This is a genomic window from Rhodococcus koreensis (genome assembly GCF_900105905.1).
Lineage (GTDB): Bacteria > Actinomycetota > Actinomycetes > Mycobacteriales > Mycobacteriaceae > Rhodococcus_F > Rhodococcus_F koreensis.
Genome location: NZ_FNSV01000005.1, coordinates 2921198 through 2978173, shown reverse-complemented (window position 1 = coordinate 2978173; position 56976 = coordinate 2921198). Strand labels below are relative to the sequence as shown.

The 56976-nt window shown below is 65.6% G+C and carries 52 protein-coding genes, 5 pseudogenes and 1 other annotated feature (2 of these 58 only partly in view); of the genes and pseudogenes, 30 read left to right on the top strand and 27 right to left on the bottom strand.

The genetic code is table 11. The features are described 5' to 3' along the window. The 4 genes and pseudogenes from BLV94_RS18305 to BLV94_RS18290 all read left to right on the top strand — a co-directional run. Window positions 1-1236, top strand: partial view of a CocE/NonD family hydrolase gene (locus BLV94_RS18305; protein WP_072946819.1) — the 3' portion only. Its footprint begins 498 nt before the window's first position; only the last 1236 of its 1734 coding nucleotides appear in the window; its start codon lies beyond the left edge, outside the window; its stop codon occupies window positions 1234-1236. A gap of 229 nt (window positions 1237-1465) precedes the next feature. Then, window positions 1466-2603 (top strand): annotated as a pseudogene (locus BLV94_RS51805) (RNA-guided endonuclease InsQ/TnpB family protein). Window positions 2604-2645: 42 nt separating this feature from the next. Further along, entirely contained in the window at window positions 2646-2972 is a 327-nt protein-coding gene (locus BLV94_RS51800) for an HNH endonuclease (RefSeq protein ID WP_072946916.1), read from the top strand. A gap of 115 nt (window positions 2973-3087) precedes the next feature. Further along, window positions 3088-4458 carry an MFS transporter gene (locus BLV94_RS18290; protein WP_072946818.1) on the top strand — a complete coding sequence of 457 codons (1371 nt, stop codon included), beginning with the start codon at window positions 3088-3090 and terminating at the stop codon, window positions 4456-4458. Here BLV94_RS18290 and BLV94_RS18285 read toward each other — a convergent pair. The 4 genes from BLV94_RS18285 to BLV94_RS18270 all read right to left on the bottom strand — a co-directional run bounded on the left by BLV94_RS18285 (window position 4394) and on the right by BLV94_RS18270 (window position 9799). After that, the gene (locus BLV94_RS18285; protein ID WP_244163628.1) at window positions 4394-5539 is read right to left on the bottom strand and encodes a Glu/Leu/Phe/Val dehydrogenase dimerization domain-containing protein; all 1146 of its coding nucleotides are present in this window, start codon (window positions 5537-5539) and stop codon (window positions 4394-4396) included. The two genes, BLV94_RS18290 and BLV94_RS18285, sit on opposite strands and share 65 nt — an antisense overlap. Window positions 5540-5622: 83 nt before the next feature. Continuing rightward, window positions 5623-6774, bottom strand: coding sequence for a M20 family metallopeptidase (locus BLV94_RS18280; RefSeq protein ID WP_072946817.1), 1152 nt, complete (start codon window positions 6772-6774; stop codon window positions 5623-5625). Beyond that, window positions 6771-8204, bottom strand: coding sequence for an aldehyde dehydrogenase family protein (locus tag BLV94_RS18275; protein ID WP_072946816.1), 1434 nt, complete (start codon window positions 8202-8204; stop codon window positions 6771-6773). The genes BLV94_RS18280 and BLV94_RS18275 overlap by 4 nt, the downstream gene beginning before the upstream one ends. 32 nt (window positions 8205-8236) lie before the next feature. Further along, window positions 8237-9799, bottom strand: a complete 1563-nt coding sequence (locus BLV94_RS18270; RefSeq protein ID WP_072946815.1) for a GMC family oxidoreductase — start codon at window positions 9797-9799, stop codon at window positions 8237-8239. Between the two features lie 131 nt (window positions 9800-9930). Here BLV94_RS18270 and BLV94_RS18265 point away from each other — a divergent pair, with 131 nt between their 5' ends. Next, window positions 9931-10404, top strand: a complete 474-nt coding sequence (locus BLV94_RS18265) for a GbsR/MarR family transcriptional regulator (RefSeq protein ID WP_244163627.1) — start codon at window positions 9931-9933, stop codon at window positions 10402-10404. Between the two features lie 28 nt (window positions 10405-10432). Here BLV94_RS18265 and BLV94_RS18260 read toward each other — a convergent pair whose 3' ends face one another. Continuing rightward, on the bottom strand, window positions 10433-11356 hold the full coding sequence (locus tag BLV94_RS18260; protein WP_072946813.1) for a LysR family transcriptional regulator: 924 nt from the start codon (window positions 11354-11356) through the stop codon (window positions 10433-10435). Between the two features lie 186 nt (window positions 11357-11542). Here BLV94_RS18260 and BLV94_RS18255 point away from each other — a divergent pair, with 186 nt between their 5' ends. Then, window positions 11543-12829, top strand: a complete 1287-nt coding sequence (locus tag BLV94_RS18255; RefSeq protein WP_072946812.1) for a glutamate dehydrogenase — start codon at window positions 11543-11545, stop codon at window positions 12827-12829. Window positions 12830-12853: 24 nt separating this feature from the next. Here the strand turns inward: BLV94_RS18255 and BLV94_RS18250 are convergent, their stop codons facing one another. Next, window positions 12854-13519 carry a TetR/AcrR family transcriptional regulator gene (locus tag BLV94_RS18250; protein ID WP_072946811.1) on the bottom strand — a complete coding sequence of 222 codons (666 nt, stop codon included), beginning with the start codon at window positions 13517-13519 and terminating at the stop codon, window positions 12854-12856. A gap of 62 nt (window positions 13520-13581) precedes the next feature. Between BLV94_RS18250 and BLV94_RS18245 the strand changes: the two genes are divergently transcribed. Further along, entirely contained in the window at window positions 13582-14394 is an 813-nt protein-coding gene (locus BLV94_RS18245) for an alpha/beta fold hydrolase (protein ID WP_072946810.1), read from the top strand. Window positions 14395-14397: 3 nt separating this feature from the next. Here the strand turns inward: BLV94_RS18245 and BLV94_RS18240 are convergent, their stop codons facing one another. Then, the gene (locus BLV94_RS18240) at window positions 14398-14973 is read right to left on the bottom strand and encodes a CGNR zinc finger domain-containing protein (RefSeq protein WP_072946809.1); all 576 of its coding nucleotides are present in this window, start codon (window positions 14971-14973) and stop codon (window positions 14398-14400) included. Between the two features lie 103 nt (window positions 14974-15076). On the opposite strand from BLV94_RS18240, the gene BLV94_RS18235 reads away from it, so the two are divergent. After that, window positions 15077-16249, top strand: coding sequence for an epoxide hydrolase family protein (locus BLV94_RS18235; protein ID WP_072946808.1), 1173 nt, complete (start codon window positions 15077-15079; stop codon window positions 16247-16249). A 119-nt stretch (window positions 16250-16368) separates the two neighbouring features. Here the strand turns inward: BLV94_RS18235 and BLV94_RS18230 are convergent, their stop codons facing one another. The 5 genes from BLV94_RS18230 to BLV94_RS18210 form a co-directional block, all read right to left on the bottom strand. After that, on the bottom strand, window positions 16369-17286 hold the full coding sequence (locus tag BLV94_RS18230) for a LysR family transcriptional regulator (RefSeq protein WP_072946807.1): 918 nt from the start codon (window positions 17284-17286) through the stop codon (window positions 16369-16371). Between the two features lie 113 nt (window positions 17287-17399). Then, entirely contained in the window at window positions 17400-17651 is a 252-nt protein-coding gene (locus BLV94_RS18225) for a hypothetical protein (RefSeq protein WP_072946806.1), read from the bottom strand. Between the two features lie 40 nt (window positions 17652-17691). Continuing rightward, complete coding sequence (locus tag BLV94_RS18220; protein WP_072946805.1) at window positions 17692-18039, bottom strand: cupin domain-containing protein; 348 nt, start codon at window positions 18037-18039, stop codon at window positions 17692-17694. Further along, window positions 18036-19058, bottom strand: coding sequence for an Ldh family oxidoreductase (locus tag BLV94_RS18215; RefSeq protein WP_083395603.1), 1023 nt, complete (start codon window positions 19056-19058; stop codon window positions 18036-18038). The genes BLV94_RS18220 and BLV94_RS18215 overlap by 4 nt, the downstream gene beginning before the upstream one ends. Before the next feature lie 163 nt (window positions 19059-19221). Further along, a complete protein-coding gene (locus BLV94_RS18210; RefSeq protein WP_072946804.1) occupies window positions 19222-20226 on the bottom strand; it encodes an isopenicillin N synthase family dioxygenase in 1005 nt (334 codons plus the stop codon). A 625-nt stretch (window positions 20227-20851) separates the two neighbouring features. Here BLV94_RS18210 and BLV94_RS18205 point away from each other — a divergent pair. Genes BLV94_RS18205 through BLV94_RS18190 form a run of 4 tightly spaced genes read left to right on the top strand, consistent with a single transcriptional unit; the run spans window position 20852 to window position 25382 of the window. After that, on the top strand, window positions 20852-21544 hold the full coding sequence (locus tag BLV94_RS18205; protein WP_072946803.1) for a beta/alpha barrel domain-containing protein: 693 nt from the start codon (window positions 20852-20854) through the stop codon (window positions 21542-21544). Further along, window positions 21541-23073 carry a xylulokinase gene (locus BLV94_RS18200; protein WP_072946802.1) on the top strand — a complete coding sequence of 511 codons (1533 nt, stop codon included), beginning with the start codon at window positions 21541-21543 and terminating at the stop codon, window positions 23071-23073. Before BLV94_RS18205 ends, BLV94_RS18200 begins: the two co-directional genes overlap by 4 nt. 19 nt (window positions 23074-23092) lie before the next feature. Continuing rightward, window positions 23093-24457 carry a flavin monoamine oxidase family protein gene (locus BLV94_RS18195; protein WP_072946801.1) on the top strand — a complete coding sequence of 455 codons (1365 nt, stop codon included), beginning with the start codon at window positions 23093-23095 and terminating at the stop codon, window positions 24455-24457. 40 nt (window positions 24458-24497) lie between these two features. Further along, entirely contained in the window at window positions 24498-25382 is an 885-nt protein-coding gene (locus BLV94_RS18190) for a dihydrodipicolinate synthase family protein (RefSeq protein WP_072946800.1), read from the top strand. A gap of 129 nt (window positions 25383-25511) precedes the next feature. Here BLV94_RS18190 and BLV94_RS18185 read toward each other — a convergent pair whose 3' ends face one another. The 3 genes from BLV94_RS18185 to BLV94_RS18175 all read right to left on the bottom strand — a co-directional run bounded on the left by BLV94_RS18185 (window position 25512) and on the right by BLV94_RS18175 (window position 29908). After that, window positions 25512-27548, bottom strand: coding sequence for a putative nucleotidyltransferase substrate binding domain-containing protein (locus BLV94_RS18185; RefSeq protein WP_072946799.1), 2037 nt, complete (start codon window positions 27546-27548; stop codon window positions 25512-25514). A 104-nt stretch (window positions 27549-27652) separates the two neighbouring features. Then, complete coding sequence (locus tag BLV94_RS18180) at window positions 27653-28474, bottom strand: metallophosphoesterase (RefSeq protein WP_072946798.1); 822 nt, start codon at window positions 28472-28474, stop codon at window positions 27653-27655. Between the two features lie 84 nt (window positions 28475-28558). Next, window positions 28559-29908, bottom strand: coding sequence for an MFS transporter (locus tag BLV94_RS18175; RefSeq protein ID WP_072946797.1), 1350 nt, complete (start codon window positions 29906-29908; stop codon window positions 28559-28561). Window positions 29909-30235: 327 nt separating this feature from the next. Here BLV94_RS18175 and BLV94_RS18170 point away from each other — a divergent pair, with 327 nt between their 5' ends. Further along, complete coding sequence (locus BLV94_RS18170; protein ID WP_143051404.1) at window positions 30236-31822, top strand: helix-turn-helix domain-containing protein; 1587 nt, start codon at window positions 30236-30238, stop codon at window positions 31820-31822. An 86-nt stretch (window positions 31823-31908) separates the two neighbouring features. Here the strand turns inward: BLV94_RS18170 and BLV94_RS18165 are convergent, their stop codons facing one another. Both BLV94_RS18165 and BLV94_RS18160 read right to left on the bottom strand, forming a co-directional pair. Beyond that, window positions 31909-32259 (bottom strand): EamA family transporter, encoded by a 351-nt coding sequence (locus BLV94_RS18165; protein WP_072946795.1) that lies wholly within the window; start codon window positions 32257-32259, stop codon window positions 31909-31911. Between the two features lie 299 nt (window positions 32260-32558). Beyond that, the gene (locus BLV94_RS18160; RefSeq protein WP_072946794.1) at window positions 32559-32801 is read right to left on the bottom strand and encodes a DUF3072 domain-containing protein; all 243 of its coding nucleotides are present in this window, start codon (window positions 32799-32801) and stop codon (window positions 32559-32561) included. Between the two features lie 159 nt (window positions 32802-32960). On the opposite strand from BLV94_RS18160, the gene BLV94_RS18155 reads away from it, so the two are divergent. From BLV94_RS18155 to gvpJ, 5 genes and pseudogenes are all read left to right on the top strand, one after another. Further along, the gene (locus BLV94_RS18155; protein ID WP_072946793.1) at window positions 32961-34022 is read left to right on the top strand and encodes a YihY/virulence factor BrkB family protein; all 1062 of its coding nucleotides are present in this window, start codon (window positions 32961-32963) and stop codon (window positions 34020-34022) included. Window positions 34023-34090: 68 nt separating this feature from the next. Further along, window positions 34091-34360 (top strand): annotated as a pseudogene (locus BLV94_RS50955) (alpha/beta fold hydrolase); the annotation flags it as partial. Window positions 34361-34542: 182 nt separating this feature from the next. Then, window positions 34543-34734 (top strand): annotated as a pseudogene (locus tag BLV94_RS50950) (alpha/beta fold hydrolase); the annotation flags it as partial. 14 nt (window positions 34735-34748) lie between these two features. Then, on the top strand, window positions 34749-35303 hold the full coding sequence (locus tag BLV94_RS50945; protein WP_072946791.1) for an alpha/beta fold hydrolase: 555 nt from the start codon (window positions 34749-34751) through the stop codon (window positions 35301-35303). A gap of 313 nt (window positions 35304-35616) precedes the next feature. Then, complete coding sequence (gene gvpJ / locus BLV94_RS18135; protein WP_072946790.1) at window positions 35617-36012, top strand: gas vesicle protein GvpJ; 396 nt, start codon at window positions 35617-35619, stop codon at window positions 36010-36012. Between the two features lie 168 nt (window positions 36013-36180). Here gvpJ and BLV94_RS18130 read toward each other — a convergent pair whose 3' ends face one another. Next, window positions 36181-37107, bottom strand: a complete 927-nt coding sequence (locus BLV94_RS18130; protein ID WP_072946789.1) for a hypothetical protein — start codon at window positions 37105-37107, stop codon at window positions 36181-36183. Window positions 37108-37200: 93 nt separating this feature from the next. Between BLV94_RS18130 and BLV94_RS18120 the strand changes: the two genes are divergently transcribed. Together BLV94_RS18120 and BLV94_RS18115 are read left to right on the top strand one after the other, a co-directional pair. Further along, window positions 37201-38462, top strand: a protein-coding gene (locus BLV94_RS18120) for an IS3 family transposase (protein WP_425272483.1) whose coding sequence is annotated in 2 segments (ribosomal slippage) — window positions 37201-37495 and window positions 37495-38462 — 1263 coding nt in all. Because the reading frame shifts where the segments join, the coding sequence is not laid out codon by codon here. Further along, window positions 37485-37616 (top strand) — a sequence feature (AL1L pseudoknot). Its footprint overlaps the gene before it by 132 nt. 624 nt (window positions 38463-39086) lie before the next feature. Further along, on the top strand, window positions 39087-39776 hold the full coding sequence (locus BLV94_RS18115) for a GAF and ANTAR domain-containing protein (RefSeq protein ID WP_244163626.1): 690 nt from the start codon (window positions 39087-39089) through the stop codon (window positions 39774-39776). A gap of 185 nt (window positions 39777-39961) precedes the next feature. Here BLV94_RS18115 and BLV94_RS18110 read toward each other — a convergent pair whose 3' ends face one another. Together BLV94_RS18110 and BLV94_RS18105 are read right to left on the bottom strand one after the other, a co-directional pair. Next, entirely contained in the window at window positions 39962-40579 is a 618-nt protein-coding gene (locus BLV94_RS18110) for a PAS and ANTAR domain-containing protein (protein ID WP_072937616.1), read from the bottom strand. 200 nt (window positions 40580-40779) lie between these two features. After that, window positions 40780-41118, bottom strand: a complete 339-nt coding sequence (locus tag BLV94_RS18105) for a WhiB family transcriptional regulator (RefSeq protein ID WP_072937596.1) — start codon at window positions 41116-41118, stop codon at window positions 40780-40782. 725 nt (window positions 41119-41843) lie between these two features. Between BLV94_RS18105 and BLV94_RS18100 the strand changes: the two genes are divergently transcribed. Both BLV94_RS18100 and BLV94_RS18090 read left to right on the top strand, forming a co-directional pair. Beyond that, window positions 41844-42887 (top strand): FUSC family protein, encoded by a 1044-nt coding sequence (locus tag BLV94_RS18100; protein WP_244163625.1) that lies wholly within the window; start codon window positions 41844-41846, stop codon window positions 42885-42887. Between the two features lie 435 nt (window positions 42888-43322). After that, on the top strand, window positions 43323-43820 hold the full coding sequence (locus BLV94_RS18090; protein WP_072937595.1) for a hypothetical protein: 498 nt from the start codon (window positions 43323-43325) through the stop codon (window positions 43818-43820). 102 nt (window positions 43821-43922) lie between these two features. Here BLV94_RS18090 and BLV94_RS18085 read toward each other — a convergent pair whose 3' ends face one another. Then, on the bottom strand, window positions 43923-44570 hold the full coding sequence (locus BLV94_RS18085) for a PAS and ANTAR domain-containing protein (RefSeq protein WP_072937594.1): 648 nt from the start codon (window positions 44568-44570) through the stop codon (window positions 43923-43925). A gap of 380 nt (window positions 44571-44950) precedes the next feature. Between BLV94_RS18085 and BLV94_RS18080 the strand changes: the two are divergent. Continuing rightward, window positions 44951-45100 (top strand): annotated as a pseudogene (locus tag BLV94_RS18080) (SRPBCC family protein); the annotation flags it as partial. A 158-nt stretch (window positions 45101-45258) separates the two neighbouring features. Next, window positions 45259-45669, top strand: coding sequence for an anti-sigma factor (locus tag BLV94_RS18075; RefSeq protein ID WP_244163847.1), 411 nt, complete (start codon window positions 45259-45261; stop codon window positions 45667-45669). Between the two features lie 86 nt (window positions 45670-45755). Here the strand turns inward: BLV94_RS18075 and BLV94_RS18070 are convergent. Next, window positions 45756-46052 (bottom strand): annotated as a pseudogene (locus BLV94_RS18070) (ornithine decarboxylase); the annotation flags it as partial. Between the two features lie 92 nt (window positions 46053-46144). Between BLV94_RS18070 and BLV94_RS18065 the strand changes: the two are divergent. Beyond that, window positions 46145-46993, top strand: coding sequence for an SDR family oxidoreductase (locus tag BLV94_RS18065; protein WP_072937593.1), 849 nt, complete (start codon window positions 46145-46147; stop codon window positions 46991-46993). A gap of 22 nt (window positions 46994-47015) precedes the next feature. After that, window positions 47016-47462 (top strand): DUF2231 domain-containing protein, encoded by a 447-nt coding sequence (locus BLV94_RS18060; protein ID WP_174705447.1) that lies wholly within the window; start codon window positions 47016-47018, stop codon window positions 47460-47462. A 214-nt stretch (window positions 47463-47676) separates the two neighbouring features. On the opposite strand, the gene BLV94_RS18055 is transcribed toward BLV94_RS18060, so the two are convergent. The 4 genes from BLV94_RS18055 to BLV94_RS18040 form a co-directional block, all read right to left on the bottom strand. Next, on the bottom strand, window positions 47677-48042 hold the full coding sequence (locus BLV94_RS18055; protein WP_072937592.1) for a universal stress protein: 366 nt from the start codon (window positions 48040-48042) through the stop codon (window positions 47677-47679). A 36-nt stretch (window positions 48043-48078) separates the two neighbouring features. Beyond that, a complete protein-coding gene (locus BLV94_RS18050; protein WP_072937591.1) occupies window positions 48079-49515 on the bottom strand; it encodes a sugar porter family MFS transporter in 1437 nt (478 codons plus the stop codon). A gap of 99 nt (window positions 49516-49614) precedes the next feature. Beyond that, a complete protein-coding gene (locus BLV94_RS18045; protein WP_072937590.1) occupies window positions 49615-50571 on the bottom strand; it encodes a dioxygenase family protein in 957 nt (318 codons plus the stop codon). A gap of 57 nt (window positions 50572-50628) precedes the next feature. Further along, on the bottom strand, window positions 50629-51705 hold the full coding sequence (locus tag BLV94_RS18040) for a maleylacetate reductase (protein ID WP_072937613.1): 1077 nt from the start codon (window positions 51703-51705) through the stop codon (window positions 50629-50631). Between the two features lie 256 nt (window positions 51706-51961). Here BLV94_RS18040 and BLV94_RS18035 point away from each other — a divergent pair, with 256 nt between their 5' ends. The 4 genes from BLV94_RS18035 to iolG all read left to right on the top strand — a co-directional run bounded on the left by BLV94_RS18035 (window position 51962) and on the right by iolG (window position 56815). After that, window positions 51962-53569, top strand: coding sequence for an IclR family transcriptional regulator (locus BLV94_RS18035; protein ID WP_072937589.1), 1608 nt, complete (start codon window positions 51962-51964; stop codon window positions 53567-53569). 189 nt (window positions 53570-53758) lie between these two features. Then, window positions 53759-54844 carry a Gfo/Idh/MocA family protein gene (locus BLV94_RS18030; protein WP_072937588.1) on the top strand — a complete coding sequence of 362 codons (1086 nt, stop codon included), beginning with the start codon at window positions 53759-53761 and terminating at the stop codon, window positions 54842-54844. After that, complete coding sequence (locus BLV94_RS18025; RefSeq protein WP_083395600.1) at window positions 54841-55740, top strand: sugar phosphate isomerase/epimerase family protein; 900 nt, start codon at window positions 54841-54843, stop codon at window positions 55738-55740. The genes BLV94_RS18030 and BLV94_RS18025 overlap by 4 nt, the downstream gene beginning before the upstream one ends. 67 nt (window positions 55741-55807) lie before the next feature. Further along, window positions 55808-56815 carry an inositol 2-dehydrogenase gene (iolG, locus tag BLV94_RS18020; protein WP_072937587.1) on the top strand — a complete coding sequence of 336 codons (1008 nt, stop codon included), beginning with the start codon at window positions 55808-55810 and terminating at the stop codon, window positions 56813-56815. Between the two features lie 101 nt (window positions 56816-56916). Here iolG and BLV94_RS18015 read toward each other — a convergent pair whose 3' ends face one another. Then, a protein-coding gene (locus BLV94_RS18015; protein ID WP_143051403.1) for a hypothetical protein crosses the window boundary here: on the bottom strand, window positions 56917-56976 show its 3' end. The gene runs 210 nt beyond the window's last position; the window shows 60 of its 270 coding nt (coding positions 211-270); its start codon lies beyond the right edge, outside the window; it ends in the stop codon at window positions 56917-56919.

Here is a 56976-nt window from a genome sequence, read left to right as displayed (position 1 = left end):
GTCAGCGGCGGTCATTTCGACTTCTACGAGACCACTTATCACGGCGGCATCATGTGGTTCATGCCACGTGCCGCCCGCGAGGGCCGCGGAGGCGACTCCGGCTGGGCCTTCACCGACAGCGTCACGTCCCGCATGGTCGAGACGTGCTCCCCGGACGAGCTGAGGAAGCGCGTCGCGGCGCGCCTGGAGGATCCGGATGTGGCCGCCTGGCCGAACCTGGTGCACGTGCTGAACTACCCGAATCACCACGAGGCCTGGTTCGACATCGTGATGAACGACCTGGACGGCGAGTGGTACGAGGAACGAAACCCCATCACGCTGGCCCCGAGCATCGACATCCCCGTCTATCTACAGATCGATCAGGGTCGCGGCTGGACGGTGGACGGCACGATCGCGCTGTTCGACGCGCTGCAGGGACCGAAGAAACTCGATATCGGCCCGTACCCACCCATGCAGTCGCGGCCGTTCATCGAGGAACACGACAAGATGTTCCGCTGGTACGACTACTGGATCAAGGGCATCGACAACGGTGTGATGGACGAGCCGGCGGTCACCGTCCACGTCGAGGGCGCACGCGAATGGGTCACCGGTGACCAGTGGCCGCCGAAGGATGTGGAGTACCGGTCGCTGTACCTGCGACCGCGCGGCAAGCTGTCCACCGACCCCGAACCGATGGCCGCCCGGTACGCCGCCCCGGACGGCTTTTATCAGGCGCCGCTGACCGTCACCGACAAGGTCGAGATCCTGAAATGGGAGACAGCGCCGTTCGAGAAGCCCACGGAACTGATCGGCACCGGAGCCGCGCACCTCTTCGCGGAGATCGACCAACCTGACTCCAATTTCATTCTGCGCCTGTGGGATTACGCACCGAGCGGTCAACGCCAGCTGATCACCTCCGGGTACCTCAAGGCCTCGCACCGCGAACTCGACGAGCGCACTACCGAGGGCAACCCGCACCACCCACACACCCGCGCGCTGCCGGTCGAGCCGGGGACGATCGAGGAGTATGTGCTGCGCCTCTACCCCTTCGCCGCGACATTCCGGCCGGGGCATCGTCTGGTGGTGGAACTGTCGAACGCCGAAACGCTGGCGGACGAGCACAACGCGCTGCTACCACCGGATGCGTTCCACCTGCCGGTCGGCCGCCCCGTGACCCACAAGATCTACCGGGACGCCGACCACCCGTCTCGCCTCGTGTTGCCGTTCACGACGCGCACGTCGGAGGAGACGGTGTAGCAACAGCGGTGTCGGCCGAGCACTGGCGCCGGCCGAGTCATTCGGTCACGATCGACTGGTGGACCGCACCGCCAGACTCGCCCTCGCCGTCGACCGGCAGGGTGGGCGATGCCTGTGGTGTGGTCGGCGTTTCGGGCCGTTGATTCGTGAGTCTTTCGGCGCAAACCCGGTCCTTCAGGGCCGGGATAGCCGATCTGGTTTGTCGGACCGTGTGGCTAGTGTCTGGGTTATGGCGGGGAGGGTGGTGAAGCGGGCGTTCAAGTACCGTTTCTATCCGTCTGCGGTGCAGGCGGAACAGCTTGCTCGGACGTTCGGGTGCACCCGGTATGTCTACAACCGGGCGTTGGCCGAGCGGTCGCGGGCGTGGTCGCAGGAGCAGCGACGGGTGACCTACAGCGATACGTCGAAGATGCTCACCGGGTGGAAGCGGGATGCTGAGACGGAGTGGTTGGCGGAGCCGTCGAAGGGGCCGTTGCAGGAGTCGCTGCGGCAGTTGCAGGGTGCGTTCGAGAGGTTCTGGCGCAAGCAGGCCGGCTACCCGCAGTTCAAGAGGAAGGGGCGGTCGAAGGAGTCGGCGACCTACTTCTCGAACTGCTTCACCTACCGGGGTGGGGAGGTCCGGTTGGCCAAGCAGTCCGAACCGTTGGATATTCGGTGGTCGAGGCCACTACCGGAGGGGGCGGTGCCGTCGCAGGTGACGGTGTCGCGTAATGCTCGTGGTCAGTACCACATCTCGATCCTCGTCGAGGACACGATCAGCGAACTCGAGCCGGTCGATCGGGTGGTCGGGCTCGATGCCGGGATCACCAGCCTGTACACGCTCTCGACGGGGGAGAAGATCACCAACCCGCGCCATGAGCGTAGGGATCGTGAGCGGCTGGCGACGGCATGTGCTGGCCAGGAAGGAGAAGGGATCGCGTAATCGGGCGAAGGCCCGACTGAAGGTCGTGAAGATTCATGGTCGGATCGCTGATCGGCGTCGCGATTATCTGCACACACTTTCCACTCGTTTGGTGCGCGAAAATCAAGTGGTCGCCATCGAGGATCTGAGTGTGCGGAATATGGTGAAGAATCGGTCGTTGTCTCGGGTGATCTCGGATGCGGGGTGGTCCGAGTTCCGGTCGATGCTCGAGTACAAGGCCGACTGGTATGGGCGGCGGGTGGTGGTGATCGATCGGTTCTGTCCGTCGTCGAAGACCTGCTCGGTGTGCGGGGTGATCGCCGGGGCGATGCCGCTGAATGTGCGGGAGTGGGCGTGCCGATGCGGCGTCGTCCATGATCGGGATGTGAATGCGGCGAGGAATATTTTGGCCGTCGGACTGGCGGTGGCAGCCTGCGGAGACGGTGTGAGACCACCCCGCACCTAACGTGCGGGACGGCAGCTGTCGGTGAAACAGGAACCGCGGGACGTGAGTCTCGCGGGGAATCTCGGTCGTTCAGGCCGAGAGGACGTCAATCCGCCGACCACCGAACATTTGGTGCCGCGACTCAAAGGCGGGCCCAGCATCGTGGCCAATGAGGCCGCCGCGTGCCGGCGGTGCAACGCGGACCGCGGCCACATCGGTCCGGTCGACTGGCTCGCGCAGTGCCGGCGTCGCCATGGATGGGCTCCACAGGCGACCCTGCTCGCGACGCTCCTGAACGCGCTGGACATCGAACTCGAGAACGTGGGTGGTCATCGCCGTGCCAGGCGGTACCTGTCCAGCCAACTACGACGCTGCCGGAGCAGTGACTGATGCGAGCCACGGCGCCGGACTGTCGTGATCGGAGTAGACACGCAGCGGGGAGTGAATTGGTCCGCCCCTGCGTGACTCGACCAGGTGTGGTCGGTCGATCCGTTATCGTCGACGGATGATCGATGACGCGACTCCGTCCGGTCCAACCCGCGCTCCGACGAGCACTCGGCGGGCGGTGCTCAACACGATGAAGGGTTCGGCAGGAAACCTCGTCGAGTGGTACGACGTGTACATCTACACGGTCTTCGCAACGTATTTCGAGGCACAGTTCTTCGACGAGAACGACTCCAACTCCACGGTGTACATCTATGCGATCTTCGCGGTCACCTTCGTCATGCGACCGGTGGGGTCTTGGTTCTTCGGCCGGTTCGCTGACCGTCGTGGCCGCAAGGCGGCTCTGATGCTCAGCATCACCATCATGTCGTCGTGCTCCTTCTTGGTGGCAGTCATGCCGACACGCGACACCATCGGGTATTGGGCGGCGGTCATCCTGGTCGTCGCCCGGCTCGTGCAGGGATTTGCCACGGGTGGCGAGTACGGCACCTCGGCGACGTACATGTCCGAAGCGGCAACCGCGAATCGGCGTGGCTTCTTGTCGTCCTTCCAGTACGTGACCCTCGTGGGCGGTCACGTCCTCGCGCAGTTCACGCTCCTGATCGCGCTCAGCGTTCTCGATGTCGAGGCGTTGCACGATTGGGGATGGCGGATCGGCTTCTTCATCGGCGGCGTCGCCGCCCTGGTGGTGCTGTGGATTCGGCGTTCGATGGACGAGTCGCTCAGCGAGTCGCATCTGAAGGCCATCCGTGCGGGTGAGGACCGGACAGCGGGTTCCTTGACGGCATTGTTCACCGAACACTGGCGTCCGCTGCTGCTGGTGTTCCTCATTACCGCGGGCGGCACGGTCGCGTTCTACACCTACAGTGTCAACGCGCCGGCGATTGTGAAGTCCACCTTCGGGGACGACCGGGCGCTGACGGCAACGTGGATCAACCTGCTGGGGCTGATCTTGCTGTTGCTGCTGCAGCCGGTCGGCGGCATCGTCAGCGACCACGTCGGGCGCAAGCCGCTGCTGATCTTCTTCGGTGTGGGTGGGGTCCTCTACACCTACGTCCTGCTCACCTACCTTCCGAAGACCACCTCGCCGCTGGTGGCGTTCACGCTGGTCGCGGTCGGCTACATCATCCTCACCGGGTACACCTCGATCAACGCGATCGTGAAGGCGGAGCTGTTCCCCGCCGACATCCGTGCCCTGGGTGTGGGACTGGGCTATGCGCTCGCGAACTCCGTCTTCGGCGGTACGGCGCCGCTCCTGTACCAGGCATCGAAGTCGGCCGGCCAGGTCGGCTGGTTCATTGTCTACGTGACGGTCGTGATCGGGGTCAGCTTGCTGGTCTACATCTTCGGGCTGAAGAACAAGGCGGTCACCGTGCTCGATCGCGAACAGGGGAGCGCGTGGGCCGTGCCCGCGCCTTCGGGTCCACGCTGATCCCCGCGGTTCGGGTGTGCGGGGGATGGGTGCCTGCTGTCTCGATCCGGCGACGAGCCAGGATTCGCGCGGCACGATCGGTGTCGATGTCCTCGCTCTCGGCGATCGAGTAGACCTCGGCAAGTGTGTCTCCGATGCGTCGGGTGCGTGCTCCGACTGTCTCCTCGCTCCAGCCGAGGACTTCGCGGCCGACCAAGTGAAATGCGCCGCCTGCGTTTGTGACGAAGTCGGGCGCGTATGTGACACCGCGCTGGTGGAGGATGTCGCCCGCCTCGTCGTCGGCAAGGATATTGTTCGCGGCGCCGACCACTGCGGAGGCGGGCAGTTCACCGGCGACCGCGCTGTCGATTACCCCGCCCATCGCGCACGGCGCGAAGATGTCGCAGGGCGTGGACCGGACGTTATCGATCTCGACAACATCGTGACCGGCTTGCCGAGCCCAGGCCAACCGCTCGGAGTCGGTATCCGAGACGAGGAGGCGCGCCCCGGCCTGCGACGCGAGGACGGCCAGTCCGCTGCCGACCGCGCCGAGGCCCTGAACGAGCACGGTGAGACCGTCGAGCGTCCCGAGTCCTCGGTGCAGGGCAGTCGCCTTCATCGCCTCGAAGACGCCCAACGACGTGTTTGATGCACTGGAACCGGCACCGCCACGCGCGGTGGAGCGGCCGAAGACGAACTCGGTGGTGTCGTTGAGAAGGTCCATGTCCGAGGAGTTGGTATTGACGTCGGGCCCTGTCCAGTAGTTGCCCCCGAGTTTGTCGATGTTCTCGGCGTGCAGAACAAGGATGCGTTTCCATGTGCCCTGGTCGATCTCATTGCGCGGAGCCGGGAGCGCAATGACCGACTTGCCACCGCCCATCGGCAGGTTGCTGACGGCCATCTTCAACGTCATTGCACCCGCGAGTCGGCCGGCATCGTCGAGCGCCTCACCGAAGGAGGCGTACTGTGCCGCGCGGGTGCCACCGGCGGCAGGTCCGAGTCGGGTCGAGTCCAAGCGGATGATGAAGGACGTCCCGGTTTCCCTGTCATGCCGCGTCACCGTCAGTTCGCCGTCCCAGCACAATGTCTTGTCGAGTCTCATACGGTCATGCCTTTCGAAGATGTTGCTTCGCCCGAAGCGCACAGTCACGATGCTCGACGTCCGGGCCGAAAGCTTCTTGTGAATCAGTGAGGAATCGCCAGATGCTGTTCTGCGAAATCCGCTGCGGTCCAGGCCATTGCGATGGCTCCGTCGAGAATGGCTCTGTCGGCTGCCGGACCGACGCAGGCGGCGGCGAATTCAGGTTGGTGGTTGACCGCGGGGTCACAGTCCAGGCCGAGCATGGGATGAATGGTGGGCACGGCGTGAGAGACGTTACCCATGTCGGTCGCGGCACCCGACATTCCGTCCGGTAGGTCAGGAAAGCTGCGACCGAGGGCTTCTGCATTCGCGCGGTACAGGGCAAGCAGAGTGGCGTCCGGACGCAAATCCGCGTAGTCGGGTCCGCTGGGCGTGATCGACATTGCACATCCGGTGGCCAGTGCCCCGGCCTCGAAGCAGCGTTTCACGCGCGCAGTGAGTGTGGCGAGTGCCTCCGCGGTATCGGAACGGACGATCCAGCGTCCGGCCGCACTGTCCGGGATCACGTTGACGGCGGTGCCGGCATCGGTGACGATGCCTTGAATTCGGTCGGTTCCCCGAGTTTGTTGTCGCAGTTGGCCTATCGCTACCTGCGCGATGAGAATTGCGTCGGCGGCATTGACCCCCAAATCGGGATAGGCCCCGGCATGGGCGGGCTTGCCTGTGTACGTTACTTCGAACTGGGAAACAGCCGTGCCGGGCATCGCCGCCATCTCGACGGCGGCGGGGTGGACCATCATCGCCGCGTGGAGCCCGTCGAAGGCTCCGCGTTCGAGCAGGAGGATCTTTCCGCCGCCGCCCTCTTCGGCAGGGGTGCCGAGGAGTGTGACGGTCAACCCCAAGTCGTCGACGAAGTCGGCCAGGCCCAGGGCGGCACCGACGCCGGCTGCGGCGATGATGTTGTGGCCGCACGCGTGCCCGATCTCGGGGAGAGCGTCGTACTCGGCGCAGATTCCGACATGCACCGGACCCGATCCGATGGTGGCGCGCACCGCCGTGGGCAGGTCGTAGCAGCCGCGCTGCACCTCGAATCCCCCGCTGCGGAGTTCGTCGGCGACCCACTCGCTGGCTCGGTATTCTTCGAATCCCAGTTCAGGGTTCGCGTGGATGCGGTGAGACAACCTCAGGAGTGTCCGTTCGCACCGTCGGATCCTGTTCTCGACAGCAGCCTTCGCTCCGACGGCAGCCGGGGTCATGAGCGCGTGGACGCAGGTGCGGGGGCAGTGTGAATCGATGCGGGCCGGGTTGCGGCGTCGTACGCGGCTCGGGCGCCCGTTGCACCCATGCCGCTGTCGCCTGCGGGCTCGTAGAGCCTCTCCGGGCCACCGCCCTGCCACTGGTTGATCCACGTCACCCCGGCAGGGATGCCGGCGGCTGCGGCGGCGTGGTCGGGGTTGTGCGTGTAGACGGTGGCCCCGAGCGCAAAGCGTGACGAGCCGGCGCGCTCGAGCGCCTCCCCGAACGAGGAGACGACAACGATCGGGGCGAGCGGGCCGAACGTTTCCTCGGTCATCACCAGCATGGAGTCGTCGACGTCGGTGAGCACTGTTGCTGGGTAGAAGAACCCCTTCCGCTTCGGGATCACGCCGCCGATGCGGACACGAGCGCCACGCTCGACGGCATCGGTGACGTGCCCGTGGACGATGTCGCGTTGGCGTGCATCGACCAACGGCCCCAGCACGGTTTCGGCGTCGTGGCCGTCACCGAGGGTGTAGGTGGATGCAATGTCGACCAGGGCGTCGACGAACGCCTCGGCGATGTCCTGGTGGACGTAGATGCGTTCCATGGACGTGCAGATCTGTCCGGTGTTGACGAACGCACCGAAGGCGATCGCGGCGGCGGTTGCGACAGGATCGACCCCGGAGTCGACGATGACCGGGTCCTTGCCGCCGAGTTCCAGGATCGACCGGCACAATCGCCCACCGGTTCCAGCGCCGATCCGGCGGCCGGCCTCGACGGAACCCGTGAAGTGCACCAGCCGGATCTGCCCATGCTCGACGAGCGGTGCCCCGGCTCGGGCGTCACCGAGGACGAGGTTGACCACGCCTGGAGGCAGCGTCGAGAGCTCGAACAGCCGGGCGGTGGACAGTGGTGAGCGTTCGGACGGCTTGACCACGACGGTGTTGCCTGAGGCGAGGAGCGGCCCGAGCGCCCCCAGCACCATCGGCACGGGGAAGTTCCACGGGGTGATGACGGCGGTGGCGCCGAGCGGGTGACGCAGGATCGTCGTTCCGCCGCCGTCCGCGCAGGGGAGGGTTTCGACGAAGGGATAGGTCAGAGCCTCGTGAACCGCGGTCCGAAACCCCTGGACACCACCTTCGATGAAGGTTCTGCCGAGGGCGACCGGCTTTCCCATTTCCTGACATTCGAGCTCCGCGAGTTCCTCGGCGTGTTCGGCGATCTCCGCGGCCCACCGTGTCAGGTATTCCACCCGTTCGGCGACCGGCAACTCCGCCCACCCGGGCTGCGCCTCGACTGCCGCCTCGACGGCGCGGTCGACGTCGTCGGCCGATCCTCCGGGGTAGTGTGCGATCACCTCTTCGGTGGCGGGGTTCACCACATCATGCAGCGACACGCTGTGGGAGTCCACCCATTTTCCACCGATCAAGTTCTGCAAGGTCTTCATGTGAAAGGTACTGCCTTCCCTGTGATTACGAGTTAGCGGATGCGGTCGGCCATGAGCTCGCCGACCATGATCGCTGTCAGGTTGGTGTTGGCCCGCGGGACGGACGGAAATATCGATGCGTCGACCACCCGCAGCCCGTCGGTTCCGAGGACCCGACAGGACGGATCGACCACGGTGTCCGCGCTTCCGGTTGCACCCATTCGGCACGTACTGGTGGCGTGCTGGACATCGCTCACGGTCGCGAGCAAGTAGTCGTCGAGCTCGCTGTCACTGTCGAGCACCGAGAACAGGGCCCTGTTCTCGGTAACGAGCGGCCCATGCGTGATGGCGGCGACCGCCGGGTCGCGGGCGAGTTCGACCAGGTTGCGAATCCCGTCGCGCAAACGGGACAGGTCCCGCTCGTCGGAGAGCATCCGGGTGTGAACCTGGGGTTGATACGCCGGGTCGGCCGAGGTCAGCGTCAACACACCGCGGGAGTACGCCTGGTTCACCCAGACACCGAACGCACCTGCCAGCGCACGCATGTCAGGGTTGGCCATGGCGACGACATTCTGATTCTGCGACACGAACATCATGTCGCCGGTGGGGGCGCCGGGCTCGCTCGTGTAGCGGACGCAGACGTTGGTGTGCCGGTCGTCCGGGCTTTGGATCCCTGCCTCGTCGATCAGGGGGATCGACACCACCGCCATCGGATGGTCTTGCAGACCTCGACCGACCGGAAGATCGTGGCGCACCTCGATCCCCACCGAGCGCAGATGCCCGGACGGTCCGATTCCGGAGCGCATGAGAATCGCCGGAGAGTGGACCGCGCCGGCGCTGAGTATCACCTCGTCGGCGTGCTCCGTCACAGCGGTGCCGTCGACGATGGTCCGGACGCCGATCGCGCGGACTCCGGCGAAGAGCACGTGGTCGACCAGGGCGTTGCCGCGGATCGTCAGGGTCGAGGATTCGCGTGCGGCCTCGAGGTAGGCGTCGTTGACGGATACTCGGCGCCCGGATCGTGAGTTGATCGGGTAGGGCGAGACTCCTATCGCGTGGGGCGCATTGACGTCCGGGGCCCAAGCATGCCCGGCGGACAGTGCAGCCGTGCTCAGCGCGGTATCGACGGATCCCCAATTCTCCTGGGGCATGCGGCAAATCGGAGTCGGTCCACCTCGGCCGTGATAGGCCTCGTCGCCGTACTCTTCGTCGTCCTCGAGCTTGGCGAAGTACGGCAGGACGTCGTCGGGTCCCCAACCCGCGCAACCCCAGCTGACCCAATCGTCGAAGTCCTCTACCGGGGGTCGAATCGCGATCTGTCCGTTGATCGAGGAGCTGCCGCCGACCCCTCGACCTCGCCAGTAGGGTGCAGGCTCTTGTTTCTCTGTCCGCGCCGCGTCGAGCCCCGACCAGACCAGATTTTCGGTCGCCGTCGGGTCGAGCAGTGCTCTGATCGGGTTGGGTGACCGCCACGCCTCGTGCATGTGCGCGGAGCGATAGTCCGGTCCTGCCTCGAGGAGCAGGACCCGCTTGCCTTTTTCGGCGGATCGGACCGCGAGCGCGGCCCCCGCCGAACCTGCACCCACCACGATGACGTCCCAGCCTGTTTCGGTCACAACAAACCTCCGTAACGAGTTGCGCGAATGAGGTCTCCGGGAGCGCCCGGGTCCTGCCGAGTAGGATTCCGTAGGCGAAGGATTCAGTCAAGAGTGAATGTTCATTTTAAATTGATCGAATGGAGGTGGCGGTGTCCGACAGCGACAAGAGGGCTTCCCTCATCGAGGACTTCGGTGTGCATATCGGCGGTGCGATGGGCTGGCCCCCCATGGCGGGTCGAGCCGCGGGCGTGCTGATCCTCAGCGAGGCGCCGATGACCATGGCGCAATTGCAGGATGCGCTCGATGCGAGCAAGGGATCGGTGTCGGAGACAACTCGGTTGCTCATGACCACCGGCACCGTCGAACGATTCAAGGAGCCCGGAAGTCGCCAGTTCGTCTACCGTTGGCGCGACGATGCCTGGATCGGATGCTTACAGCACCAACTCGAGCAGACCACCGAACTGCTGGCGCTGGCGGAGAGTGCCCGAACCCGGGGAGAGGACCTCCCGCCCGAACAGCGCGCCCGCTTCCACGCGATGCACGAGTACTACAGCTTCATGGTCAGCCGACTCGAGTCGCTCCTTGCGGAGTACACGGCCGCGTTCAACGCTGCGCAACCCTGACCCGACAGGCAGGCGTCGTCGTCGTCGGCTATGGGTACGGCGACCGCGCAGCGAGCCCCTGTGCGGCCGCCGCGGCCCGCACGGCGTCGATCACCAGTTGCAGCGGCTGGCGGTGTGCTTCCGTCCCCCGATGGGCGATGGAGATCGTCCGCATGACCGGTTCGGTGAGCGCGACGACGTCCATGCCCGGCGGGCGCAGCGTCAATCCGAGATCGGAGACGAGGGTGACCCCCAGGCCCGCGGACACCATCGCGAGTGCCGTCGCCTGCTCGCCGACCTCATGGTTGATCTTGGGTTCGAATCCGCAACGCTGACAGGCCGAGCGCACCGCGCGGCCGAAATGCGAAGTGGGTCCCGCGAGGATCCAGGGATGCTCGGCGAGGTCCGCCAACGCCATGGTTCTGGCGGACACCGTTCCCGGTGGCAGCGCTGCGTGCAGTCGCTCCACCGCGATCACCACTCTGGTCAACTCCGGGTCCCACGGCATCGGGTAGTCGGAATAGTTGATCACGAACGAGAAGTCCAGCGAGCCGTCCCGTACTGCGACTGCGGTGTCCTCCGGCGCGAGTTCTTTCGTCCGCACCTCGATGCCGGGATGTTCGGCGGCCAGCAACGACAGCGCACTCGGCAGCAGGCCCGACGCGACGGACGCCCACACGCCAACGGTCAATCGGGCGGTGACGCCCTCCTGCGTTTGCTCGAGGGCGGAGGTCGCGCGGTCCACCGATCGCATGATCTCCTCAGCGTGCTCGGCGAGGAGCAGGCCGATCTCCGTGAGTTGTACCCGCCGACCACGCCGCTCGAATAGCTTTGCGCCGACGTCGCGTTCGAGCTGGGTGAGCTGTTGGGATACCGCGGACGTGGTGTAGTGCAAGGCCTGCGCGGCGGCTGTCACGGTGCCTCGGCGGTGCAACTCCCGAAGCATCCGCAACCGGCGCAGAGACAGCTCCATGCCCCCAGCCTATGCATCCGGTCCGAACCGTCCAATCGGACCACGCGTCGCGCTGTGTAGAAAGCGTGAACGCAATCATTCAAGATTCTTAACTGGACGCCCGGTCACCGGGGAGCGCACTCTGACGTCATCGGCCGAATGGCCGAAACGGCGATGATCTTCCGAGAACGATTGGGGTAACTCGAGGTGACGACGACGACGGAATCCGGGTTCGGGCGCACCCCCGAGCACCGTGAGTACGACCACCGTGAGAACACTGCGCCGCAGCGTCGGGTCGATGTGGCGACCGTGCGCAGTGGTGAGCCCCTGCTGCGTATGACCTGGTCCGATCCGGTCACCGGAGCTCAGGGCTATCTCGTCGTGCACACGTTGGTGTCCGACCTGGCCACCGGGGGCACCCGCATGCGGGCAGGCTGCACGATGTCGGAGGTGGAGGACCTGGCCGGCGGCATGGCTGCCAAGACCGCGGTTTTCGACCTGCCCGTCGGCGGCGCGAAGGGCGGCATCGACTTCGACCCGAAGGACCCCCGCGCCGTCGGTGTTCTGGAGCGGTTCTGTCAGGCGATGCGCCCGTGGCTGGACGCGCACTGGGTGACCGCAGAGGATCTGGGGGTGCCGCAGCATCTGATCGACGACGTCTTCGCGCGGCTGGGTCTTCAGCAGTCCTACCATGCGGCGATCAGCCGTGCGGAAGATCCGCAGAGGACTCTGCGCCGGGTGCGGGCCGCGTTGAACGCCCCGGTGGCCGGCGGTTTTCTGCTGGGCGATGTGATCGGCGGTTACGGAGTCGCGCAGGCCTGCATCGGTACCGTGAATGCAAGTGGATGGGCTCCGGCCGACACCACGGTGGCAATCCAGGGCATCGGCACCATGGGGGGCGGCGCGGCCTGGTACCTGCACGAGGCCGGTATGCGCGTGGTTGCTGTCGCCGACGCCGTCGGCACGCTGTACTGCCCCGACGGCCTGGACGTTCCCGCGCTGCTCGACCTGCGGAACGGCTACGGCGAGATCGACCGCTCCCGCGTCCCCTCGCATGTTCAGCGGTTGCCGCGCGCGGCTGTGATCGCCACTGCGGCAGACATCCTCGTCCCGGCCGCGATCTCCTATGCGATCACGACGGACAACGTCGACCACGTCGCCGCGAAAGTCGTGATCGAAGCTGCGAATGCCGCGACAACCCCGCAGGCCGAGACGGTGCTCACCGGCCGGGGCATTCCGGTGGTCCCGGACTTCGTTGCCAATGCCGGAGCAGTCGCCTGGGCCTGGTGGGTACTGCTCGGTCAGGTCGGCACCGACCCGGAGGACTCATTCCTGCGGTTGCGTACCGAGATGCTGGCCAAGGTCGCGTTGCTGCTCGGCCAATGGATGCTGGACGGCGTGACGCCGCGGCACACTGCGTGGGACCTCGTCGCGGCCAACCGCCGCGCGCCGGCACCGGGCGATCCTCTGGCAGTGCCGCTCACCATCCCGTAAACGGTCCGGCCAACGACTCCGTTCTCAGGACAGCAGACCGACCAGGAGGCTGCGCAAGGCATCCTCGAAGAGGTCCCGATCGGTGGGCGCAGGAGTTGCGTCAGCGGAGATCGCCCTGGCCACGTGCGGATACGTATGGCTGTCGATCGGGGGAAGTGCGGGCTGTGAAGCGAGCTCGCTGCGAGCGAACAACGTCGTGACTCCCGTCGCCATCGCGATCGCTTCAAATTTTGCCCGACTGGAGGCCGTGACTGGTTCGAGTACCTGCAGGCAGTGGTCCAGCCAGGCCAGGGCTTCGGGACCGAAGGCGGGCGATTGCTGGGTGACGTCGACGAGCCAGGAGTGACGCCGATACAGGTGCAACTGTCGACGTGACATCTCGAGCATGGCGTCCAACCACTGATCATGGCCGGCTGGGTACGGGCGGAGCTCGCGCATGACGTGATCGGTCATCAGCGCGAGAAGTTCGTCCCGCGATGCCACGTACCGGTACAGCGACGCTGCACCGGTACCCAGCGATGCGGCAACGGCCCGCATGGACAGACCGGCCAAGCCTTCGTGATCCGTGAGTGTTATTGCGGCGGCAGCGATGTCGTCGCGGCTGTGCGCGGGGACCGGACCTCGTCGGCGCGGCGGTGTCTCCCTGGCGGAGGCATTGTGTTCGTGGGGTCGGTGTGGGTCGTCGCTCACCTCACAATCCTAAACTGCGAACACTGTTTGCTATTGTTGTGCACGCATTCAGGGAGGCAGCGATGCAAGAGCGGGTTGAACGAGCGGGCGACGTCGTCCTGCACACAGTTGGTGACGGCCCTGCTCTGGTGGTCGTTCATGGCGGCGGGGTGACGATCGATTCCTATCGCCGACTGGCGCGCAAACTGTCGGATAGCTTCACCGTGCATCTCTATAACCGACGCGGACGCGCAGATGCGCCGCCCCGTTCGGAGCCCTACGACGTTCAGCAGGACGTCGACGACCTGCGGACGGTGCTCGAACACACCGGCGCAACTGACGTTATCGGCCACAGCAGTGGTGGGTTCATCGCCCTGACGGCGGCCCTGCAACTGCCCATCGTGCGTCTCGCGCTCTACGACGCAGCAGTGTCCGTGAACGGTCTCTTCCCCGCGCAGTGGCTGGACAGCGCCAGGGCAGCGGCCCGGGACGGCGACGTTGCACGCGCGATGGCGATCACCGGGGCCGGCATCAACACCCAGTCGCGGGCGAGCGCCCTGCCACTGGGGGTGCAGATCGCTATGAGCCGACTGTTGTTGCGCACTCCCGTCGGGCGCACCATGGGTGCCTTGTTGCCCATGACGTTGGACGAGTCGCAGGCAATCGCACGCGCCGACGGTCCGCCGAGTCGCTGGGCGGGGGTGACTGCGGAGGTTCTGTTGCTGAGGGGTGCGGACGGACCGCCCTATTACGAACAACTCAACGATGCACTTGCTGCTGCACTGCCCCACGCCCGTGCAGCAGCGGTCCGCGGGGGCCATGACGGCATCAACCGCGCCCCGGCCCAGCTGATCCGGACGTTCGCGGCCTTCTTCGGATCTACGGCGTCAAGGTAACGATCAGTCCGCTGATCTGGGGTTCTTGCGCTGGTTGGCAGTGAAGCGCGCCTTCTTCTGGCGATTCCCGCACGTATTCATGTCACACCATTTGCGGGTGCGACTTTGGCTGGTGTCGAAGAAGGCGGCCTGGCAGGTCGGCGATGCGCACAGGGCCAATTTTCCGTCTCGTTCGCCTGCGATGATGCTGATCGCGTCGGCGGCGATCACGCCCAGGGCATCTTCCACGCACGACGCCGAGCTGAGCCGCCATCGACGATTGCCCTCGGGCGTCAGGATCGCTGCGGCCCGGCCCTGAGCGCTGCGGTCATTGATGACGTGGACAGCGGATGCGGGGAGAGGTTCGTGTATCGCGGCCGCAGTCGCGGCGGCGTGAATCGCCTCCCGCAGTTCCCGAGCGAGGTCGAGCTGGGCGGCGGTGCAGGAGTCCACGGCGAGGCCGCTCACTGCCAGCCAGTCGACGAGTCGCTGCGGCGTGGGAATGCGCTCCACGGCGTCGCCGCGACGCTCCGTCAGAGTCGCCGTGAAGCTGGTCGCCAGCACGCTACCGAGGCGGAAGTCGGGGAACTCGGCACGCATGGAACCACCTTAGCTGGTTGCGCGACGGCATGAAGGCGTGCTAGAACCGGCTTAGACGGTTCGCAAAAGTTCCTAGCCGGTTCCACGGTGACCAGGAGGTCTCATGCCCCGCCTAACCAGCGACGTCCACGCATTCGAAGCCCACGCACCCGACGCCGACCTCGACGATCTGCGCGCGCGACTGGCCGCGGCGCGACTACCGGAGGCCGAGACGGTCTATCGCGCCGCGCCCGGCCCTCGCCGATGGGAACAGGGCGTTCCTCTCGCCGACCTCGTCGACGTCGTGGACTACTGGCGCACCGGGTACAACTGGCGGTCGTTCGAAGAACGCCTCAACCGGATCGGCCAGTTCCGCACGACCATCGACGATCTGGGAATCCACTTCCTGCACCGCCGATCCGCGCGCGCAGATGCCACTCCGCTGATCCTGACGCACGGCTGGCCCGGCAGCATTGCCGAGTTCGTCGATGTCGTAGACGAGCTGGCCGATCCGAAAGATGCAGACGCGCCGGCGTTCCACGTCGTCGTCCCGTCGCTGCCGGGATTCGGTTACAGCGACAAGCCTGCCACCACCGGGTGGGGAACCGAAAAGATCGCGGCCGCATGGGTAGAACTGATGGGACGGCTCGGCTACAGCAAGTTCGCAGCCCACGGCGGCGACTGGGGAGGCAACATCACCACGGTCCTCGGCGGCCGGTTCCCGGCGCACGTTCTCGGCATCCACACATTGTTCGCGGAGGCACCACCCGGTTTGACGACGGACGGGCTGACGGCGGTCGAGCGCAAGTGGACCGAGGAAACCCGCGATTTCTGGCACCACCGCGCGGCGTATGCGAAGCAGCAGGCGACCCGACCGCAGACCATCGGTTACTCGCTCGTCGACTCGCCGGTCGGGCTGCTCGCCTGGATCCTGGACAAATTCGCCGAGTGGTCGGACACCGAAGACAGCCCGTTCGAGACGATGTCCAGAGACAGAATTCTCGACGACGTCACCCTGTACTGGCTGACGCGGACCGGCGCATCGGCGGCCCGCATCTACTACGAAAGCCACAACTCGCTCGATCCCGAACTCCGGGTCGACGTCCCGTCGGCAATCACCATGTATCCCCGCGACATCGAGAAGTGCCCGCGCCCCTGGGCACAAGAGCGGTACCGACACATCGTCCGATGGAGGTCGCCCGAAACCGGGGGACATTTCCCCTCGCTGGAGGTTCCGGAGTATTTCGTCAAGGACCTGCAAGAAGGCCTCGCGGCAGTGCTGGCCGCCAATCGGTGAACGCGGCGGGGTCGACCCTTGTGACCAGCCGCTCCAGGCGCGCAATGCGTTCCCATCCAGGCGACCGCAGTCGACGCGCCGGACAGTTGCAACGCGATGTACGGCGCACTTCCGGAACCTCAGGGTGGAGTCGAGTACAGGGTTTCGCATCGTGCTTTGACGAGTTCGAGTGTCTCTGCGACGAGCGGATGACGTGCGGCGCCCTTGCGAGTGGCGGCAACGATCTTGCGGGCGGGCACAGGTTCACCTGACAACCTGATTCGGGTGACTGCCCACTCCGAACTCAGTAGCCACAGCCGTGGCACGAGCATGACCCCCATATCCTGAGAAACTATTGCCGCACCGGTCTCCCACTCGTCGGCCTGGTGAGCGATGTTGGGTGTGAATCCAGCTGCGACGCAGGCGGTCACGGTGAGTTGGTGGTATGCCCCACCAGGGGTCCCGACCACCCAGGGCTCGTCAGCGGCGTCGGCGAGCGTGACTCGTCGGCGGGATGTCAATGGATGATTCGCGGGCACGACCAGATCCAACGGGTCGTCCACCAGCAACTGTTGATCAAAGCGGAGATCGTCCAGGGGAGGGGAGTCCGCGGTCACCATCACCAGGGCGAGGTCCGCCTCCTCCATCTGCAGCAGCCTGAAGCATTCGGCGGGATCGGCCTGAACCAGACGCACGCGGAGGCGGGGATGGCGATCGCGTAGAGTTTTGCCGGCATAAGGCAGTAATTGTGTTGACGCCGTTGAAAACCCACACAAGGTGTACGGGCCGGACGGCTCGTCCACCGTTTCTGCGAGCTCGCTCTGGGCTAACTCCCACTGAGCCCGCATGATGGCGGCGTGCCGTAACACGGTGCGTGCAGCCGGTGTGAGTTTGATGCCGCGGCCCGAGGGCTCGATCAATTCGACCCCGAGTAGCTCCGACAACTGGCGCAGTTGGTACGAGATCGCCGATGGAGTGTATGAGAGGGCCGCCGCAGCGGCTGTGACAGTGCCGTAGTAATCGACTGCCTGCAGGATCTTGAGCCTGGGGTCAAGCATCGGACCGTCCGAACTCGAGTAGTGCCTTCACCCGATCAACAATAGATGCAGTACCTCGTGCGCCGCCGCCCTTGTGCAGGTTCCTCACTGCTTCCGGGTGGGAGCGAGAGCAGCTATCCCTTTCCACGGGTGTCGATTCGGGAGTTCCACTGGGCGGGTGCTGGGCCGAATTCGTAGTGATGTCCGAGGGATTCAGCCGGAAGTAGTTCGGTTTCGCTGTCGTGGTAGATGACGAGGAAGTGTTCCTGGTCGTGTGCGGTTGATGTGGTGAGTATCTGGGCCCATTGGCCGGTGCGGTGTCCGCACGGGTTGAGCCTTCGGATGAAGGATCCCGGGCGAGCAGGTGAACTGGTGCTCATGGTCATGGATGGTCCTTCGAGGTTGGGAACAGGGTCTTCCGCCGAGTCACTTCTCCGATGGCAGAGTTGGGCCACCAGCCCAGGCCATGACGACCGGGGCTGCACTGCGGTTGTGGATGCGGTGGGGAACGGTGGGCGGCACGGCCCACGCGTCACCTGCCTCGAGGAAGTACTCGTTCGAGCCGTCGTCGAGGTACCCCTCGCCGGAGACACAGAAGAACACCTCCCAAGTACCCGCGTGACCCTGATCCACATCACCGGTGTCGCCCGGCTGAACCGTGGAAGTACCGAACCACATCGCGTCGTTGCGGAAGTACTCCCGACACAGTTCTGGGCCCTCGTAGAAGACCTCAGCGTCGTCCTGCCGAATGATGTACGGGGTGTCCGTCGTCATGATCGTGCTCCTTGATGATTTGTGGGAAACTGCTTCGCCGCGCGTGCCCGCAGCGCTTCGAGGACAGTGGTGCGCAGCGAGATTACAGAGAGAGGCTCCACCCGCGAAGTGCCCGGCGTGCGGACGCCCTGCGCGCCCAGCCGGCACACGTGCGCATCCGCCCTCGAGACGAAGTCGTGCTGGAGCTTGCTCACGTCGATCGCCAGTATGAACATCCCGACCCCGGGATTCTCCGCGCCTGCGTCGAAGGACGGGGCGTCGATCGACCAGTTCCCGCCCGACATACCCGCAAGCAACTCGACCATCCATGCGATGTTGGCACCCTTGTAGCCGCCGAACGGGAGCATGGCCCCATCCAGCGCAGCTTCGGGGTCGGTCGTCGGTTTGCCGGCGGCGTCGATCGCCCATCCCTCGGGGATCGGCCGACCGTGCGCCGCCGCCTCGCGGACGTTGACGTACGCGGCCGCGCTTGACGACTGGTCGACGGTCATGACCTCGCCTGCCGGCCGGGGGAACGAGTACGACATCGGGTTCGTGCCCAATACGCGACCGGTGCCGGGCGCAGTGGCGAGAAGCGCGTTGGAGTTGATAGCGCCGAGCGCCACGAGACCGTGCGTCGACAGGCGCTCGGTGAACCACCCGAGCTGGCCACCGGCGAATGCTCCCGACTGCAGGAACATCGCCACCCCCTCGGACCGTGCCGCTGCGACGAGATCGTCGATCGCCGCACCGAATCCCGTGTGGAACGGCCCTCCGTGAGCGTTGCAGGAGAGGATGGCAGGCGCGAGTCGGTCCACTGTAGGTATTGCAGCCGCATCCAGACGGCCATCGTCGATGGCGTGAAGATAGTCGAGAAGGTGAGCGACGCCGACTCCGCGCATGCCCCGGTCCTCGGCGAATAGGGCGGCGTCGACGAGTAGTTCGGCTACTTCCTCCGATGCCCCTGCACGTTTCATCGCGTTCTCGGCGAGTCGGGCGACCTCCTCTCGCGGGACCGGCAGCTCGAGCAATGCCGTCATGCGTGGTGTCTCCTTCGTTGTCTGTGGTGTGTGGTGGGGCCGCGCTGTTTCCACTGGATGGCTCCGAATACGGCCGCTCGCATCTGGATTGGACCGATGCGGTCTCGGTAGAACAGGCTGCAGTGGGCCTCGACTACTGTCGAAGCCCACTGCCGGGTGCCGGTCAGGCGTGGGCGGTCAGGATCTCGGGCTCGTCCCGCAGGTGCGGGTACACGTGCGTGAACCACTGGGTCTTGTACTCGCCGCAGGTGAACGGGTTCGGGTCGGCCGGGTGTTCGGCATCGACACAGGTCGGCAGCGTCTCGACCGGCGCGTCGAAATCGAGATCGATGAAGAACGCGACCGAGTAGCGCTCGGCGCCGCTCTCGTTCACCACACGGTGGACCGTCGACGAGTACTTCCCGTTGGTCATCTTCGCGACCAGGTCGCCGATGTTGATGACGAAGGCGTCCTCGACGGGCGGGGCGGTGATCCACTCGCCGTCCTTGTTCTGCACCTGCAGACCGCCGATGTTGTCCTGGGAGAGGATGGTGAGGATTCCCTTGTCGGTGTGGGCACCGATGCCGATCGCCTGGTCGTCGTCCGGGTTCTGCGGCGGGTAGTGCAGGAGTCGCTGGATGGTGATCGGGTTGGTCTGAATGCGCTCGAAGTAGTCGGGTTCGAGCCCCAGACTGATTGCGAATCCACTGACCAGTTTGCGGGCCAGGGTCCGCATCGCGGCGTAGTACTCGTCGCAGGTCGCCTCGAACTCGGGGAAGTCTGCCGGCATCAGGTTCGGTCCGAAGAACGGCGCCACGGTGTCCTGCTTCGCGCCGTAGTCGAAGGCCTCCTTGAGATCTGCGGTCTTCTTGTCCTGGTCCGCATTCTCGGCGGACGGCGGGATGTAGCCGCGCACCGTCGGCCCGGACTTCGCGACGTGCACGTTGTCCTTCACATCCTCGGGCAGGGCGAAGAACTCTTCGGTGACTGCGTACATGCGCTTGACGAGGTCGGAGGGAACACCGTGGTTCTTCACGTAGAAGAACCCGACCTTCTCGCACGAGTCCCCGATCTGACGCGCGACGCCCTCGGGGTCACTGCCGTCGACAAGGGCTGCGACATCGATGACCGGGATCTCGTGGAATGCGGTCTGCTTGCTGGCGAACCGGTTGACAGATGCTTCGGACATGGAGTTACTCCTGGGGTCTGTTTGTTTGATGAGCCGATGTGTCGGGCTGACCGCCGGGGCGGTCGCTCAAAGGCGACACATGAATGGTTACGCAGATCACTGCAGCAGTAAAGCGCATAAATCTTGACGCAACCGTGCGAAAAATTTTCACAGTCAGGGTGCTGGCGCCGATGCCCGGTGACGTCGGGCCGCGACCCAGAAATAGTTGACGCGTGAGCGGGGCGGGTCGTCACGCCGGAGGGCGTCAGGGTCGAGGATTTGCGGGTCGACCAAGTCCTGACCTGCAGATTGGATCTGTCAGTCGGCGCCCGCTCGTCGTTCGTTCGAGTGTCCCCCACTTATGACTCATCTTGGACGATCTTGGAAGCGAACCTGGCGAGCTATGACCTGTCGCACACACACTCGACTGATCAGCGGCACGTCTGACGCCGCATCCTTGTCCCAGTCTCCGGTGAAGGTTCGAGGCATTGACCGATTCGTTGTTCACGCCCATCGCATTGGCGAGCGCCTTCGATTTTCGGCTGGTTCGACGTCCCGCTAGCCGGCCGGCGACTGAACAACACAACAACGCCAGATAGAACCAATCGGCGGTGGACGCCGATGCAACCAAATGAAGTAGGAGAACATGAAGCCTGAGATCATCGTCATGCTGACGCACAATGACGTGACGGTACCGAATGCCCGCGAGGTGTTCTACGAAGCGGCGGATCTACCGGTGACGTTCTGGGGGTTCAAGGACGTCGGTCTCTCGACGACGGAGTCCGAGCGGTTGGTCGCAGACTTTCGCGAGGCCGGCAAGACCGCAGTGCTCGAGGCCGTCAACTTCAGCGAGGCCGAAATGTTGGAGGCGGTGGCGTTCGCTGCGGATTGCGGCATCGAGTTCGTCACCGGCGGCCAGTTCACCGAGACGGTCCGTGACCGGGTACGGGAAGCCGGTATGAAGTACTTCCCGTTCTGCGGCGCGACCAGCGGCCCGCCGATCAGCCTGGGCGGATCGATCGAGGACATCGAACGAGACGCGGCCCGTCTGCTGGATCGCGGCGTGGACGGCGTCGATCTGGTTGCGTACCGCTCCACCGGGGCCGACCCGGTCGAGCTGGCGCGGCGTCTTGTGACGGTGGTCGGGGGCGAGCAGATCATCGTCGCGGGCAGCATCAATTCCGTCGATCGGATCCGGCTGATGCACGAGATCGGTCCGATGGGCTTCACCATCGGCGGCGCACTCTTCGAAGGCGCCCTGCTGCCCGGCCAGTCCTTCCGGGACAACCTCCTGGCCGTCGTGGAGGTTGGAGAGAACGTCAGCGAGGCGCGGCGATGAGCTGGTATGTCCTGGGTGTCGATGTGGGCACCACCGCGATCAAAGCGGCGCTCTTCGACGAGGACGGCACCGAGATCGCCGAGCACGCAGAGGAATACGACCTGCTGACTCCGCGGGCCGGCTACGTCGAGCTGGAACCGGGCACCTACACCGAAACCTTCGCCGAGGCCGTGGCCTCGCTGCTGCGGGAATCCTCGGTGGACGTGCAGCAGATCCGTGCCCTGGGTCTGTCGGCTCAGGGCGAGACGATGCTGTGTCTGGATTCCGCCGATCGGCCGCTGGGCCGCGCGATCGTCTGGATGGACAACCGCGCTTCGGCGGAGTCCGACGAGCTCGAGGCGCACTTCGGCCGGCCCACCATCCACGCCGTCACCGGACAGCCTGCGATGGATCCGATCTGGCCGGCGGCGAAGATTCTCTGGCTCGAGCGGAACGACCCCGATCGGTTCGCCGCGACCGCCCGGTTCGCCCTGCTCAAGGACTTCCTCGTGCAGCGGCTCACCGGCCGACTGGTCAGCGAGGATTCGCTGCTGTGCTCGACCCTGTTCTGGGACATCAACACCCGGAAGTACTGGCCGGAGATGCTCGACTACCTCGGTATCGACACAGAGAAGCTGCCCGAAATCGCGGACCAGGGCGAGATAGTCGGCGCGCTCACCGAGTCAGCGGCCACCGAGCTCGGCCTGCCCGCGGGGTTGCCGGTCTCGGTGGGCGCGCTGGATCAGGCGTGCGGTGCGCTCGGCCTCGGGAACGCCGTGCCGGGACTCTTCAGCGAGAGCACGGGGTCGGCCCTGACCACCGTCACCGTCGTCGACGAGCTGCGGCTCGATGCGGCTGGGCGGGTACCGTGCTTCGCGGCGGCCCTGCCCGGCCAGTACATGCTGCACACGTTCTCCACCGGCGGGATGGTCATGCGCTGGTTCCGCGACGAGTTCTGTTCCAGCGAGCGCCGGGTCGAGGAGCTGTGCGGGATCAACGCCTATCAGTTGATCGACGAGGAGGTGCGTCGGGTCGATCCCGGCTCCGACGGCCTCGTGGTTCTCCCGCACCTGCAGGGCTCCGGCCCGCCCGACCTCGACCCGCACGCCCGAGGTGCGTTCTTCGGTCTGACGCTGTCGCACACGAAGCAGCATCTCTCGCGCGGGATCATGGAAGGTGTGGCCATGGTGCTACGCCGCATGATCGAGTCGACCGAGGACCTCGGCGTGGAGATCACGGAGATCATCTCGCTGAGCGGCGGCGCGAAGAGCGCGGCGTGGTGCCAGATCAAGGCGGACGCCACGGGTCGGCCCGTGCATACGGTCAAGGGCGCCGGCAGCGCAGCCTGCCGCGGCGCCGCGATCATCGCGGGCGTTGCCGCCGAATTGTGGCCGTCGGCGATCGACATCGCCTGCGCGGGAATGGAGTTCAGTAGCACATACAAGCCCAACGCCGCGAACGCCGCCATCTACGACGACCTGTACACCCGCTTCCTAGCCCTGCAAGAGGCGACGAAGTTGCTCCCCCGACCCGCGTCCATCGCGAGCTGAACGAACGGAAAGAAGACCAATGAAAGACGTAGTGATCATCGGCGGCGGGCTCGCCGGACTGTCGGCGGCGTGGCGGCTGCGGCACTGGGACCTGCAGGTTCTCGAGTCCGACAACCAGCGGGTCGGCGGCCGGATCCGTTCCGAGCAGCACGGCCAGTACGTGATGAACTGGGGCGGGCACATGTTCGCCGGCGCAGGCAGCTCGAGTGCAGAGCTGGTCGCCGAGACCGGTACGCGGTGGGCGGCGATCCCGGGCTCACTGCAGGGCATGGCCATGAACGGGAAGTTCCTGAGTACCGGCCTGATCCAGACATACCCGTTCCGGATCCCGATGACGACCAAGGATCGGTTGTCCCTGCTCAAGGTGGGCGCGCGGCTCGGTGCCGACGTCGTTCGGTACAAGCAGGCCGCGCGGCGTCGCAGTGGTGAAACGCCGGAGGTCCGGCAGCAGCGCATCTTCAACTTCGAGGACGAGCGCACGTTCGCCGACTACATCGGCGAGGCCACCGAGACGGCGAAGGACTTCTACTGCTCGGTGGCGATGCGGTCCGCCGCGGACCCCGACGTACTGTCCGCGGGCGCCGGTATCGGCTACTTCAACCTGATCTGGAACATCGGCCAGGGGCTGGGCAACTACATCGTCGGCGGCGCCGCGACTCTGACCGAGACGATCGCGCAGTCGATCCGCGACCGGGTCGAGCTCGGCGCGGTCGTGAACGAGGTCGTCCAGAACCGCGACCACGTCGTCGTCCACTACACCCAGGACGGGACCGACCACGAGGTCAAGGCCCGCACCGCGGTGCTCGCAACCCCGGCGTCGATCACCCGCAAGATCGCCGTGAACCTGCGCCCCGAACTGCGCGACGCGCTCGGGCAGATCAAGTACGGGCCGCACGTGGCCGGCGCGTTCCTGACCAACGAGCAGCAACCGATGCCCTACGACGGCACCTACGGCATCGCAACCCCCAACAGGTCTTTCACCGTTGCACTGAACCAGGGCAACCTGACCCGCGGCCGCGAGACCACCCGCCAGCCGGGCGGCAGCATGATGACGTTCTCACCGGCGAGCCTCGGCTACAAGCTGTGGGACCTGCCCGAGAAGGAGATCGTCGACATCTACCTGAACGATCTCGACCAGATCTTCCCGGGATTCGCGAACATCGTCACCGACGCGCGGGTGGAGAAGTTCGAATTCGGTTCCCCGTTCTGCTTCCCCGGCCGCCACAAGCTCCAGTCCGAGCTCACCCGCCCCTCGGAGCGAGTCTTCCTGGCGGGCGACTTCCTCGGCACTTTCTACACCGACACCGCAGTGAGTTCAGGTTTCACCGCGGCGCAGGGGGCGGCCAGCGTCCTGGCCACCGCACGACAGACCGCCGGCGCCTGACCTGCCCACGCCAACCCCAAGACACCAGAAGGAGGCCGACATGGCCAAGGAACTCCGCGGCGTTCTCACCGCACTTCCCACCCCGTTCACCGCCGACGATCAGATCGACGCCGGGCTCATGCAGAAGGTCGTCGACCGCAACATCGACGCCGGCGTCGACGCACTCGTCGTCGGCGGCGGCACGGGTGAGTACACGTCGCTGACGAATGCCGAGCGCCGGCAGATCTTCGAGATCGTCGTCGAGCACACCGCCGGCCGCGTCCCCGTGGTCGCGCACACCGGATCGCTCACGACCCGCGAGGCGGTGGGCCTGTCCCGCGCGGCAGAAGCCACTGGCGCCGATGCCCTCATGCTCATCACCCCGTTCTACGAGCCTCTCACCGAGACCGAGATCAGCCGGTACGTCGAGACCGTTGCGGGTTCGGTCAGTGTGCCGATCATGCTCTACAACAACCCCGGCGTGACCGGTGTGAACCTCGGCGCCGAGGGCATCGCGCGGTTCGGGCGCGAGATCGACAACATCGAATACGTCAAGGACTCGAGCCACGACTGGGAGCAGGCCCTGCGCCTGATCCACCACCACCGCGACGACATCAAGCTGATCATGGGCTGGGACAGCTTCAGCTTCGGCGCCCTCACCGAGGGGGCGGCCGGCATCATGGCCGGCGCGGCGAACGTCGTTCCGAACGAGATCGTTGCGGTCGTCCGGGCAATCCGCGAAGGCGATCTGAACCGCGCCCTCGAAAACTGGCTGCGAGTGTTCCCGGCCATCGACGCGATGATGGCGGTCCCGTTCACCCAGGCGGTGAAGGCAGGACTCCGCCTGCAGGGCCTGGACATCGGGAGCCCCCGGTCGCCCCTCGCTGATCTCGAGCCCGGCGCCGAGGCCAGTCTCGAGGCGGCCCTGGACCTCCTGAACCACTGATGACGAACTGCGGCCCGGCCCCGGTTTCGGGGCCGGGCCGCTTCGCCATCTTCCACCGCGGTGTGCCGCGACGACGACCGCCAAGCTGAGGCAGGGACTCAGGACATGGCTGAGGTCCCGTTCATGCGACTACGGGTCGAGTCGCCTGCCGCGCCTCACTACCTTCCGTATGCCCCTGTTTTTTGCGAGGTCTTTGGCTGCCCGGGCCGCGCGCATCGGGTCGCCTGATCGACGCCTGGGGTCGCCGGCCCGCTCGCCTCCGTGACCCTGAAGCTCGCTGGGCGGCGGGGGCATTGCCGGACGTGGACGGGCGAGTTGGTCGGCAGGCAGCATATGGGCGACGCGATCCATGCGGCGTTGGATTGCCGAGACCTCACGGACGGTCCGTTCGACGACGCTGCGGTCGATCGGCGAGATCTCGTCGCGGTCCAGGATGTCGTCGGGCACCTGTCCGGCCTCAGCCTGCCGGAGTTGGTGTTCGAGGCGCAGCAGCTGCAAGACTTCGAATGCCTCGATGAGGCGGTCGGCATCGCGTCCGGGCAGCAGTGCCGAGCCGGAGGCCGCCCGGAGTCGTCCAATGGTCTGCAGTTCTGCGGAGCCGACCCCGAGCGCCACCCACCGGGCAATGTTGATGATCGGTGCGAGCCCGCGGGCCTTGACGTCGAAGGCGTCGCCGCGGCCGGCGAGCTTGTCGCGCATGGTGGTCAGCTTGGCCCGGCGGGCGAGCGACTCGTACAGCAGCATCTCCACAGCGGCCGGGTGGCTGTTGAAGTCGGCGAACACGCGCGCCGGTTCGGGCAGACTCGGGTCGCCGAAGATCGGCCGCGCGTCGACGAGGATGGACGCCATGATCGTGCCCTGATTCTCACGCGGCCGCGCGAGCCAGCCCCTGGCCGCAGCCCGCCACTGCGAGTGAGTCCGGGAAAAGCCTTCGTGCGAGGGGAAGGCGCGGTGGGCATCGACGCTGATCCCGCATCGGGTGAGCACTTCGCCGACCACTGCGAATGCCTGGCGGTAGTGCGGTATTTCGCCGACGCACTCGTCGTCGAAGGTCACGGCGGCATCGACATCGGAGGAGAGTACCGCCTCGCGGCGACCGTTGCTGCCGAGTGAGAGCCAGGTGAACGCCTCCATGGTGAGGTCCGTGTGGTCCTCGAAGACCAGGGTGACCGCGCGCCGGATGATGGCGTCGACGATGGTCGAGTTCACTGCGATGACACGGTCCGCGGCGAGCCCCCGCTCGAGGAGATCGCCGAGCACGGTGGGGACCCGGAGGGCGCGGACGACGAGATCGTCGACGGTTCGCGCTTTACGGATCTGCTCCTTGATGCTGACACCGGCCGTGGTGGACGAGGACATGAAGTCCCGCTCGCCCACTACACCGGTCAGCGCGCCATCTTCGCTTGTGACGAGCAGGAACTGGGCCTCGTGATCGAGCATCTCGATCAGTGCGTCGGCCGACGACGTGCCCAGCGAGGTGGTCGTGGCCGGGTACGTCATCACCGCGTGCGCGGGCGAGTCCACCGGTAACCCCTCGGCGAGGATCCGGCGGCGCAACCCCTCGTCGGTGACGAGGCCGTATCGGCCGTCCCCGATGTCGACGGCGGCGCAGGGAAGGCCACGGCTGGTCATGTCGCGGGCGATGTCTATCGCAGGGGCATCGGCAGCGACGATCAGTGGCGCCTGGCGCACCAGATCCGCCATGACGGTGTAGGTCGGGGGACCGGATGCCAACCGCCGCGCGTGGGAGATGTGTTCGGCGAGGAACCGAGCCCCGCCCCGGGAGGCGAAGGCGGGAATGACCACATCGGCGGGGAATCGAGCGATCTTCGCCGCCGACCTGGCGACGACCCGAGGCCCTATCGCCCTTTCGGTCAAGGCCGCGGAGAACCCGAGGGCTTCGCCGCGACCGAAGCTGTCGCCCGGTGGTTCGCCGATCCGGTCGGGATCGAGCCACAGATCGACTTCACCCGAAACGACGACGAAGATGTCCGCAGGCACCTCCGCGAATGCGTCCACCACGAGGTCGCCGGCCGCGAAATTCTGCACGTCCGCGGACGTGACTGCGCGTGCACGGCCCTCGGGCGTCAGCGAGTCGAACGGACGGCAGCTCGCCAGGAGAGCCAACAGATCGGTGGTTTCGGCGCGCTGCGCTGACTCATCCACAGACAAGAGTCGTCCTCTTCGTTCAGGTCGGTCCGAATGCACGGTGGCATTCTGGACTCTGGAGGCCGGGGCATCTCGAGCGAAAACAACTCCTGGCCATGGGGTTACGCGGTGGCACTGTGTTCATATGCGATTCGTGGGGGCTCGGTTGCCGTCAGCACAAGAGACCGCCAGCTCCGCTGCGGATCGGCGCGATGGCCCGGGTCGATGCCGATGATTCGGCCGCCTTCGAGCAGCGTCACCTCGTGGCGCTGCCGGGCATCGTAGAACGTCCTCTCGTCGGCGCAGTCGCCGTGGGAGCCGCTGTGGCCATGCACCTGGCTGAAGGGCATCGGGCGATTGCGCCAGCCCGGGAGCAGTTCGAGTTCGCGGTCGGCCCAGATGGGGCCCACCTGGGGGTTCGGTGGGCCGCCTCCGAGGATGCACCCGCCGTCGAACAGTGCGGTGGCTTCGTCCCGGGCTGTGGCGTTGAGCCGGGCGGCCGACTCGGCGGCAGAGACGGCGCTGTCGAGCTGATGGCGCCAGAACGGTTCGGTGACTCCGGCGTGAGTGATGAGGAATTCTTCGTCCGCCGTGTGGACCGCGACGGCGGCGTGGGCGATGCCGTCGCGCCACCATCGCCGGACGGTCCGCCGGGAGCCGAAGCTCAGGCGTTCATTCCAGTCGAAGACCGGTGGGCGAAGGTAGTGGGCTTCGTGATTGCCGATGAGCTGAATCCACCGCTCGGGCTGTTTGCGGAGGTATCGATCGACGAGACGGACGACGCCGTCGGAGTCAGGGCCACGGTGAATGAGGTCACCCACCTGAACGACGACGAGGTCGTCGGGCAGCCGGCCGTTGTCGTCGGCGCCGAGGCGGCGGAGTTCTCGTGCGAGTTCCTCACGATGCCCACCGATATCGCCGATCACGGCGACACGAATACTCAAGTCGCAGCCTCTTTCGCATCTGGTCGCCCGGGCACCCGCGGACGTGTGTCCGCCTGATGCCCGGGCGATTTCGGGGAAGTCTCGTCAGTGGCTGACGTTCTCGGCTAATTCACTCAGAGGCTTTCCGCCGGTCTCGGGTGCCAGCCACTGTGACAGCGCCGCTCCGACGAACGTGATCGCCGCGGCGATGAGGACAGTGGTGGACACACCCAGATTCTCGATCGAGATCGGAATGAGGAACAGACCGGCGGCCGCTCCTACCCGGCTTCCTGCTGCCGCGAACCCGGTACCAAGCCCTCGAACTTCGGTGGGGAACACCTCGCTCGGGTAGATGGCGGTCATCGCGGTGTAACCGGCATTCAGGAATGAGAAGAGGAGGAACAGTGCGAGCATGATCATCGGCGGCGCACCCGCCCACAGCCCGGCGATCACCAGCACGATCGCCGCGATCCATTGCGGCGGCACCGTGAGCGTTCGCCGCTTCACCCTGTCGACGACGAGGATGGTTGCGGTAACTCCCAACACGGCGAACACCGACAGGCTCACGCCTCCCAGGAGTCCGGTCAGCCCGAAATCCTTCAGAAGATTGTCTGCAAAGGTCGCGATCGCGAAGTACGGGGTGACGGCGCACGCCCAGAACCCCGCCGTGAACAGTGTGGACCGCCAGACCGAAGGCGAGAACAACATGGCAATCGAGCCGGCCGGTCCGCCACTCTTGGCCTTGACCATATCGGTCATGTAGTCGGTGTCCAGATACTTGCCGACGATCCCCTTGGCCTGGTCTTGCTTGCCCTTGCTCCACAACCAGAGCGGCGATTCGGGCAGGCCGATGCGACCGATCAGAATGGCGGCGGCGATCGGAGTGCTCGTCGCCAGCACGATATTCCAGCTCACCCCGGCCTTGTTGAGGTAGTACCCGACGATGTACGCGACGCAGAATCCGGCGTACCACGCGATGACGGTGCCCCCGAGCAACCGACCGCGTAGGTGTGTGGGTGCGAACTCCGCCAGCAGTGGCCAGCCGACGGCGTATTCGATGCCGACGGCGAGGCCCATCGCCAGCCGTACGAGGAACAGCTCGAGCGGCCCGTCGACGAAGAGTTGCGCGGCTGATGCGACGGTAAACAGGACTATGTCCCAGAACAGGAGCGGCTTGCGGCCCAGTTTGTCGGCGAGCCACCCTCCGATCGGAGATCCGATCATGATGCCGATCAGAGCCGAAGCCGCCTCCAACCCGATCCAGGCCGTGGTCATGCCTACGACGTTCGTCTCGATCGTGTGGGCGACCGGTCCGATGATGCCGAGAATGTAGCCGTCGAGGAACATGCCGCCGACCAGGACGGTGATCAGTCGGATCTGGAACTTCTTCCTGTAGGCCTCGGAAGTCTTGCCGCTTGGGCCCGAATCGGCTGTGGCGTTTCCTGTCAATGGCATGGGAATCTCCTGGACGCGCACCAAGTATCGGACTGTGACATATGGATATCTCCTTGCTACGTCAGCGGATCAATCAGCGCCCGGTTGGGCGGCCCGGCGGACCTTGCGAGTCAGTTGCTTCACACGCGGCCCGGGCGGAACTCGCAACCCGGCCATGCGTCCGCCCTCGCCTGTGGGTCAACGCGAGCGTTGCGGCTCGACGCACCTGGCGGAAGTGTTGGACATCACATTCGGGGCTGCATGAAAGGATGCGCCAGAGGGACCTGATCGGGGGAGAGACGCGGGCGATCCGAGCTGCACTGAGTGAAAAGTAGATACTATTCGGGTGTGAGAAGCGGCCCCCTGAAACTGACCGTCGCTCAGCGTGCCGAGTTGAGTCGCATGGCGACATCCCGCCGAACGACGCAAGATCAGGCCGCTCGCGCGAGGATCGTGTTGAGCTGCACGGAAATGGGCGCGGCAGAGGTGGCACGCCGGAGCGACGTCACCGTTCGCACGGTCGCGAAATGGCGCAAGCGGTACGTCGAGTACGGCATCGACGGCCTGGCCGACGCGCCCCGATCGGGCCGGCCGAGCACTGCCGGCGATGTGGTGCACCGCACTCTGACGTGCGTGCTGGAGCCTCCTCCGGAAGGGGGTTGGACCACCCGAAGCATCGCCGAACACGTGGGGGTGAGCCAGTCGACGGTCTCTCGGATTCGGCGCGAACACTATCCGGCGGCGGGTTCCGCTGCCGATCCTGACCTGCCACCCAATGCGGTTCTGGCGTACGTGCACCTCGAGCCGGGAAGCAGCGTGCTCGTGTTTCACAGTGGGCCCACGAAGTCGGGACGGCCGCACCGGAGTGCGTCGACATCGCGCGAGATTTCAGATGCGGTCGAGGTTCTGTTGTGCGGATCCATCTGCGCTGAGGACGTGCCGCGAGGAATGTCAATCGGTTCGGGTGAACGTTTACGCCGCGCGCTTCAGTACGCGCCGCGGGACCGTGCGGTGACGGCGATACTCGACTTCGAACCTGATACGGCCACCGCAGCGTGGGTGCGCCGAACCCGCAGCATCCGGACGGTGACGGTGGAGAGGCGCAGATGGCTGGAATTGCTGGCTCCTGCGGCATCCGCGATCGACGCACGTCAGCTTCCCGAACTGAACGAGCTGGAACGGGCCATCCGCGGGTGGTATCAGGGTTCTCGCGGGGAATTTCAATGGACTCGTTGGGATCGAACTTCTGACTCAGGTACCAAAGTTAGCTCGGCAGCGGCCGAGGCCCGGCGGGAGACAGACGCGGCGATAGTGGTGGCGGGACTGTGCGAGGCGATTGCAGAGGGCGCCCTGCACGCCGGCCGGGTGATCAATGCGCGGACGATGACCTCGCGGACGGGGCTATCGGCGGGGACGCTCGTCGATGCACTGCGACATCTCGTGGAGGACGGCCTGGTCGACCAGGACCGCGCCGGCCACTTCTATGTGCCGACACCCGCCGAACGCGACGTGCTGGAGTCCTACACGGCTCGCGGCCTACTCGGCACTGCGCTCGTGCGTCGTCTGGCGGCACGCGGCGGTGGAGTTCCAGACATCGTCGACGCCCTGTACCAACGCATCGGACGCAGCGCCGTGGAGGACGAGCCACTGGTCACCGGGTCGCTGGATCTGGACCTCCAAGACGAACTGGCGCGCGCGGCGGACATGCCGCGTATCGAAGCGATGTTCACTCGTCTCACCCTGCAGATCCGCCTGTTCGCGGCCGCACTGGGGGTCACATATCAGCATCCCGTGGACGGAATCATCACCGATGACGGCCGCGTCCTGGAGGCGATCGGGAGTTCCGATCAGGATGCCGCGATAGCGGCGTGGCGCGAGAAGATCGACAACTGCATCAGATACATGGTGCCGCACCTCGGCCAGCGCAGGCGCTGACCCGGCCTGGTTGCGGCGCACTGAACCTGGCAAGTAGCTGGCAAGGGTAGGTAAAGGTCTCGCTGGTTGTTCGCGGCGTCTCAGACTCACGCCACGGCTATGAGCACCGTCGCGGTGAGTGCAGCGGCCAGACCGAGCGCCTGGGATCGCCGGAGGCGCTCGCTCAGGAACACGATTCCCACGATCACGGGGAGGACTGGGTAGAGCGAGGACAAGACAACAGCGACGGTGACGAATTCGGTTCGGAGCGCGTACAGGTATGCGGCCAGCGCGGTCGCGGGTTGCCGCTTGATCCGTTCGACGTCTTCGTGCACCTTGGCCTTCGCACGCGTCGGGATGTCCATCGTTGCGTGGAGGGCATCGACCGTGGCGGCGAGGTCGGTGCGTTGCTGCTCGGCGGTGGTGTCCCGGTCCGGATTCGGTTGCCCTTGCGTCATGTAAGTCCCTTGAGATTGTCGATATCGCGCGGACGCTGCGACCGGTCAGTTGGGGACCGGCGGGACAGCGTCCGGCGGCCACCCAACTCCCGAATTCGAACAGCAGCAACAGAACTCCGGCACCGGATACGCCGGCGCCGATGCCGCATCGGGTGCCCTTTTCCTTCACCTCGGTGAGTGCACGAGTCCCGGAATCTGGTCTGTGATCCGCTCTATCAGTTGAACAGTCGACAACTCGCGCCGATCGGTAGCAGTCCTACCGTGCGGGGTTTCGGTCAGTTCGCCGTCCTTTCCCGATGTCACGCTCCGGATGTCTCTTCCCCTCGCGCGCCGCGTCCGGATCGCAGCTGTAACTCGTCGATCAACTTCGACGCGGTCACCTTCGTCAGGTCGTCGGGGACCGTCGCGCCCAACTCCTGCGCCAGAGTGTGCAGGTAGGAACGCTGGGGCCCTGTCATCGGCTCGTCGCCGGTGATCCAGTCGTCCGGGTCCTTCTCCGGTGTGGGGGAGACGTCGTGCTCGGTGGGATCGATATCCGCCATTGCTGTCCTGTCGGTCGGTTGCAGTACTCGGCGACACGATTGCCCGGCGGACGCCTGCGGGAAACTGGGGGCTCCGGTCGACCGATCGTCGGCCGCGGGGCGAGCACGAACGAGGAGGACCGCAGTTTCACCGGACCGGGATACGGGTAGGCGTGACCGATGAACGACGATCAGCACGCCGAGCCGGAACCCGATGATCCGCGGAAGCCGGATTCGCCTGCGGACCTGACGAAACCGTCTTGGTGGTACGTCATCCGGAAGACGGCGCACGAGTTCACCCGCGATCAGTGCACGGACCTGGCCGCGGCGCTGACGTACTACGCAGTCCTCTCACTGTTCCCCGCCCTGCTGGCGCTGGTCTCGTTGCTGGGCGTGTTCGGTCAGGGACAGCGCACCACCGACGCGGTCCTGCAGATGGTCGACGATCTCGGACCGTCCTCCGCTGTGGACACGTTGCGCGATCCCATCACGCAACTGGTCGAGACGCCGACTGCGGGGATGGCTCTCGTTCTCGGCCTGCTGGGTGCGGTGTGGTCGGCGTCCGGCTACGTCGGGGCGTTCGGACGGGCCATGAACCGCATGTACGAAGTCGAGGAGGGGCGTCCCGTGTGGAAGCTACGGCCCCTGATGCTCGCCGTGACCATCGTCGGTCTGGTCCTGGTGGCCGCCGGTGCGGCGATGCTCGCCCTCAGCGGCCCGGTCGCACGCTCGGCGGGAGACGCGGTCGGACTCGGCGACACCGCCCTGACCGTGTGGAACATCGCCCGCTGGCCGTTCGTCCTCGGCATCGTCGTGGTAGCCGTGGCCATCCTCTATTACGTCACACCCAATGTGCGGCAACCGAAGTTCCGTTGGATCAGCGCCGGCGCGTTCCTCGCGATCGTCACGTGGATCGTCGCGTCGGTCCTGTTCGGGCTCTACGTCGCCAACTTCGGCAGCTACAACAAGACGTACGGCTCCCTGGCCGGAGTCATCGTGTTCCTGTTGTGGTTGTGGATCACCAATCTGGCGTTGCTCTTCGGCGCCGAACTGGATGCCGAACTCGAACGCGGACGGGAGTTGCAGGCCGGCATGGCCGCCGAGGACGAATTGCAGTTGCCGCCGCGAGATACCCGGGTTTCGGACAAGAACGCGGAGAAGTACGAGCAGTTTGTCCAGCAGGGCAGGGCATTACGCGAGAGTGACGGTGACACCGCCGACGTCGAGGCGGTGGAGCGGTAACCCGGCGTCGGAATTGTCGGTCTGCATCACCCGGCTCGCCGGGATGCAGCGAGTGGAGGAGAATCTCCGTGTCGAAGTCACTACGTTCCGCAACTGATCCCGGCGCCGTCCTCTCGGACCGATTTCCCCGCGACCTTACGGATGTCGCGCTTACCCATTCGGATGCGAGGATCGTTCTCGACATCGCCGGGCACGGCCGGTGGACTATTACAGTCGACGACGGCATCGCCGAGGTGACCAGGGACGTCGCCACCGATCCGACGTGTACGGTTCATACCGACGCCGACACCCTCGCCGATCTGCTCATCGGTCGTCGCAGCGGTGTGGACGCGTTCCTCGGTGGTGACCTCACCACGCGCGGGAGCCTTGCGACCGTCCTCCAGATCGGAGGCGCGTTCGCCCCGGACGTCGACCTCGTCACGCGGCCGCGTGCGGGGTTCGCACCGCGTATCTCGAGGCCGGACGCGCCGACGCGCCCCCGGTGGTGCTGCTGCACGGCCTCGGGGCCACCAATGCGTCGATGCTGCCGGTTCTCACCGATCTGGCCGAGGATTTCCGGGTTGTGGCACCCGATCTTCCGGGGTTCGGTGCCTCCGATGCGCCGGCCTGGACCTACACCGCCGAGCAACTCTTCCGCTGGTTGCGCGACTTCCTCGACGCCGCGGACGCCGATGGTGCCGTGGTGATAGGCAATTCGCTCGGGGCCGGCTCGCACTGGAACTGGCGATGCGCGAACCGGATACGGTCGACAAACTCGTGCTGCTGTGCCCCTCACCGGCGTTCCGCCGATTCCGTCAACTGGCGCCGCTGGCCCGGTGGTGGCCGGTGGACGTCGCCCGGTTGCCGATGATCGGTGTGCCGCGTGCGGTGGTGATGGCGGGCGCCAAGTCGATGTTCGCCCGCCCCGACCGGGTACCCCAACCGTGGTTCGAGGCCGCCGTCGACGAGTTCGAGATCGCGATGGGCCACGGTGCGCGGCGCCGGGCGGCGCTGTCGGCACCGATCAACATCTACCTCGAGGAACCGTTCGGCGACAGTGGGTTCTGGGATCGACTGACCACCGTCCGGACGCCGACGCTGTTCCTGTGGGGTCGTCGTGACCGGTTGGTTCCGTCCCGGTTCGCTCGGCACGTGAGCGTGGCTGTTCCCACCGCCGAATCGGTGGTACTTCCCGACTGCGGACACGTACCCCAGTTGGAAATGCCCGACCTGACGATGGGTCTCACACGCCGGTTCCTCGGGTCTCCCGGTGCCACAACGCCGTACCGCGCGCACGCCTGACGCGACCGATACGCGCCGAAACCCGGTGCGTCACGCGGAACGCGAGCAAGCGAGGGGCGTTCGTCGGTGAGCTCGGGATCGGTGTTTGTGCTGGTGATTGAGCGTTATCGAGGTGGGGTAGACGGAGAACATACGCGCACCCACCGCGCACGGTCCTGCGGCAAAACGTCAGCGAGCCTTCTCCGAGGTGCGCCGAGACCACGCCACGGAAGGGTGCGACGATGACGACAAGCGGCATAATCGATGTACCGGTCGGTCAGTTCCGGTGGAGCGAAGGAGATCTCCTCGACGGGCGCACGCACGGAGCACCGGCATGACCACAGCGATACAACCCGCGGCAACAGCAGGCGGCCCCCGGTCGAGCAGCCTCGCCGACGTCATCGACACCATCCTGGACAAGGGCCTGGTCATCGATGCCTACGTGCGCGTCTCGTTGGTCGGCATCGAAATACTCACGATCGACGCCCGCGTCGTGGTCGCAAGCGTCGACACCTACCTGCGATTCGCCGAAGCGGTGAACCGGCTCGAGATCGGCAGCGAACCGAAAGGCCTGACCGACCTCGCGTCGGATGGCGCCGAAGGCGAGGAGGAATCGACGGCGAGGGACTCGATCGAATCCGGTGACGACAAACTCGGTGGTCTGTTCGGTGCCGACGAAGAGCCCGAACGAGAACGGGTTTCGCGTAGATCCACCCGGGATGACAAGTAACGGCTACCTCCGTGCCTTGTATCGAAGACCCCTTACGTTCCGACGGACCCGGGAACGTCGACGCGGCCGGTCGTTCCACTCGAGTCCGGGGCCGCCCGCAATCGCGATTTCCGGCCGCACGCGAGTGAGACCGATCGGATCGGACCCCGTGACCTGCCCAACCGGCATCTAGGACCGCGCGGGGCGTCGGAGTGCGACCGCCGCCATCGTCAGCGCGACGGCATCCTCGGCAAGCGCGGCCTGCCAGTCCGGCATGTGCCCGCCGGCCCACTGCCGCCACCACGCGCCGCCGTACGAGCCGGCGACGGCGCCGACGGTTCCGATGATCAGAGCCGACGCCGTGTCCGCCCGGTCGCGGCGGGCCAAAGCTGCGGCGCCCCCGCCGCCTGCGGTGAGGCGTCCGGTGAGCGCGGGCGGGGAAAGGCGCGACGGGATGTTCGGGTTCTTGTCGGCGACCAGTTCGCCGCCGACGACCGCAGTCGCGCCGATCAGACGGGTTCGATGTGCCGATCCGGTGGCACTCGCCAAGAGTGCCGCGGCGATGCCGGTAGAGCTCCGCAGGCCGCTGGCCACACCGATCACGGCAGACCGGACGGTGCTCAACCGTTCCGCCGCTGCGGTGGCCCGGTTCCGTGCGGCCGCGTCCTGTTGGCGTAGGACGGTGGTGACCGTGGCGCCGTAGACCAGGTGCGGCACGAGGTCGCTGAACCAGTCCTGCGTGGTCCACGTTCGGGGATCGCTGATACCGCGCAGGGCGATCGGGATGTCCGTGGCCGCCATGGCGGCGAGTCCGACGCCGATCGTTCCCGCGGTCGGGGTCAGGCGGGCTCCGGCGAAGCGGACGAGGGAGGCGGCCACGCCGAGCCCGGTGCCGACGACGATTCCGCCGAGTGCCCCGAACGCCGACCGCCGCGCCGCGAGGGCGTCTCCGCGCCCGGGAATCGCGACGCCCAGGGCGGATGCAACGGATTCGACGGTCCTCTCCGGGACGGTGCTCGCGGGACGGCCCCGGATCGCCATGTCCAAGTATGTGACGGCGTCGAGCATCGTGGTGCCTGCGGCGCCGGCGACGATGCCGGTGGTGAGAGCGTTCATCGGCTTGTTCCCCTCGTCCAATCGAAGACATAGGTTTCTCTGAACCGTCCTGGACGAGGTGGAGACTCCTGATCGAACAAGGAGAATGCTGGTATGCCTGCACCGAGGAAGTACGACGCCGAGACCCAGGATCGCGCCGTCCGGATGTATCGGGACCGGATCGACGAGCACGGAGGCTCGAAGGTCGCAGCCCGTCGCCATGTCGGCGAGCTGCTCGACATCGCGCCGGCGACGCTGAGGAACTGGATCGAGCGGGAGGAAGGCCGCCAGGCCCCCGGAACACCGTCTTCGGTACCTGACGTGTCGGCCGAGGTCGCCAGGCTTCGCCGCGAAGTAGCCGAATTACGCAGAGCCAACGAGATTTTGAAGACTGCGAGCGCGTTTTTCGCGGCGGCGGAGGTCGACCGCCGACTGCGGTGATCGTCGACTACATCGACGCGTACCGTTCTCAATTCGGGGTCGACCCGATCTGTGCCGTGCTCACCGAGCACGGCATCAGCATCGCCCCGTCCACCTACTACAAGGCCAAGCAGCGCGGACCCATCTCGGACACCGACCTGGGCGAGGCGTACGCCGCCAACGCCGTGCACAGGGTGTACGTGGCCAACAAGCGCCTCTACGGTGCCCGCAAGATCTGGTGGGCGATGAAACACGCCGGCCACGACATCGGGCGCGATCAGGTGGCCCGCCTGATGAAGATCTGCGGCATCCGCGGGGTGGTCCGCGGCAAACGCCGCACGACCACCACCGAGCGCGACGAGCGGGCACCACGACACCCGGATCTGATCAACAGGAAATGGGACACCCCGGACCGTCCGGACCAGTGGTGGGTCGCGGACTTTACGTACGTGTGGACACTCACCGGATTCGTGTATACGGCGTTCTGTGTCGACGTGTTCTCCCGCCGGATCCTCGGGTGGCGGGTGATGACATCCAAGACCACCGTGTTGGTCACCGGAGTGCTCGAGCAGGCGTTGTTCACCCGCAGGAGAACCGACATCCGTTTCACCTCAACGGGTTTGGTGCATCACAGCGATGCGGGGAGCCAGTACACGTCGCTGGCCTTCACCGAGGCGTTGATCGCTTCGGGGATCGCCGGGTCGATCGGCAGCGTCGGGGACGCCCTCGACAACGGATTGATGGAATCGACGATCGGACTCTACAAAACCGAGCTGATCGACCGTGACGCGTCGTGGAGCGGTCGGGCCGAGGTGGAGCGGGAAACCGCCGAGTGGGTTCGCTGGTTCAACGCGGACCGATTGCACTCGTCGATCGATTATCTCTCGCCGACCTGGTACGAGGCCCGCTATCGTGAACAACGTCCCCCTGCTGCCTCAACCCCCGAGGTGGCCTGAACCGGAGTCTCCACTCGATCCAGGGCGATTCACTCCGCAGCATCCCCCGACGGCGCACCGGGCAAACGCGAGCTGACGGAGCGGGGTCATTTCCGGGCCGATCACGGCGTAGGTGTGACAGATGCATCTCGACATCGAAACTGCCGAGCAGGCCGAGCTACCGTCCTCTGGTCGGATGAGTCGCACGGCACGTGGTCTTCAGCGTGCTTTGGGGGCCACGTACCTCGTCACAGTGGCGAGCACATACGAGAGGACGAATCCGGCGGTGCTGCCCCAACTGTCGACGGCCGGACGATGGACGCCGGCGATTCCTTGGCGGAAGTCCTGTCTGCCGGCATCTTGGGCAAACCGGTCCGCGCATTGGCGACGGCCACTCGGAAGTTGAGTGCTGCAAAAGGTTTGGAAGTTCATACTGAATGAGTTCGGAGCGGGTGTTGTCGGTGTTCATTGCCCGTGCACGAGACCGGTGAGCATCCAGTGCGCCACCAGGGATCCGGCCGCCTCGATGAGCGCTGAGTGGGGTTGCGTCCATGCGACTCTGTGCGCTGGCACTGGAAGGGTGAAATGAGGCCGTGCGACGATGGGGCTTGAGCTCAGACGAGGACCAGGCCCTCGACCGGGGTGGTGGCTTCGAGCACCGGTTGCGCGCCGAGATCGAACAGATCGCGCGATCTGCGTGCCGAGCACGCCAATATTCAGGGCACCCCGGAGGTGATCACGAAGTCCGCGCGGGATGTGGTTCCCGGTGCCGAGGACGCCGGCATCACCCTGGTCACCCGCGGCAGGTCCTTCCAATCTCGGGCGACGACGTCGGAGCTGCCGAAGAACATCGACGACCTCCAGCACCGGCTGGGTGACGGGCTGTGTGTGCAGGCGATCTGGAACCACGAAACCGTCCTCGTCACGGACATGACCACCGAGCAGCGGTGGCCGAGGTTCGCCCCAGAGGCGGCCGGCATCGGGGTCCGGTCGATGCTGGCATTCCAGCTCTACACCACCGAGCACACGATGGGTGCGTTGAACCTGCATTCGAGCCGAGCGAACGCGTTCGACGACGACTCGGTCAGCATCGGCGGCACCTTGGCCACCCATGTGGCGATCGCGTTGATCGCCTCGCTGCGGGAGGAGCAGTTCCGCGATGCCCTGGCCTCCCGGGACCTGATTGGTCAGGCCAAGGGCATGCTGATGCAGCGGTATTCGATCGACGCCGACGAGGCCTTCGCGATCCTGACCCGACGGTCCCAGCACTCCAACATGCCGCTCAACGAGGTTGCCCTGAATATCGTCGAGCACGGACCCGACCCTGCGAAGTGAGCGACGGTGGGTCGGGGAAACACGTTATTCGCTGCCGTTTCTCCCTGGTCGTGGGTTCATCCGGGCCAGAGACGGATTGCCCGGGCGGTTTTCGGGGAAAGCGGTGAGTCAGGGCCGGTGCTCGACCGGTAGGGACATCGGTCCAGGTTCTGCGGGTTGACCAAACCAGCCCGCGGGACCGTTCCCTAGTCCGGTCGTCCGGCTCGCTGGTGGGCGGTGAGCAGGAGGTGGTCGAACCGGGTGCGCAGGCCGGTGTCGGGTTCGCACTCGCTGAATCCCCTGACGATCTGTTCGGCAATCGCGCGCAGTCGGGTGTTGGTCTCCTGTGAGCGCCAGGTCAGGATGTCGAAGGCGCGGTCGGCGGAAATGCCGTAGACCAGCATCAGCGCACCCTTCGCCTGCTCGATCACCGCCCGCGACTGCTCGAGTTCGACGACCACTTCGTCGACGGAGTCTTTGACGTCGGTGCGGTGGGAATTGGTGATGTCGATGTAGAACCCGCTCGTGCCGACCACCCGACCGGTGCCGTCGAACATTCGGTCACCGACGACCACGACCTGGCGAACGTTGCTGGCGGTGTCGATGATGCGGTGCTTGCTGCTGAACGGTTCGGCGTCGTTGATCATCCGGTCGAGGACCCGGGCGACGTGCGACTGGTCCTCGGGATGCTTGTGGGAGAGCAGCAGTTCGGTGACCGGCGTCACCTCGCCGGGTCGGTACCCGTGCATCTGGGCGACGGCGTCGACTTCATACCGGTGCGCCGCCGCCAACGTCTGCGTCACCGCCTGGCCGACCCGGGCGATCCCGTCCTCGTAGAGGCATTGGTCCACCCCGATCGACTCGCCCAATCGGGTGGCGCACCCGCAGTCGCCTCGACGATCTGCAACTGCGCCGAGTTCGAACCGATATCGAGTACTCCGAGCCGCACACCGGGCGAATACCCCGGACTTGCAGAGCGAACCATCGAGCGAGATCGTTTCCGTGACCTCCCAGGCCGCCATCCTCATGCTGTGGGTGTTCGGATCCGCAAGGGTGAGGAGTTCGACGCCGGGACGCGCTCCCTGGGTCGGGCGGCCGCGTGGCGGGTCCGTCGGGTGTGGCGGGCGCGTTCGCTTTCGGACATGCCGCCCCAGATGCCGTGACTTTCGGCAGTGAGGGCGTGGGCGCGGCATTCGGTGAGGACGGGGCAATCCTGACAGATGAGTTTGGCGGTGTGCTCGCGCTGGGCGCGGACGCGGCCGCGTTCACCGTCGGGGGAGAAGAACACCTCGGTGTCGGTTCCCCGGCAGGAGGCGCGGCGCTGCCAGTTGCGGTCGATGTGGTGGTGCGAATGATCAGGCATTGCGGGATGGGTCGCTTTCGGAGTCGAACAGTGACGCGATCCGCCGGCAAGAGCAGGGCACCTAAAGGTGCGGGTGGGGACCTGGGCCGGTCGCCGACGGTGTGACCGAAGAGATCGATGTCGGAGCGTGGTTTGGTATGGCCTCCTCGCGGGTTCGGATTGTCGGGTCGGGCACGGTGGTCGGGAAGTGTTGTGCAACAAGCATCTTCACTGTGTCGGGGTTTCACGCCTGATGTCCAGGGACGGGCTATTGGCAGACCACGGCCCGGATGGCAATCGGTGCTGGACCGGGTCCGCAGGCGAAAATAAACGGTGTCGGTGCGGTGATGCCATGGCTCGACATCGGGGATCAGGAGGCACCCGGTATCGGAGGCCCCGCACCCTTTACGTCTCGAAAGAGCGGGTGAAAGGGTGTGCTGCTGATGCTATCGGCACACCGGTGGACGGTTGAGGGGAATCGCTCGACAGTAACTGGCATCACATCGGCCGCCTCGAGCCGCCTGAGTATGAGCACCGGTGACCAGGCCGGTCCAGAACGCGCCGGGCGGGTGCGCTTGATGGCACATCCCGCGCACGGACACGGACTGGTGAACCGAGACGATCGAATGGGTACAAGTGTTGACATGAGATGGCCTTTTTCCGCAGGGGCCGGTACTCAGACGCAGCGACCCCAAGCGGGTGGCTGGAGTACCTGGCTGCGCAGAGCGCTGCAGCACCCGGGCTTGGTGTCCGCCGTGAAGTGCACGGTGGCGGTGCTGACCGCCTGGTTGCTCGCCGATCGGGTGTTGCAGAGTCCGGAGTCTTTCCTTGCGCCCTACGCCGCCTTGTTCATCATCGGCACCACGGTCCGCAGCTCGGTGTCCGCCGCCGTACGTCAGGTCACGGTCGTTATTCTCGGTGTGCTCGTTGCCGCGTTGGCGGCAGGCACCCTGCCTGAACTCGCCGCCATCGCAGGTGCGGTCGCGGTCGGGACGATCCTCGGCCGCAGCCGGTGGTTGGCGCCGGACGGGATGTGGGTAGCAATCACCGCGCTGTTGGTAGTGCTGTACGGATCGGCCACGAACGCGGCTCTGGTGTTTCATCGCGTCCTCGATGTCACCGTCGGTGTGCTCGTCGGCGTCGCGGTCAATGCTCTCGTGCTGCCTCCCGACCAGCTTTCCACGGCCCGCGACCTGATTCTGCAACGTGCGCATGAACTCTCGACCCTGCTCGCCGATCTTGCCCACGGCCTCCGGTCAGGCCGTCACGACAGTGATCGAGGACGGCAACGGGTGTGGGATCTGCACAAGTCGACCGGCGCCGGCGTTGCGCTGCGCGAGGGCCGGGAAAGCTTGCGCGGCAACCTTCGTAGCCCCGGCTGGACCAAGGTAGGCGGATCGCAGGTGTACCTCCCGATAGCAACGGTTCTCGACGACACCTTGCTGTACGTGTCAGTCCTGGAAGTCGCGGTCGAGGCGCTCACCGTCGCCGATGATCGGCAGGCAGGGCCCCCGGCGTCCACACCGGAGCAACTTCGGCACGAAGCAGCGGCGCTACTCGAGGCATTCTCGGCCGCATTCGACGAACTCACCTGGGACCCGGCCCACCATCGAGAGCCCTACCTGCACGTCGTGCAGACCGCTCTGCCTGAAGCCCGCTCGCGCCTCGAGTCGTTCGAGGAATCGGTCCGACGACACCAACCCCTACCCGGTGCGTGGCCGGCGATCGCCTTGGCCGCGGATGGTCTGTGGGCCGCGCTTGCCGTGCTGGACATTTCCGACGAGCACTGACGCGCAACTTGCAGCAACATCCGTCGCCAGACGTCGAACCGATAAAATTGGGGAGCGCTGCGCTACAAGGATTTGCGATCCTCATGGCGACGGGGATACCGCGCGACCCCGCTCGGCCGCATCGCAACGAGACAGGCGCGATACACGGGGATTGCCCACACTGAACTGCTGGCTGCTCTTCCGTCGAGCGGACCGGGCCGGAGCGGGCCGGACGGACCGCGAGCCGGGGTCTCTGGATCAGGAGGAGGCCACGTCCACCGGGGAGTCCGGCACGAACCCAGCACCCGCCGGTGCGTCGCTGCCGCCAGGCGACGCGGAGCCGGTGGCACCGCCCGACGAAGGCCGCACGACCAGCACGAAGGAGGGTCGCCCATGCTCAGATGCCGGAGCTCGACCGGGCTGTGTGGTGATGCCCTGAGCTAGGCACTCTCGGGTATGGGATCGAACGCAGGCAGCCCCACCAGCTCTTCGGCCGCAGCTCTCGGCGGTCGTCTATTGCAACTGGTCGGTGACCGGGATGCCGCCCGACTCTCGTGCGAGGTATCCCGGGTGTGCGCCGAACTGCACCCGACCGGGGGCCGGCCGGTATACGGCGATGTGCTCGCGTGGGTTGTCGACGCCACTGTCGGTGTGGTCGTCGCGCGACTGGGTGGCGCGGGTCCGGACGAGACGTTGATCCTCGACGTTCGCTTCGCGGAAGGACGGTACGTCGACGGCGAAGCTTTGCCCCCGTCGGAGCGTTGGGTGCTACGGACGGTGTCGGCGTTCCTCGCCGAGGATCTGGTAGAGGGAGAGCGGTCGTATACTGCCGCTGAACAATTCGACATCACAATGCGCGCGGAAATCTTGGCAGACGCCCTGATCTGGCTGGACTTCGTTCTCGATGTCGACCTTCCCGACCCACCAGACATGGCCACCGCACAGGAAGGGTGATGGCTCGGGCACCGCCCCGGTGTCTTCGGTGACGGCCTCACCGCTGTGAGGCTTTTGTGGTCGGCGGGCCGGCGATGAGCCGGAAGACCGGGCAAACGTCCCTCAGCTCGAGCGAGTTGGTCGGTGGTGTGCGGTGAGCAACAGGTGGTCGAACCGGGTGCGCAGGCCGGTGTCGGGTTCGAGCTCGCCGAATCTGGCGACGATTCGTTCGGCCAGGGTGCGGAGCCGGATATTTGTTTCCTGGGAGCGCCAGGTCAGGATGTCGAACGCGCGGTCGGCGGGGATACCGTAGACCAGCATCAGGGCCCCTTTTGCCTGCTCGATCACCGCCCGCGATTGCTCGAGGGCGGCGACGGTTTCGTCGACGGAGTCTTTGACGTCGTTGCGGTGGGAGTCGGTGATATCGATGTAGAAGCCGGTCGTGCCGATGACGGCGCCGCTGTCGTCGTGCATGCGGTCGCCGACGACCACGACCTGTCGGACCTTGCCGGTGGTGTCGATGATGCGGTGTTTGCTGCTGAACGGTTCGGCGTCGTTGATCATCCGGTCCAGGACCCGGGCGACGTGCAGGTGGTCCTCGGGGTGTTTGTGGGATAGCAGCAATTCGGTGGTCGGGGTGACCTCGCCGGGCCGGTAGCCGTGCATCAGTGCGACGGTGTCGGACCATTCCCACCGCTGCCCGTCCAGGTAGAAGCGGAAACTACCCACCCGCTGTGGCTCACCACCACCGAACACCTGCTCTGAATCCACGACTACTTTCTAGCGCACCGTCACACGGTGCGCAGGTGCTATCAGACTCGAAGCGTGAAAGATACGAATCGGATGCGGAAGGCGAGGGCGCCGAGTACGCCCGCGGCGGGGGCAACGTGGTCGACCTTCGCCGGAATCGGCTGCGGTGCCCGAGCGTAAAACAGGCGTCGGAGGGGTAATCGCTGGAACAGCCCAGTTCGCCCTGCCCGGCGGCTGGGCGCGACTCTGCGAGTCCCCGCGGCTCCGTGAGGCCGCACTGTGTCGCGGAGAGGACTTGTTTCCCGTCCGGCGGGCTCGAAGTTGAATCCGGCATGGAACGGTGGGTTGGACGCGGGATCGTCGGGTAAGCGGTCGTCATGAGCGCAATCACCGAGGCTACCGATGTGGCGGGGCAGGTGTGCGAGTTCGACGCCACCATCACCGAGCAGCATGCGGACGAACGGGTGGCCTGGAATTCCGACTCCGGTCCCAACCACGCCGGGGTCATCACCCTCCATCGATTCGACGACGAGAAAACGCCGGTGATGGCGTCGAGAGGTCGATCGATCCACCCCTGACTCGACAGGGTCTCGTGATGGTATTGCGCTGCAGTAGCTTCCGAGTAATCGTGACAGCCCGGGCGGCGAAGGGTGCCGAGCGTGCAGCGCTCGGCATTCACAGATCGGCGGAACGAATGGCGGAAACGGGGGTGAACAAGGTGAGCGCCCGGCCGCAGAGCACCACCGAGTTGCGGGTCGAGGCGGCCCGGGATCAGTTGCCGATCATTCGGGCGGTCGCGCGGACGTTGGCCCACCGGCGCGGCTTCCTGCTCACCGAGATCGCGGACATCACCCGCGCGGTCGACGAGGTGGGCGCCGCGCTGATCGACGCGGCGACGCTCGGTTCTCCGCTGCGCTGTTCGTTCGAGGTGTCGGGGTCTGCTTTTCTGCTGACCACTGCGGTCACGTCGCACCGAGGCCTTCCGCGGTACCCTGGTGCGAGGTGGCGGTCATTGGAGGCACTGACGGACCGCGTGCTGACCACCGACCTGCTGGGGGAGTCGTCGGGCGAGCGCGAAGTTGTGGTGGCGTTCATCAAACAGCGCCGCGGACGCCGCTGAGACAACTGTTGCCGGACGATACGACCCGCAACGTCTTCAGAGTCGAATCGGTGGGCACGACGGCCGGAATTCCCGGCGGATCATCACATCATCGCTGCCTTCACCGACAGCGAGCTTCCGCAGGTGGAGAAGAATGCCTGATCGGCTCCCGCCGCCTCGGCCATGAGGTCTTCGGCGTCGGCGAGATAGCGGCCGCTCGAGGTGCGGTCGTCCAGACCGAAGGCGGCGAGCACATCGGAACGGAACGGGTCGATCCCGAGCACCTCCGTGACGCGTCGATCGGCGCCGCGGCCCTGCCGGTGCCCGGGCGGGGTGAACCCGTACCGGTCACGGTGGTGGTAGTCGGCCAGTGCCTCCAACATCGGTGCGGGTGAGTGATCCATGCGGTCCGGTACCCAGTCGCTGTGCGCCCGCCGATTCACCGTTTCGTGGGCCGGGTACCCGACACGTGACTCGCCACTGATCGGAGAGGTGCATGAGCGAACACACCCCGCACGCAATCGACTACCCCGGCCGCACCGCGGACATGGCCGAAGAACCGCAGGACGAGATGCGCGCGTACCGGGGCAACGAATTGCTGAAAGGCAAACGGGCGCTGGTGACCGGGGGTGACTCGGGAATCGGCCGCGCCGTGGCGGTGGCGTTCGCGAAAGAGGGCGCCGACGTGGCCATCGCCTACCTCGAGGAGAGCGACGACGCGGCGCACACGGCCGAGCTGGTCGAAAAACAAGGGCGGCGCTGCCGCACCTTCGCCGGCGACCTGGCCTCGCCGGCGCACTGTCGCGACGTGGTGGCCCGCACGGTCTCGGAACTGGGCGGACTCGACATCGTCGTCAACAATGCCGCCTACCAGGAACCGGTCGACGACTTCCTCGAGTTGTCCGATGAGCAGTGGCGGCGCACGTTTTCGGTGAACATCGACAGCTACTTCCACGTGACGAAGGCGGCGGTACCGCATCTCGGCCGGGGTTCCGCCATCATCAACACCGGTTCGGTCAACGGATTGCGCGGGAACAAGTCGCTGATCGACTATTCCGCGACCAAGGGTGCTGTGACGGCGTTGACGTATTCGTTGGCTCAGACCTTGCTGGATCGCGGAATTCGCGTCAATTGTGTTGCTCCCGGACCGGTCTGGACACCACTGATCCCGGCGACCATGGACGAGGAGAAGGTCGCGGAATTCGGGAAGCGGGCCCCCTACGGGCGGGCCGCCCAGCCCGACGAGATCGCGCCGTCCTACGTGTTCTTCGCTTCCGGTCTGCTGTCCTCCTACTACTCGGGGGAAGTGCTCGCCCCACTGGGTGGCGAGACACTGCCGGGCTGACGGCGTGCCAGACCTTCGAAAAGTGTTCGAGTCGACAGGAAATCGGGATGTGGTGGACGTGAATGTACTCGAGCGAGGTGTGCGTCGGCTCGAGCATGCTGAAACCCTGGACCGCCCCGCGGGCGCGGTCGTGACCGCGATCAACAAATGGCTCCCGGCGGGCCGGCTCGAGGATGCGTTGTCCGGCACCGATCTCGGGCACCCTATGCACCCACTTCTGGTCACCGTCCCTATCGGCGCGTGGGTCAGCGCCGGATTCCTCGATGCCCTCGGGGGCACGAGCGCGCGGCAGGCCGCGACAAAACTCGTGGGGCTGGGCGCCCTTGCGGCAGTGCCGGCCACACTCACCGGCGCGTCGGACTGGGCCGACACGCTCGGCGCCGAGCGCCGGGTCGGTGCAGTCCACGCGGCTAAGAACATTTACGCAGCGTCTCCGGAAAAAGACCAGCTGAGGATGTTTTTGCTCTGAGGACTGCTGTCGGAGCACCTCGCCCAAGGATTTCGTGCAGGTGGGGGAGGAATATGCCGTGCTGAGGCGGCAGGCGGCAGGCGGCAGGCGGCACTCGGACGAGCGCCTTCGTGCTCAGCTACATCACGAACACCGTAGGTTTGACTCGCGGCCGCTGCCACCGGACCGATCTTCGCCCGGAACTGACATTGCGCGGCTGGGTTCGGCGTTGTCCCTACGGCTGTCGGTGTTCGGCTTGAACAGCGAGCACAGGAACGGGAGAGTCGAGAATCAGTCGTTGCGTGACGCTCCCGAGCAGCGCTTTGCCCACCCGTGACCGGTGCCTGATGCCCAGGACGAGCCTGCTCACCTCGTGCGTGGCGAGCTCGTCGAACACGGCCTGCACCGGATCGCGATCGTCGCGACCGATACGTTCGATCACCTCGATAGGCACATCGGTGGGTAGTTCGGCGACGTCGAGGTCATGCAACGCGAGGTTGATGACGACGAGGTTCGTATCGAACCGGCGTGCTTCGGAGATTGCCGCGTACAGAGCTGCTGTCCCCTCCGAGTTGTCCGCTACGGCGACAACAATTGCCATGCGTGGCGTCCTTTCCAAGTTCGGCGGTTTGCCGGTTCAACGGCGAGCAGAATATGCGGCGCTGTATTCTTCTTCGAATTCTTCGAGGGTTTTCCCACGGGTTTCCGGGACGTATCTGACGATGAAGATCCATGACAGGACCCCGAGACTGGCGAAAATGAAGAATGTCGGTGCAATTCCCAGCGACGCCACCACCGGCGGGAAACCGAACGCGACTCCGGCATTGGTCATCCACAATACGAAGACACACACTCCCATTGCCAGGCTGCGAATCTTCAGGGGAAAGATTTCCGCGAGCATGAGCCACGCCAGCGGCCCGAGAGTTCCTTGCATGGAGAACACGAAACAAACCACGAACACCAAAATGAGATACGGCTTGATCACGGATCCGTCGGGAAGGAGCAGAGCCGACAATCCGATGAGGATGTGGAAGGTCGTGATCAGCCCGTATCCGACGAGGAGCATGGTGCGCCGGTTGACGCGGTTGATGAGCATGATGCCCACTGTGATGCCGAGGACGCTGAACAGGCCGTTGAGTGTGTTGGCGACGATGGCTCCGTCGGCGGAGAATCCGGAGTCCTCGAGCAGCTGGGTGCCGTAGTACATGATCGAGTTGATGCCGGTGACCTGCTGGACAATTCCGAGACCGATGCCGATGAACACCAGGCGCCGGATCCACGGCACAGCGAGGTCGGTCCATCCCCCGGTCTGCGCCTTTTCTTCCTCTTCGGCGAGTTGGTGGACTTCGGCCATCTCGGCCTCCGCGCGCCTGGGTGAACGGACTTGATGCAGGACGGCGAGTGCGTCGTCGTCGCGGCCTTGGGAGCTGAGCCAACGCGGGCTTTCGGGCATGCGAAGCATTCCGATGAACAGTGCGAATGCGGGGAGCACCGCTATGAGGAGCATGAACCGCCACACCGCGGAGTGCTCCCCCCAGACGTTGAAGATGATTGCATTGATCACGAAGGCAGCGAACTGACCCGAGACGATCATGACCTCGTTGCGCGTGACGAGGGACCCTCGCTTTTCGAAGGGGGCGACTTCGGCGAGGTAGACCGGCACGGTGACCGACGCGCCGCCGACGGCGATGCCGAGGATGAATCGGAACGCGCCGAGGACCTCCCAGGTGGGGGAGAAGACGCATCCGAGCGTGCCGAACGCGAAGACCCCGGCCAACATCAAGATGTTGTGGCGGCGGCCGAACCTGTCCGAGAGTCGCCCACCGATCAATGCGCCGAACGCTGCACCGATCACCAAGGCACTCACGACGAACCCTTCGGTGAAGGGTGTTAGCCCGAGGTCTTCCTTCATCGGCTTGAGGGCACCGTTGACCACTCCGGTGTCGTATCCGAACAGCAGTCCGCCGAAGGTTGCGACCACGGCGATCATGCCGAGCCGCTTCGAGTGCGGTCCTGGTTCGTTGGGCGGAAGATGTGCGGCGACGCGGGACTGCGGCGATGCGGGGTGAGTCATGTCGGGGGCCTCTCAGGGAACAGGGCAGCGTGCGGAGAACGCGAGCGGCGAGTGCAGGTCGGCTGCTCGCCTGCCTCGCCGGTGCACCACCGTCTCCGGTCAGTTGACGACGGAGTGATTGCCGGCGACGGCGGGCGCAAGGATGATGTCGAAATTAGCTCTGGCCCAGTTTGATTTGCCGGTGTCGAGGCCGTCCGGAGTCGGCGTGCCTGCGGGTTGCTCCACGAAGTCTTTGATCAACGACTCCTTGACGCCGAATACGGTGTCGTGGCGGAGCAGTTCGTCGCCTCGGACGAAGATGTGGGTGACCAGGGTGCGCAGACCCGGGGCGGTGACCATGAAATGCAGGTGTGACGCGCGCATGGGAGAGCGTCCGGTCGTGGCCAACATGCGGCCGACGGGCCCGTCGTGCGGGATCGGATATGGGGTGGGGGTCAGCGCCCAGAACCAGTAACGGCCTTCCTCGTTGCTGAACAGATGCGCTCTCCCCGAGACCCGGGAATCGTCGTATTGGACGTCGTAGAAGCCGTCCTCGTCGGCCTCCCACACCTCGATGCGGGCATTCGGGACGGGATTGCCGTCGGTGTCGCGGACGGTGCCTTCGACCCAGCAAGGTTGACCGGCGGCGCCTCCGGCGACGTCACCGCCGTTGGCGATGAGCGGTGCGTCGTCGACGAAGAATGGCCCGAACACTGTTGCTTCGGTGGCATCACCGTGAGCGACGTTGTTGACGTTGATCGTTTGCATCGACGCCCCGAGTACGTCGGACAGCAGGATGAACTCCTGACGTCGGTCGTCGGTGATGTGTCCGACCTCGGTGAGGAACGAGATCGCGGTGTTCCACTCCTCTTCGGTCAGGCGGACGTCGCGAATGAACGCGTGCAGGTGCCGGACCAACGACTGCATCAGTTGCGTCAGTCTGGGGTCAGTGCAGTCGTCGAACGAGCGAAGCACGTTGCGCGTCAGGGATTCTTCGACGGCGATCTGGGCTTCGGTGAACTCGGTGGTGGTCGGAGGCTGTGCTGCGTCGGGGGCCATGTAGGTGTGTTCGGTCATGTCGGCTCTCGGTGGTCTGGTGCGGATACGTTTCTGCAGGCGACGAACGGTCGCGGTCTACGCGTCGAAGTCGGTGGGTACTTCGCCCGCCCATGCCGCGCGCAGGAGGGCGGCGACCGCTGCGTGTGTGATCGGGCGAGGATTGCCGTAGGAGCGGCTTGTCGCCTCCTCGGCGATGCGATCGATGTCGTCTTCTTTCATTCCCAGTTCGGCGAGAGTGCGCGGCGCTTTCAGATCGCCGGCGAGTTCCCACAGCCTGGTGGCGGGGTCTGCGGTACCGGGGAGTGCCCGAGAGAGTGCTGCGACGGCGTCGGCGGCGTGGGGCTGGTTGAACGCCAGAACGTACGGGAGCACGACGGAGTGGGTCGGGGCGTGCGGAAGGTTGAGGGTGCCGCCGAGCGCGTGGCACAGCTTGTGGTGCAGCGACATCGTCGTGGCGCCGAGTGTCGCGCCACACAGCCACGCCCCGTAGAGCGCGTCGCTTCGGGCTTGCGAATCCGAAGGCGCGGCAAAGATCTTCGGCAACGCGGAGGCCAGTGCCCGCACGCCGTCTTCGGCCATCAGAGCGATGATGGGACTGATGTCGGGCGCGTAGAGTGCTTCGACCGCGTGTGCCATGGCGTTGATGCCGCTGGTGACGGACATCTCGACCGGAAGGCCGATGGTGAGGTCGGGGTCGTAGACTACGCTGCGCGGCAACACTTTCGGGTCCCGTCCGGTCTCCTTGCGTCCGTTGGTCGTCATGCCCCAGACGGGAGTCATTTCGGAACCTGCGTAGGTGGTGGGAACTGCGACGATGGGCAGGCCGTGTTCGAGGGCGATGGCTTTGCCCAGTCCGATGGCCGAGCCTCCGCCGACGGTGACGCAGCCGTCGGCGCCGAGAGTCACCGCTTCGGCGCTCGTGCGTGCGGCGACCTCGGCAGGAACGTGCATCACGGCATCTGCTCTGGTGCCCACGCACCGGTTGCCGAGGATGGAGGCCACCAGCTCCGCAGTCTCTTCCTGGCCTGGTGAACAGAGAACAAGGACGCGATCGAGTCCGAGCTGATCGAGTTCGTCCGGTAGTGAGGTGAGTGCTCCGGCACCGAATCGCACCCGCATGGGGTTCGCGTCGTACAAGAAGTCATAGGTCATCTGGTTCTCCTGGCGCATGCCGACTGGTTTCGCTGAGGCTTCCCGCTACCTCGCCCGAATCGACTAGTATCGTGTCGTGGACAAGATGTTCACACAGTACCATCAACTTAGCCAAGAGAGTGACCCACGCAACTGCAGTGCAGTTCTGGGTGCCAACCGGTGTCGGCATGATTTTGGCGGTCGTGAACAGTGGCGCCGTGCCGCTGCAGATCGGCGCGAGCTACGCAGGCCCTAGACATGGAGGACAGTCCGACCAGTGAATGCCATACAACTTCTCACCAAAGCTGGTCAGATCGTCGACGAACTTGCGCGACTCGGCCCGTCAACACCTGCGGAGCTGGCCAAAGTGGTCGCCGAACCGCGCCCGAGCGTCTACCGCATCTTGACCGCGCTCGAGCAGATATCTGTCGTTCGTCAGGCAGGCGAGGGTCGACTGGAGCTAGGAATCGGGCTGTTGCGGTGGTCCGATGCTGCGGTGGAGGCATTCGTCGACAAGGGTGAGCTCCGCCGCCAGCTGCGGTGGGTACGCGAACAGCTGGGGATGAACGTGTTCTTCTGCGTACCTCACGAACATGGCGTGCTCAGCTTGGACCAGGTCGAGGGCGCCGTGGTGGACATGCTCGATCTGGGGCCGGGGCGGATGCTTCCACGATTTGCCGGTGCGGCGCCGCGTGCCCTGTTGGCGTTCGAGAGTCCGGACGTGCAGGACAGCGTATGCGCTGGTGCGCCGTTCGGCCGGCTCGCGTCCGGCACTCCGATGACGGCGCAGGATCTGCGAGAGCTGCTCGACAACACGGTCGCGCGCGGATGGAGCGTCGACGACAGCGAAGTGGTCGAAGGCGTGGCATCGGTGGCGGTACCGGTGCGTCGAGACGACGGAGGTGCAGCGGGCGCAATTGCCGTGGCGGGTCTGCGGGAAAGTGTGTTGGCCCAGGAAGACGTAGCTGGGCAGGTCCTCACCGTTGCCGCCGAAGCATTGGCTGCTGCGATGGCTCGCGCGCAGTCGACGGGCCCTCGGTCCGACTCGGCACACAACAGGACGGCCCAGCCGTCGGAGACACGCGCCCCTGCATTGATCGTGAAAGCCGGCGCGCTGATGGAAGCGCTTGCGCGCGAACGCATCGCCACCTCGACCCGCCTCACGGAAATCCTTGACGAGCCGGTCAGCTCGGTGTACCGCATGCTCGCGACCCTGTCCGAGATCGGCTGGGTCGAACAGATCGGGCACAGGGGCGCATACCGTGTCGGCGGTCGGCTGCTCTCGCTGTCCGGCGAATTGACCCGTCGACTCGACATTCGACGCGCCGCGGGGCCGGTGCTGCGTGCAATTCACGAGGCTACGGGCGAGACCACCTTCATGTGCGTTCGGCACGGGACGCGAGCGGTGTGCATCGAACGCGTCGACGGGATACGAGTGAACAGCCGCGTTCTGCGGCTGGGTCGGTCGTTGCCCTTACATGTCGGCGCCGCGCCGCGGGCACTGCTTGCGTTCGAAGACCGCGCGGCGTGGGACGAGTACGCCTCCGCGGCGCTCAGCGAGGACCTGCTGCACATGGGTTCGCGCTCGACGCTGTACGCCGAACTCGATGAGATCCGATCGCTCGGCTTCGCGCTCAGCGACAACACCGTCACCCCCGGGATCGCCGCGGTCGGTGCCCCGATTTTCGATCATCGCGGTGAAGTTGCCGCCTCCTTGTCGGTCAGCGGCCTGCGCGACGGCGTACTGACACAGCCAGCGCACGGCCGATCCGTGACGGATCTGGTGCTCTGGGGTGCAGCCGAACTCTCTCGCTACCTGGGCTTCGACGTCGCACGACTATCCGAGGCCCCCCGCTCCTCGGCGTCGAACACACCACCTTCTTGACCCCCTACAGAGCAGCATGCAACACTATGGACGACTCGTCCACTCAGTGACAGTGGCTTGCGGCACTCGCTGACCGAATCCATCGGATTCTTTCTGCCCGGTGCCACGTGTACCTCATCGAACACCCGCGACCGCCCGCACAAACAAGTTCTCGCACACCGGAGCGGTCCCAAAGCAACAGGAGACGATGTGTCCGATCCGATCGTGGTGGGCCTGCTCGGCATCACCCACCCGCACGCGTCCGCGCGAGTGCGAGCACTGCGCGAGATCAACGGCGTCTCCGTGATCGCCGCCGCCGACGACGACTCCCGCCTGAAGTACTTCGCCGACAAATACGACCTCGAAGCCCGCAGCATCGACGAAGTGCTCGGCGATCCGAGCATCAACGCGATCATGGTTCACTCCAAGAGCCGCGACATGGTGCCCCACGCGCTGCGAGCCCTGGACGCGGGCAAGTCGGTCGTCGTGGAGAAGCCGGGCGGCGGGACCGTCGCCGATCTTCTGACGTTGCGCGACGCCGAGGCTGCCGCCCGGCCCGGCCAGATCGTGCAGGTCGGCTACAACGTGCGCCTCGCCCCGTCGGTGACACGAGCCAAGGAACTGATCGAGTCCGGCGTCATCGGCGAGGTCGTCACCGTCTCCGCACGCGGAGCCGCACTGGCCGGGGAACACCTCACCGAGCACCTCAATCAGCCCGCCGACATGGGCGGTGTGCTCTGGATCCTCGGATGCCACATGCTCGACGCGCTGGTACGGGTTTTCGGTGCACCCGAGTCGGTCAACGCACGAGTACACAAGAGCGCTCGCCTGTCGGACGAGAAGAGCCGCGAGGATTCGGCTGCCGTACTGCTCAACTACCCGGACATGTCGATGACGTTCAGCTTCGACGGTCACGACCGGCTCGAATGGTTCGAGAGCTCGCGCATCATCGTCCACGGCACCCACGGCATGATCGAGGTCGGCATCCTCCCGCAGAGACTGAAGGTCTACGTCGACGCAGACCGAGGCGGATACAGAGCGGGGTGGACAGAATGGACACAGAGCCACTTCACCCCGCCCTTCGCCCGCACCGAGGCGAACAAATTCTCCGAGCTCCCTGAACTCGAGAACATCAGTAACTTCCACATCGAAATGCAGGGCTGGATCGACAGCATTCGTACCGGCGCACCCAACGTCGCACCGGTGTCGGACGCACTGTCCGTCGCTCGCATCGTAGATGCCTGCTACCGCTCCGAGAAGTCGCGCGGCGCCGCCATCGACGTGGAGTCGGCGTGAACAACCAGAACGAGGACACCATGACACCGGAACTCATCGCCACCTGCTGGGTCAGCGCAGGAAACACAGCACCCGGACTCCCCGACGAAACCAGCCCGGTGCCCATCGAAGAGCGCATCGCCTTGGTCGCCAAGACAGGATGGGCCGGCATCGGCCTGGTACACACCGACCTGATCAATGCGCGCGACACCATCGGCTACGACCGCCTGGCGCAGCTGATCCGCGACGCGGGCATCGGAACAGTCGAGGTCGAATTCCTCGACAACTGGTGGACCACAGGCTCCGAACGCGCCGCCGCGGACCGCGTACGCGCAGACCTGTTCGAAGCTGCCACCGCGCTCGGTGCCTGTCACATCAAAGCCGGCGCAGGAATGACCGACGACCCCTTGCCTTTGGCCACTCTGGTCAGCGCGTTTTCCGACCTGGCCGACGAAGCAGAAGAAGCGGGAGTCCGGCTGGCCCTCGAGGCAACACCGTTCTCCCATCTGCGCACCACCCATGAAGCCGTCGACGTGGTGACCGGCTCCGACAGCCCCTCGGCGGGACTTCTGGTCGACATATGGCACACCTACAAAGCGGGCCTGTCGCACGACGAACTCTACAAAGTGGTACCGATCGATCGCGTCGTGCACGTGGAAATCGACGACGGTACGGATGAGCGGCGCACCGGCTTGGCCGCTGTCTTCGACGACTCGACCAACTACCGCAAGTACTGCGGTGAAGGCGCATTCGATACAGCGACGTTTATCCGTCGCACGCTCGACGCCGGCTACACCGGCATGTGGGGCGTCGAAATCATCTCCGAAGAACACCGCCGCACCCCCGTCGAAGAGGGTCTGATCAAAGCACGCGCCACCGCACTCGCCTCGTTCGAAGCGGCCGCCAGACTGTCCTGACGTCCCGATCGCACTTTCCGAATGTCGTCGCACCGCGGACGACCGAACCCACCTATAAAGGATCGACGTGTCTTCCACCAAACTACGTCTCGCCCTGTTCGGCTCCGGCCGCATCGGGCAGGTACATGCCCGTAACATCGCGGACCACCCTGAGCTCGAGCTGGTATTGATCGCCGACCCGTTCATCGACGGTGCTCGTGCACTGGCTTCACGAACCGCCGGGCGCGCCGTACAAGACCCCGACGAGGTCTTCGCCGACTCGACCCTCGACGGCGTCGTCATCGCCTCACCGACGCCCACCCACGTCGATCTCATGTCCACTGCTGCAGCGCACGGTCTGGCCGTGCTGTGTGAAAAGCCCATCGACCTCGACATCGACACCGTCCTCGACTGTCGCGAACGCATCAAAGAACATGCCGTCCCGATCATGCTCGGCTTCAACCGGCGCTTCGACCCTCACTTCGCCTCGATCCGCACGCAGGTCGCCGCCGGAGCGATCGGTGCCCTCGAACAACTCCTGATCACCAGTCGCGATCCCGCACCCGCACCGCGGGACTACATCGCTGCGTCGGGCGGAATCTTTCGCGACATGACCATTCACGACCTGGACATGGCGCGCTTCTTCCTCCCGAACATCGTCGAAGTGTCGGCTATGGGCACCAATTCTTTCCACGACGACACCAAAGCGCTCGGCGACTTCGACGCTGCGACGATCATTCTGCGCGGACGCGACGGCGAAATCGTCAACATCACCAACTCGCGCCACTGCGCTTTCGGATACGACCAGCGCCTCGAAGCGTTCGGATCCACCGGAATGCTGACTGCCGGCAATGTCGCTCCGACGACGGTACGCCGGTACGGCAGCAACGGCACCGAGGAAGCCCCCGCATATTTCCCGTTCTTCCTCGAACGCTACGCCCAGGCCTACCGCGCCGAACTCGACGCGTTCGCCCTCTCCATCCGCACCGGCGACCCATGCTCACCCGGATTCGACGACGGTGTGGCCGCACTCGTCCTCGCCAACGCGGCCGCGGAATCGGCTGCTACTGGCAAGACCGTCGCCATCACCGACTGACCGTCCCCCGTCGGTTATCCGCCCACTGGTCGGGCGAACAATGGAACATCCAGAAGTGGCGGTGCGGGAATGCCCGAGCATGTCCCGCATCGCCACTTCGATCAGTTTGCATACGCTCCGAGGGCTCCGACCATCGCTGTGCCGTCCCGGCCCAATCGACG

What these genes read in the sequence shown, in the direction of transcription:
- BLV94_RS18290 (WP_072946818.1), top strand. Translation starts at nt 3,088, where the DNA reads ATGATCGATGACGCGACTCCGTCCGGTCCAACCCGCGCTCCGACGAGC.
- BLV94_RS18285 (WP_244163628.1), bottom strand. Translation starts at nt 5,539, where the DNA reads ATGAGACTCGACAAGACATTGTGCTGGGACGGCGAACTGACGGTGACG.
- BLV94_RS18280 (WP_072946817.1), bottom strand. Translation starts at nt 6,774, where the DNA reads ATGACCCCGGCTGCCGTCGGAGCGAAGGCTGCTGTCGAGAACAGGATC.
- BLV94_RS18275 (WP_072946816.1), bottom strand. Translation starts at nt 8,204, where the DNA reads ATGAAGACCTTGCAGAACTTGATCGGTGGAAAATGGGTGGACTCCCAC.
- BLV94_RS18260 (WP_072946813.1), bottom strand. Translation starts at nt 11,356, where the DNA reads ATGGAGCTGTCTCTGCGCCGGTTGCGGATGCTTCGGGAGTTGCACCGC.
- BLV94_RS18245 (WP_072946810.1), top strand. Translation starts at nt 13,582, where the DNA reads ATGCAAGAGCGGGTTGAACGAGCGGGCGACGTCGTCCTGCACACAGTT.
- BLV94_RS18240 (WP_072946809.1), bottom strand. Translation starts at nt 14,973, where the DNA reads ATGCGTGCCGAGTTCCCCGACTTCCGCCTCGGTAGCGTGCTGGCGACC.
- BLV94_RS18235 (WP_072946808.1), top strand. Translation starts at nt 15,077, where the DNA reads ATGCCCCGCCTAACCAGCGACGTCCACGCATTCGAAGCCCACGCACCC.
- BLV94_RS18230 (WP_072946807.1), bottom strand. Translation starts at nt 17,286, where the DNA reads ATGCTTGACCCCAGGCTCAAGATCCTGCAGGCAGTCGATTACTACGGC.
- BLV94_RS18225 (WP_072946806.1), bottom strand. Translation starts at nt 17,651, where the DNA reads ATGACCATGAGCACCAGTTCACCTGCTCGCCCGGGATCCTTCATCCGA.
- BLV94_RS18220 (WP_072946805.1), bottom strand. Translation starts at nt 18,039, where the DNA reads ATGACGACGGACACCCCGTACATCATTCGGCAGGACGACGCTGAGGTC.
- BLV94_RS18215 (WP_083395603.1), bottom strand. Translation starts at nt 19,058, where the DNA reads ATGACGGCATTGCTCGAGCTGCCGGTCCCGCGAGAGGAGGTCGCCCGA.
- BLV94_RS18210 (WP_072946804.1), bottom strand. Translation starts at nt 20,226, where the DNA reads ATGTCCGAAGCATCTGTCAACCGGTTCGCCAGCAAGCAGACCGCATTC.
- BLV94_RS18205 (WP_072946803.1), top strand. Translation starts at nt 20,852, where the DNA reads ATGAAGCCTGAGATCATCGTCATGCTGACGCACAATGACGTGACGGTA.
- BLV94_RS18200 (WP_072946802.1), top strand. Translation starts at nt 21,541, where the DNA reads ATGAGCTGGTATGTCCTGGGTGTCGATGTGGGCACCACCGCGATCAAA.
- BLV94_RS18195 (WP_072946801.1), top strand. Translation starts at nt 23,093, where the DNA reads ATGAAAGACGTAGTGATCATCGGCGGCGGGCTCGCCGGACTGTCGGCG.
- BLV94_RS18190 (WP_072946800.1), top strand. Translation starts at nt 24,498, where the DNA reads ATGGCCAAGGAACTCCGCGGCGTTCTCACCGCACTTCCCACCCCGTTC.
- BLV94_RS18175 (WP_072946797.1), bottom strand. Translation starts at nt 29,908, where the DNA reads ATGCCATTGACAGGAAACGCCACAGCCGATTCGGGCCCAAGCGGCAAG.
- BLV94_RS18165 (WP_072946795.1), bottom strand. Translation starts at nt 32,259, where the DNA reads ATGACGCAAGGGCAACCGAATCCGGACCGGGACACCACCGCCGAGCAG.
- BLV94_RS18160 (WP_072946794.1), bottom strand. Translation starts at nt 32,801, where the DNA reads ATGGCGGATATCGATCCCACCGAGCACGACGTCTCCCCCACACCGGAG.
- BLV94_RS18155 (WP_072946793.1), top strand. Translation starts at nt 32,961, where the DNA reads ATGAACGACGATCAGCACGCCGAGCCGGAACCCGATGATCCGCGGAAG.
- BLV94_RS50945 (WP_072946791.1), top strand. Translation starts at nt 34,749, where the DNA reads ATGCGCGAACCGGATACGGTCGACAAACTCGTGCTGCTGTGCCCCTCA.
- gvpJ (WP_072946790.1), top strand. Translation starts at nt 35,617, where the DNA reads ATGACCACAGCGATACAACCCGCGGCAACAGCAGGCGGCCCCCGGTCG.
- BLV94_RS18130 (WP_072946789.1), bottom strand. Translation starts at nt 37,107, where the DNA reads ATGAACGCTCTCACCACCGGCATCGTCGCCGGCGCCGCAGGCACCACG.
- BLV94_RS18105 (WP_072937596.1), bottom strand. Translation starts at nt 41,118, where the DNA reads ATGCCTGATCATTCGCACCACCACATCGACCGCAACTGGCAGCGCCGC.
- BLV94_RS18090 (WP_072937595.1), top strand. Translation starts at nt 43,323, where the DNA reads ATGGGATCGAACGCAGGCAGCCCCACCAGCTCTTCGGCCGCAGCTCTC.
- BLV94_RS18065 (WP_072937593.1), top strand. Translation starts at nt 46,145, where the DNA reads ATGAGCGAACACACCCCGCACGCAATCGACTACCCCGGCCGCACCGCG.
- BLV94_RS18055 (WP_072937592.1), bottom strand. Translation starts at nt 48,042, where the DNA reads ATGGCAATTGTTGTCGCCGTAGCGGACAACTCGGAGGGGACAGCAGCT.
- BLV94_RS18050 (WP_072937591.1), bottom strand. Translation starts at nt 49,515, where the DNA reads ATGACTCACCCCGCATCGCCGCAGTCCCGCGTCGCCGCACATCTTCCG.
- BLV94_RS18045 (WP_072937590.1), bottom strand. Translation starts at nt 50,571, where the DNA reads ATGACCGAACACACCTACATGGCCCCCGACGCAGCACAGCCTCCGACC.
- BLV94_RS18040 (WP_072937613.1), bottom strand. Translation starts at nt 51,705, where the DNA reads ATGACCTATGACTTCTTGTACGACGCGAACCCCATGCGGGTGCGATTC.